The organism is Pantoea sp. S62 (assembly GCF_016658625.1).
Lineage (GTDB): Bacteria > Pseudomonadota > Gammaproteobacteria > Enterobacterales > Enterobacteriaceae > Pantoea > Pantoea vagans.
On sequence record NZ_JACVVI010000013.1, the window covers coordinates 57,672 to 115,342 of the forward strand.

Consider the following 57,671-nt stretch of genomic DNA (forward strand, 5'->3'; position numbering starts at 1 on the left):
TCCGATCCGCCAATCGCCCCAGGTTGTGTACTGGGAATGGCGCTATCCAGAAACAGGCGCGCCAGATGAAACAGCAGGTGGATCCACAACAGCAACTGGGCAGGCCAGAAAGTGGCTTTCAGCGTGTCACGCGCCTGCCAGACCAGCTGGATCAGTGCGGCAGTATAAGCAACGCAGGCGATACACAATACCAGTACCCGTTTGGGTAAGCTGTAATAAAACGCCGGAAAGCAGCAGAGGAGTGCCCAGAGCAGAGCACCCAGTAGCCAGTGCGTGCCGATAGGTTTACCGCAGAAGCGCCGGAACGCATTTAATAATCCGCCATAAGCGAGCATCACTAACACATTGCCCACTGCAACCGGCAGAAAATGCAGGCCGCTGCTGCGCAGACTGCTTAAGAATACGGCAATCAGGGTGAAAATCAGTGACAGGCAGGTGAAGCCAAGAACGCGGTCATAGTGCGACCCCACCCAGGCAAAAACCATAATGATGCTCAGAAACCCCAGTACATAGAGCTCGCAGACAAACAATGTGTAGATATCGAGGCTCATGGTGGCTGAATTCTGATGGGAAATGCGCAGCAAATTACCACTTAACGCTTAACGGCAGAAGCGGGGGAACATCGCGTTTTAGTAAAAGAGTGGGTGGCGTTGAAAATAGGGGATTAAAAGGAAATTTATCGGGGAAAAGTCAGAAAAAAGAGCGCGTTAATCCAGACGGCAGAGATAAAAAAACCGGGCACAGGGCCCGGTTCCGCGAAGATTAATGCTCGAACATCGCCGAGATCGATTCTTCGTTACTGATGCGGCGAATCGCTTCGGCCAGCATGCCAGATAAGGTCAGCGTGCGCACATTCGGCAGTGACTTAATCTCGTCAGAAAGCGGGATGGTATCGCAGACGATGACCTGGTCGAGTACAGATTTACGCAGGTTTTCAACCGCATTGCCGGAGAAGATCGGGTGCGTCGCGTAAGCAAATACGCGTTTGGCACCCCGTTCTTTCAGCGCTTCAGCCGCTTTGCACAGCGTGCCGCCGGTGTCGATCATATCGTCGACCAGCACGCAGTCGCGGCCAGCAACGTCACCGATAATGTGCATCACCTGAGAAACGTTCGCGCGAGGGCGGCGTTTATCGATGATAGCCATATCGGTGTCGTTCAGCAGTTTAGCGATAGCACGGGCACGTACTACGCCACCAATATCGGGAGAAACAACAATCGGGTTTTCCAGACCGATCTGCATCATATCTTCCAGCAGGATCGGGCTGCCAAATACGTTATCAACCGGGACGTCGAAGAAGCCCTGGATCTGCTCGGCGTGCAGGTCAACCGTAAGAACACGGTCAACACCGACGCTGGAAAGGAAGTCTGCCACTACTTTAGCGGTGATAGGCACACGCGCGGAACGCACGCGGCGGTCCTGACGGGCATAACCAAAGTAGGGGATGACTGCGGTAATACGACCAGCAGAAGCACGACGCAGCGCGTCGACCATCACAACCAGTTCCATCAGATTATCGTTGGTGGGAGCACAGGTGGACTGGATGATGAAAATATCACCACCGCGTACATTTTCATTAATCTGTACGCTCACTTCACCATCACTGAAACGGCCAACAGCGGCGTCTCCCAGGCTGGTGTAAAGGCGATTGGCAATACGTTGTGCTAGTTCCGGGGTGGCGTTACCAGCAAATAGCTTCATATCAGGCACGAGAAGAACCTCAGGCTTTGCGTCCAGAGAATGAACGGCATGACTGTAACCGGCGCGTACGGTCATAGACGTTCACACGGGTGTGTTAATGCGAAACGTGCAGTGTCTGGAACGGGGTGACACTGTCACGCATTCGCTAATCGCCTCGCAGGGTACGCTGTAACGGCGAGACATTAACGCCCCGGGCTACAAATCCGCGTACCCCATTCGGGGCAAGCTCCAGCACCTGGCGGGCGGCGGACTCGGTGTCAAATTCAGCAAACACACAAGCGCCTGTGCCAGTCAGGCGTGACGGCGCGTATTCTAGCAGCCAGGAAACAAGCGCATCAACCTCACGAAAACGTTTTCTTACCACTGCTTCACAATCATTGGTGAAGGGTAAGGCTAAAAGCGTCGATAAACTGCGCGATGGCGTATCCCGCGTCAGCCCGGGGTCGTTGAATACCACGGGTGTGCTGATGTTCACACCGGGATGGGCGACAAGATACCACTTTTCTTCCGGCGCTGCGGGCTGAAGTTGTTCACCCACGCCCTCTGCAAAGGCCGCAAAGCCATGCACAAAGACCGGTACATCCGCGCCCAGCTTCACGCCGATTTCCGCCAGCTCATCCGGTGTGAAGCCGGTTTGCCACAGATGATTCAGCGCCACCAGCACGGTCGCCGCATCAGAAGAGCCACCACCGATGCCGCCGCCCATAGGCAGCCTTTTCTCGATAGCAATCTGCGCACCTGCGCGTGCGGGCAGGCGATGGTTGTCCTGTGCCGCCTGTTTCAGCATGGTCGCGGCGCGCACAATCAGGTTGTCCGCATCCGCGACGCCCGGCACCGGCGTTAACAGCTGAACAGAATCGCTGTCATCGACGCTAATCTGCAGTTCATCACCGTAGTCGAGAAACTGAAACAGCGTCTGCAGGTTGTGATAGCCGTCGGGACGACGGCCAGTGATGTAGAGAAAAAGATTCAGTTTTGCCGGGGCAGGCCAGTGGGTGATCATTGAACGGTCCAGCCGTCCATACGCAGTTTAATCCGCTGGTCACCCTCTTTCAGCTCCAGGCTTGACGGCAGCGGCGGGGTAACCTTGCTGTCGTAGCCCGCAATCGAAACCTGCCAGTTCTGACCGTCGCGGCTGTAGTTGAGGCTGCTCAGCTGATAGCTATCGTTAAGCTTATAATCCGTGGCATCGCCCGGCAGACCCATCATCCACTGACGCAGATTCGCCAAAGGAATGTTCATGCCGGTCAGCTGTGAGATCATTTTCTGCGCATCGTTGCTGACGTAGCGCTTGCCTTTGTTATCGACGATCTGCACCACTGAGCCCTGCGCATCAAGCTGCAGTTCGGTGCTGCCGAGCGGATTGGTCAGCAGCAGGCGATAGCGATCGGGCGCGGTCTGTTGCCAGTTGAAGCGGGCGTAGACTTTCTGCTTGTCAGAGAGGTAGGCAAAGGCGCCGCGGGTCTGGTAGTGCGTGACCTTTGAGACCGCCTGCTGATGCTGTTGCCACTGTGGCGCGGTAACGCTGGGGCCGGGACCTTGCGGTTTGTTGACGCTACAGGCCGCCAGCAGCACGCTGGCAAGGGGCAAAAGGCGCAACAGATTGCGTGGTGAATTAAGCATCAAGTGGTCATCTCCTCGGACACATTTATTATTCGTAACGGATAACGCTAACCGTCCCGGTTTTAACCGTCAATGCTGTTATGCAGCAAATTGAGCACGAACAGGTTAATCTTATTACAGTCATAGCCTTTGTATGGCTTTTCTTGATCTGCCGCATCTTGTAGAATGCGCCTCACAAAACCCTGACATTATTGGGACATCCCAACCAAAACCGCCATGACGCTGCTCGCTCTCGGAATCAACCACAAGACTGCCCCCATTGCTCTGCGCGAACGCGTTTCGTTCGGGCCGGAGACGCTTGAGCAGGCGCTGAACAGCCTGTTATCACAGCCAATGGTGCAGAGCGGCGTGGTGTTGTCCACCTGTAACCGGACGGAACTCTACCTGAGTGTAGAGCAGCAGGCCGATTTACAGGCGCGTCTGGTGAGCTGGTTATGCAATTATCATCAGCTGGATGAAGAGGATGTACGCAACAGCCTCTACTGGCATCAGGATAATGAGGCGGTCAGCCACCTGATGCGCGTCGCCAGCGGACTTGATTCACTGGTGCTGGGCGAACCTCAGATCCTCGGTCAGGTAAAAAAAGCGTTTGCCGACTCCTCACGTGGTCATGCGCTGAGCAGTGAACTGGAACGCATGTTCCAGAAAACCTTCTCTGTCGCCAAACGCGTGCGCACGGAAACCGATATCGGTGCCAACGCGGTGTCAGTGGCCTTTGCCGCCTGTACGCTGGCCCGTCAGATCTTCGAATCCCTCTCCTCCGTTAATGTGCTGCTGGTTGGCGCGGGTGAAACCATTGAGCTGGTGGCACGTCATCTGCGTGAACATCAGGTCAAAAATCTGATCATTGCCAACCGCACCCGCGAGCGTGCCGAAGCGCTGGCGTCGGAAGTTGGGGCAGAGGTGATTACGCTGGCGGAGATCGATGCCCGCCTGGCCGAAGCCGACATTATTATCTCCTCAACCTCCAGTCCGCTACCGATTATCGGCAAGGGGATGATGGAACGCGCTCTGAAAGCGCGACGTAACAAACCCATGCTGCTGGTCGATATTGCGGTGCCACGCGACGTGGAGCCGGAAGTCGGCGATCTGCCTAACGCCTATCTCTACAGCGTGGATGACCTGCAGGCGATCATCGAGCAGAACCTGGCGCAGCGCAAAGCGGCCGCGGTTCAGGCCGAAAGCATCGTGGTTCAGGAAAGCAGCGAGTTCATGGCGTGGCTGCGCTCACAGGGCGCGGTGAATACCATCCGTGAATATCGTTCTCAGGCGGAGGATATCCGTGCTGAGCTGGAAGGCCGTGCGCTGCAGGCGCTGCAGCAGGGTGCCGATCCGCAAAAAGTCATGCAGGAACTGGCGCACAAGCTGACCAACCGTTTAATACACGCTCCAACCAAATCACTTCAGCAGGCCGCCCGCGATGGCGATAATGAACGCCTGCAGATTTTACGCGACAGCCTGGGTCTCGATTAGGCGCACCGCTGTCGCCACCTGTTTACGGGAATCCCACATTTAAATGAAAACCTCTATAGTTGCCAAACTGGAAGCCCTGCAGGAGCGCCACGAAGAAGTGGAAGCGATGCTGGGCGATGCTGGCGTGATCGCCGATCAGGAGCGTTTCCGTGCGCTGTCACGCGAATATGCTCAACTGACCGATGTGACCCGTTGCTTCCGCGACTGGCAGCAGGTTCAGGAAGATATCGAAACGGCGCAGCAGATGCTCGACGATCCTGAAATGCGCGATATGGCGCAGGAAGAGTTGCAGGAAGCGCGTGAGAAGAGTGACGTGCTGGAACAGCAGTTACAGGTGCTGTTACTGCCGAAAGATCCCGACGATGAGCGCGCCTGTTTTATTGAAGTGCGCGCCGGAACGGGCGGTGATGAAGCCGCGATCTTCGCCGGCGATCTGTTCCGCATGTACAGCCGCTATGCCGAAGCGCGTCGCTGGCGGGTGGAGATCGTCAGCGCCAACGAAGGCGAGCATGGCGGTTACAAAGAAGTGATTGCCCGCGTCACCGGCGACGGTGCCTATGGCCGCATGAAGTTCGAATCAGGCGGACACCGCGTGCAGCGCGTGCCGGAGACCGAATCACAGGGCCGTATTCATACTTCAGCCTGCACCGTTGCCGTGATGCCGGAAATTCCGGAAGCGGAACTGCCGGAAATCAACGCTGGCGATCTGAAGATCGACACCTTCCGCTCATCCGGCGCAGGCGGTCAGCACGTAAACACCACCGACTCCGCGATCCGTATTACCCACCTGCCAACCGGCATCGTGGTGGAGTGTCAGGACGAACGTTCACAGCATAAAAACAAAGCCAAAGCGCTGGCGGTGCTGGGTTCCCGTATTCACGCGGCAGAGATGGCCCGCCGTCACGCCGCCGAAGCCAGTACCCGCCGCAACCTGCTGGGCAGCGGCGATCGTTCTGACCGTAACCGTACCTATAACTTCCCGCAGGGCCGCGTGACTGACCACCGCATCAACCTGACAATCTACCGTCTGGACGAAGTGATGGAAGGCAAACTCGACAGCCTGATTGAGCCGATTGTGCAGGAGTACCAGGCGGATCAGCTGGCAGCGCTGGCTGGTCAGGACTAATGGATATTCGTCACTGGCTGAAACAGGCTGTCGCCACGCTGTGCGGGGGTGACAGTCCGAAGCGTGACGCAGAGATCCTGTTGGGTTTCGTGACCGGCAAATCGCGCAGCTGGTTAATTGCCTTTGATGAAACGGCGCTCAGCGATGCGCAACTCGCCCAGCTGGACAGCCTGCTGGCGCGACGTGCCCGGGGTGAACCGGTGGCGCATCTGGTAGGCGAGCGTGAGTTCTGGTCGCTGCCGTTACGTGTCAGTGACGCCACGCTGATCCCGCGCCCGGATACCGAACTGCTGGTTGAGCAGGCGCTGGCGCATCTGCCCGCGACTCCCTCGACCATTCTGGATATGGGCACCGGCACCGGGGCGATTGCGCTGGCGCTGGCCAGCGAGCGGCCCGACTGTCAGGTGACCGGCGTGGATCGCATTGAAGCCGCCGTTGAGCTGGCAGGCAGCAATGCAGAACAGCTCAACCTCTCTAATACCACCTTTCTGCTCAGTCACTGGTTTCAGGCGCTGACGCCGCAGCACTTTACGCTCATCGTCAGCAATCCACCCTATATTGATGCCAGCGACACACATCTGGAGCAGGGCGACGTGCGTTTCGAACCGCGCAGCGCACTGGTGGCGGATGAAGCGGGGCTGGCCGATCTGCGCACGCTGATTGAGCAGGCGCCCGCGTGGCTGCTGCCGGGTGGCTGGCTGCTGCTGGAACATGGCTGGCAGCAGGGTGAGGCGGTGGCCACGCTGATGCAGAATAATGGCTATCACGCCGTTGAAACCATCAGGGATTACGGCGGTAATCCGCGTGTGACGCTGGGTCAGTTCCCTTCATAAAAGCGCTTTGAAAAGGATTCATGATGTTTGCTTTTTATCCCCTGATTAAAAATCTGCATATCTTAACGGTCGTGCTGACCGTGACGCTGTTCCTGCTGCGGTTTTACTGGCTGCGCCGTGGTTCGGCGATGATGACAAAACGCTGGGTCCGCATTCTGCCGCACGTTAACGATACCCTGTTACTGGCGACCGGCGTCCTGCTGGTGGTGATTACCCACTTCTATCCCTTCACGCCACAAGGAAGCTGGCTGACGGAGAAGCTTTTAGCGGTTATCATCTACATCGCCTTAGGATTTGTGGCATTGAGTCGCCGTCCACGCACTGATCGCACCCGCTGGATCGCTTTTCTGGTGGCGTTAATCGCCCTGGTGACCATCATTACGCTGGCGCTGACCAAAATGCCGTTATGGGGATAGCATGACCTCGATCGAACAATTAGATTTCAGCCAGACACCGCTGTGTGAAGCGGTGATTGGTGCCACGCTTGCCATCCGCGCCGATTTCCCGGCGGTGTCGGTGGAAGCGCAGCTTGCGGCGTTAGTCGCCGAAGCGCGTGACTATGTCAGCGACATCGAAGATGCTGACATGCAGCTGGAAAAGCTGCTGGAGCTGTTCTATCGCCAGTGGGGATTTTGCGGCGCCAGCGGCGTCTACAAACTTTCTGATGCGCTCTGGATCGACAATGTATTAAAGACCCGTCAGGGCACCGCCGTGTCACTGGGCGTGATTCTGCTGCACATCGCAGCCGAGCTGGAACTGCCGCTGATGCCGGTGATCTTCCCGACGCAGCTGATTCTGCGCGCCGACTGGATTGATGGCGATAAGTGGATGATTAACCCGTTCAATGGCGAAACCCTTGACCGGCATACGCTGGAAGTGTGGCTGAAAGGCAATATCAGCCCCACCGCGCGTCTGTATGACGATGATCTCGACGAAGCCAAAACCGTCACCGTGATGCGCAAGATGCTCGACACGCTGAAAGCGGCGTTGATGGAAGAGCAGAAGATGGAGCTGGCGCTGAACGTCAGTCAGGTGCTGTTGCGTATCGATCCGGATGATCCCTATGAAATCCGCGATCGCGGTTTGATCTACGCGCAGCTGGAGTGCGAACATATCGCCCTGAGTGATTTAAACTATTTCGTTGAGCAGTGTCCTGAAGACCCGGTCAGCGAAATGATCAAAGTTCAGATTCACGCAATCGAACAAAAACAGGTCACGCTGCACTAAGCGGACCCACTGAAAAGGAAAGGGCATGACACAGAAAGTCGTGAGTATTGGCGATATCAACGTTGCAAACGATCTGCCATTTGTTCTGTTTGGCGGGATGAACGTGCTGGAGTCGCGCGAGCTGGCGATGCGCATCTGCGAGCACTACGTCACCGTGACAAATAAACTCGGTATTCCTTACGTGTTTAAGGCGTCGTTTGATAAAGCGAACCGCTCCTCTATTCACTCTTACCGTGGCCCAGGCCTGGAAGAGGGGATGAAGATTTTCCAGGAGCTGAAGCAGACGTTTGGCGTGAAGATTATCACTGATGTCCATGAAGCGGCACAGGCGCAGCCCGTCTCCGAAGTGGTTGATGTGATCCAGCTGCCGGCCTTCCTGGCGCGTCAGACTGACCTGGTGGAAGCGATGGCGAAAACCGGTGCGGTCATCAACGTGAAGAAGCCACAGTTCGTCAGCCCGGGTCAGATGGGTAACATCGTGGATAAGTTCGCGGAAGGCGGCAACGAGCAGGTTATCCTGTGCGATCGCGGCAGCAACTTTGGCTACGACAATCTGGTTGTCGACATGCTCGGCTTTAACGTGATGAAAAAAGTCACCAAAAACAGCCCGGTAATTTTCGACGTGACCCATGCGCTGCAGACGCGCGATCCGTTTGGCGCAGCATCCGGCGGTCGTCGTGCGCAGGTGGCAGAGCTGGCGCGTGCCGGTATGGCGGTCGGCATTGCCGGTCTGTTTATCGAAGCGCACCCGGATCCGGAGCATGCCCTGTGTGATGGCCCATCCGCGCTGCCGCTGGATAAGCTTGAGCCGTTCCTGGTGCAGATGAAAGCGATTGACGATCTGGTGAAGAGCTTCCCGGAACTCGATACCAGCAAGTAAGTTTTCTGCAAAAAAAAGAGCGAATAATCGCTCTTTTTTTTCGCCTGAAATTCGGTGACGTTACAGCATGATGGTCATCAGATAGCCAATAAACAGCGCCAGATGCGCAGCACCGTTCAGAACATTGGTGCGGCCGGTTGAGAAGGAGATCTGACAGAGGATCAGCGATGCCATCATAATCACCATCTGCGGCGGCTCCAGCCCGAATATCAGCTCCTGTCCGGTCAGCGTGGCGATAATGGTCACCGCAGGCACCGTCAGGGAGATGGTCGCCAGCACCGAACCAAAGAACAGGTTCATGGCGCGCTGCACCTGATTCATCAGTACCGCCTTAATCGCGCCCAGGCCTTCAGGGGAGAGGATCAGCAGGGCCACCAGGAAACCGGTGAACTGTGCCGGTGCATTCATCTCCGTCAGCAGGCTTTCCAGCGTGTTGGCGTTCATTTTGGTCACGGCAATAACGGCAATCAGATGCACAATCAGCCAGACGGTGTGCCAGACGCTGCTGTGCGCCGACGGCTTACCATGGTGCGGATCACCATCATCGCTATCATCTTCATGCTCATAGACAAACAGGCTCTGATGCGTTTTGGTCTGAATCAGCAGGAAAACGCCATACATCGCCGCGGAAATTGCCGCAATCAGCAGCGCCTGAGTTACCGAGAAATTTCCGCCCGGCAGCGCGTTGGGAAACACCAGCACCAGAATCGCCAGCGGAAAGATAGCGATGAGATATTGCTTCACGCCCGCCAGATTAACGTACTGCGTCGCAAATTTGTTACCGCCCAGCAGCAGCGCAAAACCCACCAGACCGCCGGTCACAATCATCACTATCGAATAAAGCGTATCGCGCATCAGTCCCGGTGCGGCATCGCCGGTCGCCATCAGCGCTGAGATCAGGCTCACTTCCAGAATCACCACTGACAGACTCAGGATCAGCGAGCCATAAGGCTCACCCAGTCGGTGCGCCAGCACGTCAGCGTGACGCACAACGCTGAATGCGCTGCTCAGAATGGCAACCAGCGCCAGTAAGTTAATACCGACTACGACCGGAAATGAAGTATTTGCACCAAAAAAATAGAGTATACCCAGCGTGATAATGGGAAATATCAGCGAGAATTCCTTGTGACGTGTTTTTTCATGTGAAGGCATTCACCATCCTCTCTGGTTAATGATTATCCGGACGCAGCGGATGCTGTTGTTAGAAATATAATCAGTTTTAAGGCAGGGCGCAGTTTATCTTTTCACCGGCCCGGGTGGGAAAAATTTACTGCTTTTTACTTAAATGCAATAAAGTGCCGAAGGGGTATTAACCTGATATTATCTCAAATATTGCAATAGTAATCAGTCTACAACAATTATGACTTATGCACCTATGTGGTCTCATTCTGCCGGGAAATCGGCTTATCATTATGATTTGCAGGGTCAGCACCTGATTTTTCATCTGAAGTGCTAATAAGTCGCTGTTTGTATTTTTGCTGGCCTGCGCCAGGCTTAGTGTGAATCCATAAACTGAGGAGCCGTTATGCCTTACGCTAACCGAGCCGACTTACCTGACAATGTAAAACATGTGCTTCCTGCGCACGCGCAGGATATCTATCAGCAGGCCTTTAACAGCGCATGGGATAAGTATAAAGAGGCTAAAGATCGCCGCGGCGATGATTCACGGGAAGAGGTCGCGCATAAAGTCGCCTGGGCCGCCGTGAAGAAAGAGTACGAAAAAGGCGATGATGATAAGTGGCACCCTAAACGTTAACCCGGCGGCTAGCCGGTTTGCGGTAAAGGGCCAGGAGTATCTGGACCTTTTTTTTGCCTGTGCTATCAGGTTTATCTGGTTTTTTTTAACCTGCGACCGGAATCACGCTTGAAACCCCGCGCGTAAATAGATTAATGTCAATTTGATGATCGAAACGCAGTGCTGTTTTGGCGTCATGTTACAGGAGCCATTCTGCAGGACGCTGTTGAAGTCGAGGAGGTCGCATTGCTTACCCGGGAATTTCTGTTAAAAGCGGATTGTAAGACGTCATTCGGGGATATCGATGAGACGCTGCTCTGGAGTTGCGAGCAGCGCGCGGCTTCGCTGGCAGCCACGCTGGCCTGCCGTCCCGATCACAGCCCGGTCTGGATCTTTGGCTACGGCTCGCTGATGTGGAACCCGATTTTTGAGGCGGACGAAGTCGCGTCCGGTTCGCTGGAAGGCTGGCATCGCGCTTTCTGTCTGCGGCTGATTGCCGGACGTGGCACCGCCACGCATCCTGGCCGCATGCTGGCGCTGAAGCAGGGTGGCCGCACGACGGGACTGGCATTTCGTCTGCCGGAAGCGCGGTTACATGAAGAGCTGGCGCTGCTGTGGAAGCGGGAGATGATCACCGGCTGTTATTTACCGACATGGTGTGAGTTACAGCTGGAGGATGGCCGCAGCGTCACTGCGCTGACCTTTATTATGGACCCGCGCCATCCGCTCTATGAATCGGACTCCTGCCCTGAGGCGATTGCGCCTTTAATTGCCGCAGCAAGTGGCCCGCTGGGATCGAATGCACAGTATCTGTTTGCGCTGGAAGAAGAACTGACCCGGCGCGGCATGGAAGAAGAGAGTCTGAGCCGGCTGGCGCATCAGGTGAGGACGTTACAGCAATCCTGCCTCAGGCAGGCCTGAGCAGGGCCGGCCGCAAAGAAAAGGGCGCGACAATGTCGCGCCCTTTTACGATCGATCCGGGGATTAGTTACCCGGATTAATCAGCCAGGTGCCCGGCTTATCAATCGTCAGGGACTGCGTGTGCATCTCACTGCCATTCTTCACGTCAATTTTATACTGTCCTGCCGCCAGATTCAGCGCGGCAAAGCCGCTGCTGCCGGGTTTAACCTCAACCGGCTGTCCATTCAGCACCACGCTTTCACCGCTTTCCAGCTTAAGATAAACCGTCGCCAGGGCAGCAGGCACGGCGGCTGGCGGCGGAGCTGATGCGGGTGCCTGCGTCGCGGCTGCCAGGTTGTTAACGACATCCGGTGTGGCACTGTGGCGATTAGCCAGCCAGACGGTGACGACCACGGCCAGAAGCGCCACGGCAGCCAGCCCTGGTAAGCCTGGCGACAGCCGCCGCACCGTGCGCGGCGTTACCGGCTCCGCTGACGCCGCAGCGTGATTCATCGCCATCACGACCGGCGGGGCCGCTTCAACCGGCTCCTCGACGGGCAGCGCAGGCGACTCGCCCGGTACCGGGAAGCTGTTGACCACGGCTTCCACATCACTGACCGGCAGATCAATCAGCGCCGCAAAGGCGTCAATCGTTTGCGGACGATCGCCGGGTTTCATAGCCAGCGCGCAGTCAATGGCATGCAGCAGCGGCAGCGAGTAGCCTTCAGGCTGACGTTCCACCAGCGGCTGATAATTATCTTCAATACAGCGCACCACACTGACTGGCGGTGGATTACCGGTAATCAGGCTGTGCAGCACCGCGCCCAGCGCGTAAATATCGGTCCACGGTCCCTGTTCGACTTCGCCTTCTTCGCTGTACTGCTCAATCGGCGCAAAGCCCGGTTTAAGCATGATTTCGGTTTCGTCAGAGAGGTTGCCAATCTCTTTACGCGCCGAGCCGAAGTCCAGCAGCACCGGCAGCTGGTTTTCCTGAATCTGGATATTATCGAGCGAGATGTCGCGATGCAGATAGCCGGCCTGATGGATGGTGCTGATAGCTCCCAGCAGCGGCGGCAGCAGGCGGCGGATCCAGGCTTCAGAGATCGAGGCCGGGCTGGTCAGTTGCCACTCTTTCAGCGTCATCCCGCTGTAGTAAAGCGTGCCCATATAGGCGGTGCCGTTCTGCTCCCAGAAGCGCAGCACGTGCAGCAGACCGGGATGATTGAAGCGGGCCAGCAGACGCGCTTCCTGAATAAAGCTGGTCAGCCCGGCATTAAACAGCTTCTGGAAACGTTCACCGCGCAGCTCCAGCGTTAAGTCGGCGGCACGGACAGCCAGCGACACGGGCATATACTCTTTAATGGCAATAGTACGTTCAAGCTGGTGATCCCACGCGCGATAGACGATGCCGAAGCCGCCGCCTCCGATCACTTCCTTGATCTCAAATTCATTAAAACGGTATCCGTCAGGCAGGGCATTCGGAACGGTTTTCGGATTATCATTTGCCGACATAGTGAACTCTCTGTACACGGCCTGGTCGTCAGGCTGCGCGGTAATTAATTGATGTTACGCCAGGCACCAATGGCAGGATCAACCAGATCCGCGTGCAGGGTGTCGATGAGTAACACATTCACTTTTTGCTGTGGCATGAAATAGGGCGCCCACTGGCTGCGCAATGTATCGACTCGCGATTTCACAGCGTCAGCGTCCTGCTGCGCAGCATTCTTATCCATCTTTATTAACAGCGCACCATTGAAGCGCCAGACATGCTGCCTGGCATCAAAGGGCAGCACCAGCCAGCTATCCGGCGTATCCGGGCGTGTCACAATCATGCGCTGATTATTCGCGGCAATGACTTCCAGCTTGCTGTCCGGAATAGTCAGATTGGCGATGGGGTAACCCTGATAAAAGGTGACCGCAACTGGCGTCGGGTGATCCGCTGTCGCCAGCGTCAGTTCACTTTTGCCTTCTGCCCAGCCGTCAGGCGAGCACTGCTGCTTGCTGACATCCGGGATGAACAGGGTCCGCGCATTCTCATCCCAGGCGGTGCGGAAATGGCAGCCGCTGGGGAGATCAAAATGTTGCAGCGGCGTGCTGTTGGCGGGCCGTGACAGGTCGAGCGGGGCGGCATTGCTGTCACTCGCGCTGGCGGTTGCATCCGCCATCACAATCGGGCGCCAGTTCTGCAACTTGCTGGCGCTGCCGCTGGCCAGGACGCCACCTTCTTTATTGGTCATCTGCCAGGGCAGTTCGTCCAGTAAGCCGCACTGATTCGCGAGCAGGGTGCCCACGCGCGGTAAAAAGGTGGTCAGCACGGCCGAATCCTTGCTTTTGCCAGAGACGATACGCAGCGGCAGCGTCTCTTTACACCAGTCGTCAGGCGCTTTACTCACCACATTATCGATATAAACCTCCAGCGCCAGGCTGGGGGAGTAGACCACACGATAATTTTCAGCCTGGGCGTTAAAGGCAATCAGCAGAGTGATGATGCCGGGCAACCACAGTTTCATAAGGATCCTTGGAATCAAAAACGAGGCGGCAGAAAGCGCGCCGAATCAGCCAGTGAATAGAGCAGTGTTGCCTCCTCCGGCTCACCAATCCAGACCGCCAGTGCGCTGAGATTATCTTTCTTAACGTTGCGGCTTACCGCCTGTTCCATCAGAGCCAGCCACTCTTCGCAGGCATTCACCATGCGCAGCGCCTGTTCCATTTCACTACTGTTCAGATTCAGCCAGAAGCCATCGGTGCAGACCAGAAAAGCGTCCCCATCCTCCAGCGCAATCTCCTGCGAAAAGCTGACTAAGCGAGGCGGCTCAGCGCCGAGCGCATTATAGAGTAAATTACTGTTAATGCCGGTATTTTCATAGCCCGCTTCTTTCAGCTGCTGGGCCAGACTGTGGTCCCGGGTCACCTCGTGAAGCACGCCCCGCCGGAAGTGGTAAACCCGGCTGTCACCGGCATGCGCCCACCATGCACGCTGTTTCTGGCGGTCGATAAACAGGGCTGCCAGCGTGGTGCTCATGCGGGAATATTTCGGATTTTTACCCTGTGCCTCATGCAGCGCTAAGCGGCACTGTTCGATCGCCTGGTGGGTGATTTCCGGCGTAAAGTCGGTGTTCGCCTGTATCTGGCTTAGCAGCGTGTCGCGCACCAGCTGTGCCGCCATCTCGCCGCCGGGCAGCCCGGCCACGCCATCGCAGACCACAAAACAGGCTTTTCGCTCATCCAGCTCGGCACCTGTGCGATCCTGATTCTCATCGCGTAGCCCCTGCTGGCAGCGGCTGGCAAAAACGATTTTCATGCGTCGTCCACCCGCGTCTGAGAATCTTTATACTGATTCACTTCCATGTCGTAAGCATGAAGGAAAGCTTCGCCAAACAGCGTATGGAAATCATCTTCTATCTCACCGGCCGTACGCTGGTAATTACGCATGAAGTAGTCCCAGAGCGCCGCTTTCTTCGCGGTGGAAAATGGCAGTTTTGACACCAGGCCATCGGCGCGCGCCTGCTCTTCCAGCCGCTGCGGATTAAAGGATTGCAGCATCGCCGCAATAATGGCGCGAATTCCGGCAATCATGCCCAGCTGGTGGGCCTGCAGATCGACCAGCGCATCGCGCACTGCCTGCTCCGGCGGCATAAATCCGGGCATCTGGCTCTGATACATCTGCATCAGCACGGTTTTGCCGGAGGGCAGGATCTTGAACGGGTTGTTGGCCTCATTCAGAATCATGGTCATGTCCGCTTTCACGCCCCGTTTGAGAATGGAACGTGATGAGAGCAGCGCCACGGTGCCCTGAGAAAAGAGGCTCAGCATCCGGCCGGTAATGCGCATCTGCTCTTCGTCAACCGGCGTGGCGTGACCGTTGCTCAGTCCCATGCCGTCCAGCAGGGCGGCGATGAGCCGATCCTGATCCACCGGCTGTGCTGCCAGCGCCCGGCGCGGCTCACTGGCCTGCGGATCGATCGCCAGCCGCGCATCACTGTGCCGCTCATGACGTGAAGGCGGCACGTCGTTGACCAGCAGCCGATCCTCAACCTCATGATGTTCGTGAATGCCCAAAGGATTCGCGGGCCGGGCGCTGTCACCCGCAAACAGCGCCAGCGGATCGCTCTGCGCGTTCTGGCAGGCGGGATCGCGCACTTCCAGCGCATAATCACCGATGCGCAAGGCGTCGCCGTGCTTCAGCAGCACCTGCATGCCGCGACCCAGCGTAATGCCGTTATGCTCGACCGGCGTTACGCTGCCCTGGTTGGTCAGCCGGCACTCCCCGTCATGCGACAGGTGAACCAGCGCCTGTAGGCGCGAAATAGCCCGCGTCTCATCCGGCAGCACCAGATCGTTGTCCTGACTGCGGCCAATGGTGCCGCCAGGCGGTTGAAACGCGACGCTTCTGACCGGAACATCCGTAGTGCATTGCACGATGGTAAATTGCATGAGTTATCCCAGATTGAACGGCAAACGCATCCGGCCTCACTCGAACATCGGAGGATAGAGGCCATTACGTCCCGGCTGTGCACCTGCCGCCGGGTTAAACAGTAACGAAAACAGTTGCGCCGTGAGGTTGCCGCTGTGCTTGTGGGTCGCATGGGCAAAACCATCACTGCGATTACTCCACCAGTAGCTCATATGCTGCTGAGGGTCGAAACGTTCGGCCACTTCACGCCAGCTCAGCGTGCAGGGCAGATCCTGAAAACCGATCACATCCATAATCTCTGAGGGCTTCCTGGCAGGCACCAGCAGCGGCGGCAGCGCCTGTATCTGCTGCTCTAACTGCTCGCCGTCCAGCGGCGTCTGAACCGCCCGTAACAGGGTCGCGCCCAGATCCTGAAACCAGTCACCGGAGATGGTCAACTGAGCCGGATGCCACTGCGCCAGCGGAAAGCTGTGCAGTGCCAGCAGCGGCCAGGCGCGGCCGACGCGGTCACAGGAGGGCAGCAGACAGCCCATCTGTACGTGTGGCCGGGTCGCGGTCACCGGCAGGACAAAGTTCCATACCGGCGCGTGAAGAAAGTTCGCGCTGTATGACCAGGCCTGCTGATGCCAGTGCATTAATCCCTGCTGGAACCAGTGATTCCACGGGCTAATCTGTTGCTCACTCAGACGACGGTGCAGAAAGTCACCGGTCGACGGCAGCTTGCCATACCAGCCGGGGGCGGTGTAAGCAGCCATGTTCACCTCAACATTACTCGCTTTGCGAGTGTGATCGCGCGGCCGGGTGCAGCGGTGCTGCCGCCAGCACGCTGCCCGCCTGGCCCGCGATTTTAAGATTGTCTGCCAGCTTGCGCATCATCAGTGCATTGTCACGCGCATAAGGCGATGACTGAATCTGCTGATCCAGCAGCTGGCTCAGGTGCCAGTCGAGCTGCTGCAGATCGCGGGCACTGACCGTATCGGGCAGCGAGCGCTGTAAGTTTTGCAGCAGCCAGGCCCGTAAAAATTCGCCATCGTAATTGCGCGGCTGATAGAGCATCTGATAGGCGCGCAGCGCATTGCGGCTGTAGGCGTTATCATCACCCGGATCGTTGCGCAGAATGTTGGTGATCTGCTGCGCCACGCGCGGCAGCAGCAAAGACTTAAGCGCATTTTGATAAAGCACCCAGGCGGCGTCGCTGACCTGACTGCCGCGATATAAGCCAGCCCGCATAGTAAGCGGCGGATTATCGAGAGAAAAACGTTCCGACAGCGGCAGCTTCACCAGGTTGTTCAGAAAGGGTAGCAGATCAAAAATATTATCAGCAGGCTGATGAATCACCTGCTGACTCTGCTCACGAATGGCCGGCACCCGTGCGGCCACCTGCTGCAGATAGTGCTGATTCTGGTAGTAGCTGATGCTCCACAGGCTGGAGGCAATCAGCAGCGCGCCTGCCAGCACGCCGTAGCCAATCCAGTGGAACAGCTGATTGCGATACTCCCAGCGGCGATTACTGCCCGCCAGTCCGCTCTCTTTAAAGATCAGATCGCTCAGCAGGTCACGAATAAAGAAGCTCTGGCCTTTGTTGCCGGGAATCGGACTGTTGCGGTTAACGCTGTCCCAGGCGGCAATCGAATGTTCGCCCGCCTGACGTAACTGCAGTTTACGGCTCAGTTCACCCATCACCCGATCAAACGGCAGGCCTTCCTGCGTACCGCTGGTAAAGAAGAGGCCGCGGGGGCTCCAGGCGACGGCATCCTGATGATCAGAGAAGACGATATCGAGATACTCGTTCAGCAGCGGGCGCAGTGAGGCGAACTCCTGCGGGAAGAGGAAGCATTCAGCGCGCTCATTCAGATCGCGCTCCTGGGTCATCTGCTCCGCCAGCTGCTGCTGTAGCTGCTCTTCCAGCCGCTGAAACTGCTGGCCAAAATGACGATGCCAGTCATCTTTGTGCGGCTTGCCCGTCTCACGGTTAAACGTAAAGCCCCAGATAGCGTCACGCCGCGTTTTATCGATGTTGCCAAAGTAGCTCATGAAGCCTTTCAGCAAATCGGTTTTGGTGACCATCACATAGACCGGGAAGTGAATACCCGTCTGCTGATGCAGTTCCGCCATACGCTCACGCAGCGCGCTGGCCTGGGCAAAACGCGCTTCGGCAGAATCGCTCAGCAGATCGGCCACGCTGATCGTCATGATGACACCGTTAATCGGCTGGCGGGTGCGATAGCGTTTCAGCAGATTGATAAAACTATGCCACTCCGCGGCATCGCGCACGCGCTGGCTCTCCTGCAGCGCATACCGCCCTGCGGTATCAATCAGCACTGCGCTGTCGGTAAACCACCAGTCGCAGTTGCGGGTGCCGCCGACGCCACGAATCGCCTGTTTACCCAGCGTATCGGTCAGCGGGAAATCGAGGCCCGCATTAAATAGCGCGGTGGTTTTACCGGCACCGGGCGCACCCATCACCAGATACCAGGGCAACTGGTAGAGATAATTAGCATTAAAGCGCGAGAGCAGATTGCCGCTGTGACGACGGCCAAACTGGGTGCGTTTCAGCTGCATCGCCGCGTCGCTGAAGCGCTGATTAAGCCGCTCCTCAGTCATCTGACGTTCCGCCGGATCGTCGTTGCCCGCCAGCTGAAGCTGGGTCAGTAAGCGGCTGTTAAACCAGGCACGATAAAGCGACGGGATCAGCTGGAACAGGATCCAGAGAAAATAGAGAGCGCTCACGGTGAGCTGGCGAGGGAGCACCGGTTCCAGAGGACGCGACTCGCCCCATGTCCAGAACGGGCCCAGCATCCAGACCAGACAGCTCAGCGCCGTGACGCCAATAAAGCTCCACAGCAGGCGATGCGTTAACAGCAGGCGAAGGGAAGCGCGCATTATTGTGCTCCTTGATGATTACTGAGCGTTTCAGGCGCGGCAAACAGAGTGATCTCAACGCGGCGGTTGCGGGTCCGGTTTTCGCTGCTGTCGTTGGGCAGCAGCGGGTCGCTGTCACCACGGCCTTCAGAGCGTACCGTATGACCGTCCTCCAGCTGCAGCTGCAACAGCTGGGTGATGGCACGGGCGCGGGCGAATGAGAACTCATAGCTGGAGGCAAAACGGCTGTTATCCACCGGATGATCGTCGGTAAACACGGACACCAGAATGGTGCCTTTGACATCTTTCATCGCGGTTGAGACGCGGGCCAGCAGCGCGCGGCCCACCGGGTTGATCACCGTGCCTTGCTCGGCAAACAGTTTGTCTGCGGGAATAATCACTTTACTGCCAAAGGCACCATCGCTGACTTCTAGCTGCCCGGCAGCGATCACATCGTTCAGTCGCTGACGCAGATCGAGCAGCGCCTGCGGAGAAGAGGGACGGCGGCCCGCAGTAATCTGCGGCAGCGGGGTCTGATAGATGGTGCGCAGCAGCGGTTCGGCAGCGTTGCCGAGCCGCCAGTTCAGGCCGCTGTAGATCAGGCAGCCGATGAGCGCGACCAGCATGGCGCAGGCCCAGAGCGGCACCATCGGGCGGGCGAGGGTACTGACCAGCGGATGCACCTCGACCAGCGGGGGTTGCGGCGTCTGACGCTGGGTGCGCGTCTCGTCAATCAGGCTTTTCAGGCGCTTACGGATACCGTCGCACTGGGCGCGGCCATTTTCACTGCCGCGATAGCGGCCTTCATAGCCCAGCAGCAGGCAATATTGCACCACTTCCAGCAGCCAGAGGTGTTGTTGCGGACTTTGTGAAATGCGCGACAGCAGCTGAAAGAATTTCTCGCCGCCCCAGCTTTCATTGTGAAAGGTCACCAGCATACCGTTGCCCGACCAGACGCCACGCGTGCCCCAGGGGGTTTGCGCTGCGGCTTCGTCCAGCGCGCTGCAGATGCAGTAACGCGCGCCGATAATCATCTCAAACGGCAGCCCTGCCTGTTTACAGCGTTGTTCAAACTGGCGAATTTCATCGATCAGGGACTGGCGCAGACCCGCAGGGTCGTCATGGGTGGCTGCCCGACGAATCTGCACCACCGCATTCAGCAGTGGCGCCGCAGCCTGAAGTAATAGATTCTCATTGCCTGAGGGGGGCGCCTCACGCGCAGGGGATTCCACAGTCATTAATTCGTGATCTTCCAGCCAATGGCAAATCCCTGTACCCGCAGCACAGGACGGTGCTGCGGGCAATATGCGCCGGATTTCATATTCAGTCTAAGATCCAGGTCGCGGTATCGTTAGTCCGACAGGCTTTACTCGCGCCGCCGACGGCTACACAGACCTGTTTCGCTTTCCGCGGACGGGGACGATCGCTCTGCAGCGTGGCATCGTAACGACTGCTCTCTACGCCCGCTTTTAACGGTACATAACCAATTAACGGGCCATCAGCCTGGTCAGCAATTGCCAGCCAGCTGTGTTCCACATTACCTAATACTTCAAACGGTTTACCCGTTTCGAGATAGCGAACGACTTTGCCGCCGTAATCCGGTGAGGTCATGACCGAGGCACCATAGAGCGCCCGCCAGGTCTGATTGACCGGCTCAAATTCAGTCGGTGCCGCGACAGCGTGTCGATGGACCAGTTTGACGCCGTTAATTTCGCTGGTGACCAGCGTATCGTCAGTGACGGGCGGCGGCGGGGCCTTACAGCCTGCCAGGGTAAGCACCGCCAGCAGCGTTAACGCAAGACTCTTTTTCACCATGTTCCTCGTGATCTCATCAAAGTATCTGCATATTGCCAGGCCCGATGCAGGAGGCGCTGTTTTTCGCGCCGCATCGTGCCGAAAGTCTGTTTTTCAAAAAAAGTTCAGATTACATCAGGATAGTTACGCGTTTAGTCTACCTAAGACTTTTGAGAATTCAAACCATTGCACCCACTGGCGATGCGTGATAGCAGGCGCTTTTGGGGCGGGCTGCGATATAAGAAAAGCGCCAGACAATGTGATAGTTAAAGCGAACTGAATTATCGCAGGGACAAACTGGTTGAGAACATTGCCGCGCATTCTGACATGCAATTGATCCGATTGGAAACTATTAAGACTTTCTAATCGTTCGTTACCGATAAAATTTATCTCTTCACCTAAAGAATCTTATCAAAATCAGAATTTACGCGCCGGGTATGCCCGCCTTTTTTCCGGAAAGCGGCACGCCTTTTGCTTCAGAAAAGTTTTAATGGCGGAGAGGTGAACCATGGATGCCCTGATCTGGCTGCAGGCATCGCGTGACAGCGATATTGCCAGCCTGCAACGGCTGCTTAAGACCGGCGAACTGATGGCTGCCGTCAGTGAGCTGGTTCATCGGCTGCAGCGGGAACGCGGCGCAAACAATCTCTGGATCTGCTCCGGTGGCACGCTGTTCAGCGCCGAGCGTCACGCCCGTCAGAAGGAGGTCAGCGCCGGCCTGCACCATTTCTATCAGGCGCTGCCGCCCGCCACCGCACAGCCCGGTTTCAGCCGTTTCTGCAACCTGATTGCGGCTGCCCTGCAGGCGCTGGCGGGATTACCGCTGCTGCGTCAGCAAATCAGCCAGCATGAGCGGGATCAGGCGGCGGCGATGGCGGCGTTTAATCAGGTTATCCGCACCTTACTTAATCTGGTTTTTGAGGCAGCCGACACCGCCAGCGATCCCGATATCTCGCGTGCACTAATCGCGCTGTTCAGTTTTATGCAAGGCAAAGAGCTGGCCGGACAGGAGCGGGCCATTGGTTCAGCTGGCTTTGCGGCGCGGCTGTTCACACCTGAGCAGCGCAGCCAGATGGTGGCGCTGATTGCGGCTCAGGAGCAGAGCTTTACCACCTTCCGGGAGTTTGCCGACAGCGCCACCTGTGAAAGCTGGCAGCCATTGTCTCAGGCCAGCCGGGATATCGAACGGCTGCGGCGCATCGCCTGCACCGGTAGCCAGTATGATGAAACCGGCGCGCTGGAGTGGTTTTCCCTGCTCTCCGAGCGTCTGGACCAGATGAAAACGCTGGAGGATGCCCTGACGGCCACGCTGATGCAGCGCTGTCGTGAGGCGATTGAGCAGGCGCAGCAACAGGCGGCATCGCCGGTCGTGCAGAGTGACAGCAACTTTTCGCTCTACGTCTGCGGAGCTGACTGGCTGCCCGGCGCGTCAACGCTCAGCAGTGACGGGCTGGCCCCGCAGCTCGGGCGCTCAGTGCTGTCGCTGATTGGTGAGCAGTCACAACGCCTGCAGCAGCAGGCGGATGAGCTGGCATCGATGCGCGCTTCACTCGACGAGCGACGGGTAATCGATCAGGCCAAACACTGGCTGATGCAGCAGCAGGGATTCACCGAAGAGGCCGCCTGGCAGGCGCTGCGCAAAAGTGCGATGAATCAGAATAAGCGCGTACTGGAGATCGCGCAGGCAGTGCTGGCCGTCGCGAAGACCCTGAGCAACTAACCCGGACGAGGTAGCTGCACAACCTTTGTGCGTGATCTGCGTCAGAAACGTGCAAAAAAGGTTAATTATTCAGCAGCGCATCACCGCACGTCGGCTTTAACGCGGCTTCAGCGATCTGGCACACCCTTTGCTTTAACCCTACAGAGAGTACGCATTGCTCCCGCCAATGGCGGTGGGGTCAGTGCTTTGGATAAAGGCGTCCATCCGCAGGCTTCGGCTTGTCGGAGGACGCCTTTTTTTATTTCTGTTCAGGGGCAACATGATGAGCAAAACGCCATTTTCACTGACACGACGTCAGGCGCTGATCTCCGGTGCAGCGCTGGGTGCGGCCTGGATCGTGCCGGGATTACGAAATGCAGTCTGGGCAGCAGGCTCCGATGCGCCAGAAAAGGCGCAGGTGCGGGTTGGCTTTATCCCACTCACCGACTGCGCGCCGGTCGTCATGGCGTCGGTAAAAGGCTTCGACAAAAAGTATGGCCTGACATTGCAGGTCAGCAAAGAGGCGAGCTGGGCGGCGGTGCGTGACAAACTGACCTCCGGCGAGCTGGATGCGGCCCATGTGCTTTACGGCATGATCTACGCGCTGCAGCTTGGCGTAGCGGGGCCGCAGCACGACATGGCGAACCTGATGACGCTCAATCACAACGGCCAGGCGATCACTCTGTCGAACCAGCTGAAAGCCAGTGGCGTTACCGATGCGGCCAGCCTGAAAAAAGCCGTTGATAGCCGCCCTAAAGGCAGCCTGACCTTCGCCCACACCTTTCCCACCAGTACGCACGCCATGTGGCTCTACTACTGGCTGGCCAATGCCGGCATTCATCCGTTTGACGATGTGCGCACCGTGGTCGTGCCGCCGCCGCAGATGGTGATGAACATGAAGATTGGCAACATGAGCGGCTACTGCGTCGGCGAGCCGTGGAACCAGCGTGCCATCAGCGACAATATCGGCTTTACCGCCGCCACCAGCCAGCAGATCTGGCCGGAGCATCCGGAAAAGGTGCTGGGCACCCGTGCACAGTGGGTGAAAGAGAATCCCAATACGGCCCGCGCGCTGACTGCCGCGGTGCTGGAGGCGGCGCGCTGGATCGATGCTTCAGACGATAACCGCCGTGAAACCGCGCAGGTGTTAGCCGGTCGAGCCTGGATCAACACCAAAGTGGAGACGCTGCAGGGGCGGATGCTTGGTCAGTACGAGAACGGGCTGGGACAGTCGTGGCAGGACGCGCATCCGATGCGCTTCTTCGACAACGGCAACGTCAGTTTTCCGTGGCTCTCGGATGGCATGTGGTTCCTGACCCAGATGAAACGCTGGGGACTGCTCACCAGCGATCCCGATTACCTCGCCGTGGCCCGCCAGATCAACCACATCGACGTCTATAAACAGGCCGCCAGCGCCGTCGGGCAGATTACCTTGCCCGCCAGTGAGATGCGCAGCAGCACCCTGATCGACGGCAAAGTCTGGGATGGCAGCAATCCTGCTGCCTACGCCGCCAGTTTCACTATCAAACGTTAAGAGAGGTTGTTATGAAAACTGACGCGCGCGCCCTGGCGCAGCCGGAGCAAACCCCCGGCAGTGCCACCGTTATTCCGCTACAGATCACCCCGAAAGCCGCAGTTCGTCCGGCGCGGCTGCGTCCGCTGTTGCAGCGCGCCATTCCCGCCGCGGGCGGCCTGCTGCTGATGTGGCTGGTGTGGCAGCTCGCGGCGCTGTCCGAACCCTCGTTTCCCTCGCCTTATGCCACCTGGCAGGCCGCGCAGGTGCTGTTTGCTGACCCGTTCTACAGCAATGGCCCCAACGATCAGGGCATCGGCTGGAACGTGCTGGCCTCGCTGCAGCGCGTCGCCATCGGCTTCGGCCTTGCCGCGCTGGTGGGCATCCCGGCGGGTTTTCTGCTGGGGCGCTTTACCTTTATAGCGCGCATGTTCAATCCGATTATCGCCTTACTGCGGCCGGTCAGCCCGCTGGCCTGGCTGCCGATTGGACTGCTGCTGTTTCAGCGCGCCGAGCCTGCCGCCAGCTGGACCATTTTCATCTGTTCCATCTGGCCGATGATCATCAACACCGCCGAAGGGGTGCAGCGCATCCCGCAGGATTACCTCAACGTGGCGCGGGTGCTACAGCTCTCTGAATGGACGGTGATGCGCCGGATCCTGCTGCCCGCCGTGCTGCCTGCGGTGCTCACCGGGGTGCGTCTCTCTATCGGCATCGCCTGGCTGGTCATCGTCGCCGCCGAAATGCTGACCGGCGGGCTGGGCATTGGCTTCTGGATCTGGAACGAGTGGAACAACCTCAACGTGGCAAACATTCTGATTGCCATCCTGATTATCGGCGTCGTCGGGCTGCTGCTGGAGCAGGCGCTGATGCTGCTGGTCCGTCGTTTCAGCTGGGAAAAATAAGGAGAACACCATGCAACACATTATTCGCGTTCAGCAGGTGAGCCAGCGTTTCAACACTGCCAGCGGCGAGTTTCTGGCGCTGGACAACGTCAGTTTTGATATCCACGAAGGGGAAACCCTGAGCCTGATCGGCCACTCCGGCTGCGGCAAATCGACGCTGCTCAACCTGATTGCCGGATTAACCCGTCCCAGCAGCGGCGTGCTGCTGTGTGATAACCGCGAAATCACCGGACCGGGTCCCGAGCGTGCGGTGGTGTTTCAGAACCATTCGCTGCTGCCGTGGCTGACGGCATTTCAGAACGTCGAACTGGCGGTGCAGCAGGTGTTTAAAGGGCGTTTCAGCAAAGCGGAGATGCGCGACTGGATCGAGCACAACCTTAATCGGGTGCAGATGAGCCACGCCATGCACAAGCGGCCTGGCGAAATCTCCGGCGGCATGAAGCAGCGTGTCGGCATTGCGCGGGCGCTGGCGATGAAGCCGCGCGTGCTGCTGCTGGATGAGCCATTCGGCGCGCTGGATGCCTTAACCCGCGCCCACCTGCAGGACAGCGTGATGCGCATTCAGCAGGAGCTGAACACCACTATTGTGCTGATCACCCATGACGTGGATGAAGCGGTGCTGCTCTCCGATCGGGTACTGATGATGACCAACGGCCCGGCGGCGCAGGTCGGGGAGATCCTCACCGTCGATCTGCCGCGTCCGCGCTCGCGGGTCGCGCTGGCGGATGAGCCGCGCTACCACCAGCTGCGTCAGAAAGTGCTGCATTTCCTCTATGAAAAACAGACCACGGCAGCGTAAGGAGCAGACCATGAGGCAACGGTTGCTGGTGATAGGTAATGGCATGGCGGGGATGCAGATGGTGGAGAGCCTGCTGCAGCTCGCGCCGCAGCGTTACGCCATTACGGTCATTGGCCGCGAGCCGCACGGCAACTACAACCGCGTGCTGCTGTCGCCGGTGCTGGCGGGTGAAAAGTCCTTCACTGACACCCTGATCCACGATCGCGACTGGTATCAGCGGCACGGCGTGACGCTGCTGAACGGTGAAACCGTGCAGCAGGTCGATCTGGCGGCGCGGACGGTGCAGACCGATCAGCGCCAGCTCGACTGGGATCGGCTGGTGTTTGCCACCGGATCGCAGCCCCGTCTGCCCGCGATTCCCGGCATCGACGCAGAGTCCGTCATGGGTTTTCGCAGCATCGCCGACGTCCGGCGACTGCTGGCGGGCCAGGGACCGTTAGTGATCCTGGGCGGCGGCTTTCTCGGTATTGAAGCGGCGGCGGCACTCCGCGCCCGAGGACGTGAGGTGACGCTGGTGCACCATAAACCCTGGCTGCTGGATCGCCAGCTGGATGCAAAAGCGGGTGAGCTGCTGCTGGCGGCCTTAGCGCAGCGCGGTATCCACTGCGAACTGAACAGCGGACTGTCGGCGATTGACGAGGCGGGCGTGACGCTGACCTGCGGGCGTCACTGCGCCGCCACGCAGGTGGTGATTGCCATCGGTGTTCAGCCAGAGGTCACGCTGGCGCAGGCGGCAGGGCTACCGTGTCAGCGCGGCATTCTGGTCGATGGTCAGCTGCGCAGCGCCATTCCCGATGTTTACGCCGTGGGCGAGTGCTGCGAAATCGCGGGCGAAACCTTTGGCCTGGTCGCGCCCTGCCTGGCGCAGGCACAGATTCTGGCGGCGCAGCTGGCGGGATCGCCGCTGGCAGATTTCGTCAGTGAGCCGCTGGCGACGCGGCTCAAAGTCAGCGGCATTTCGCTGTTCAGCGCCGGGGATGTCAGCGAGGCGCTGTCCATCAGCAGTTTTGATCCTATCTCTGGCGACTACCGCCGCCTTTTTCTCCGTCAGGGCCGCCTCTGTGGCGTGCTGCTCTCTGGCGACACCCGGCAGGGCCCCGCGCTGCTGGAACGTCTGCAGCGCGCCGACCCTGTCACGCTCGATGCCCTGTTCGATCACGATCAACCTGAACCGCAGCCACAGGCTGCAGAGAGTCCTGAGATGAGTAAACCGGTTTTAGCCGTCATTGGTCACGGCATGGTCAGTCACCACTTTCTTGAACAGCTGGTTGCCCGTGAACTGCATCAGCACTATCACATCGTGGTTTATGGCGAGGAGCGCCAGCAGGCTTACGATCGGGTGCATCTGTCAGACTATTTCAACGGTAAAACGGCCGGCGATCTGTCGCTGGTCGGCGCGGACTTCTTTGCCCTGCACGGTATTGAACTGCGCAGCAGCTGCACAGTGGTGGCCATCGATCGCCAGCAGCGCAGCCTGCGTGACAGCGCGGGCAATGAGCTGGCGTGGGATAAGCTGGTGCTGGCGACCGGCTCTCGTGCTTTTGTGCCGCCGGTGCCGGGCCACGACGGCGAACGCTGCTTTGTCTATCGCACGCTGGACGACCTGGATGCCATTGCCGCCTGCGCCCGGCATAGCCAGCGCGGTATCGTCATTGGCGGCGGCCTGCTAGGTCTGGAGGCGGCGAATGCGCTGCGGCAGCTCGGGCTGGAGACGCATGTGGTGGAGTTTGCACCACGCCTGATGGCGGTGCAGCTCGATGAGGGTGGGGCGCTGATGCTGCGTCAGAAGATCGATGCGCTGGGCGTGACGGTTCATACCTCAAAACAGACCGAGCTGATTGAGCAGCAGCCCGACGGCAGCGTGGTGCTGCGTTTTGCTGACGGCAGCCATTTACCCGGCGACCTGGTGCTGTTCTCCGCCGGTATACGTCCGCGCGATGAGCTGGCGCGCGAGGCGGGCCTGACGCTCGGGCCGCGCGGCGGCATTGAGATTAACGATCGCTGTCAGACCAGTGATGACGACGTGTTTGCCATTGGTGAATGCGCGCTGTGGAACGGCCAGATCTTTGGCCTGGTCGCGCCGGGCTATCAGATGGCACGGGTGCTGGCCGGACATCTGGCGGCTGAACCGGCTACCTTCAGCGGCGCGGACATGAGCACTAAGCTGAAACTGCTGGGCGTGGAGGTGGCCTCATTTGGTGATGCCCATGGCCGCACGGCGGGCAGCCAGCACTATCACTGGACCGACGGGCCAAAAGGCATCTACAAGAAAATCGTGGTCTCTGCGGAGGGCACCCGACTGCTGGGCGGCGTGCTGGTCGGGGACAGCAGCGATTACGCCACGCTGCTGCAGATGATGCTCAACGATTTACCCTTGCCTGCCGCGCCGGAGAGCCTGATCCTGCCTGCGCTGGCCGGGGCGCCGAAAGCACCAGGCGTCGCAGCGTTGCCCGACAGCGCTCAGGTCTGCTCCTGTTACAACGTCAGCAAGGGCGATATCTGCGCGGCGGTGAAAGGCGGATGCGGTGAGATGAGCAGCATCAAAAGCTGCACCAGAGCGGCCACCGGCTGCGGCGGCTGTGCGGCTCTGGTGAAGCAGGTGATGGAGTTTCAGCTGGAAACTCTCGGCGTCGAGGTGAAAAAAGATGTCTGCGACCACTTCAGTTATTCACGGCAGGAGCTTTATCACCTGGTACGGGCCGGTGAGTTCAGAACCTTTGATGCGCTGCTGGCCTCACACGGCAGGGGTCAGGGCTGTGAAGTGTGCAAGCCGCTGGTGGGGTCGATTCTTGCCTCCTGCTGGAACGACTATCTGCTGAAACCGGCGCACCTGCCGCTACAGGATACCAACGACCGCTACTTCGCCAACATCCAGAAAGATGGCACCTATTCGGTGGTGCCGCGCGTCCCGGCTGGCGAAATCACGCCACAGGGGCTGATCGCCATCGGTGAAGTGGCGGCGCGTTATGACCTTTACACCAAAATCACCGGCGGGCAGCGTATCGACCTGTTTGGCGCGCGGCTCGATCAGCTGCCCGCTATCTGGCAGACGCTGCTTGAGGCTGGTTTTGAAACCGGCCACGCCTACGGTAAATCGCTGCGCACCGTGAAGTCCTGTGTCGGATCGACCTGGTGCCGCTACGGCGTGCAGGATTCGACCGCCTTCGCCATCGCGCTGGAGAACCGTTACAGGGGACTTCGCGCCCCGCATAAGATCAAGATGGCGGTTTCGGGCTGTACCCGCGAGTGTGCGGAAGCGCAGAGCAAAGATATCGGCGTGATCGCCACCGAAAAGGGCTGGAACCTCTATGTTTGCGGCAATGGCGGCATGAAGCCGCGCCATGCCGACCTGTTCGCCAGCGACCTCGACGACGCCACGCTGCTGCGCTATGTCGATCGCCTGCTGATGTTCTATATCCGTACGGCTAATCGTCTGCAACGCACCAGCGTCTGGCTGGACAATCTGGAAGGCGGTCTTGATTACCTGCGGCAGGTGGTGATTGAGGACAGCCTTGGGCTGGGTGAGACGCTGGAGCAGGAGATGCAGCGGGTGGTTGACGCCTGGCAGTGCGAGTGGCAGACCACGCTGGCGGACCCGTCGCGGCTCGCGCTGTTTACGCCGACGATTAACAGCGAGCAGCCTGATGAAACCCTGCACTATAGCCGGGTACGCGGTCAGCGGCAGCCTGAAGCCGTGGCTGCGCGTCCGCTGCTGCAGCTGCCCGCCGAGCCGTGGAGCGCCGTCTGCGCACTGGAAGCGATTCCGCCTGAAGCAGGGATCGGGGCGCGACTCGGCAGCGAGCGTGTTGCGCTGTTCCGCTTTGGCGACGCGTTCTATGCGCTGGAGGATCGTGAGCCTGGCAGCGATGCCAGCGTGCTGTCGCGCGGGATTCTGGGTGACGTCGGCGGCGAGCCGGTGGTGATCTCTCCGCTCTACAAGCAGCGGGTGCGGCTGCGTGACGGGCAGAGTCTGGATAATCCGCAGCACCAGCTGCGCTGCTGGCCGGTGAAGCTGGAAGCGGGGCAGATCTGGCTGGCAAACCGCCCGCAAAATCCGCTGGCGCAGGCATCATGAACAGCACCTGTCCCTATTGCGGCGTCGGCTGTGGCGTCTGCGTCACGTCGCAGGGCAATCATCAGGCAACGGTGATCGGCGATCCGCACCATCCCGCTAACGCAGGCCGGTTGTGCGTTAAGGGCGCGGCGCTGGGCGAGACGCTGACGCCACAGGGGCGTCTTCTTACCGCTCAGGTTAACGGCCAGCCGGTCAGCCTGGATGCGGCGCTGGATGCGGCAGCGGCAGGATTACGGGCGGTGATCGATCAGCATGGTCCGCAGGCGGTGGCGTTTTACGGTTCAGGCCAGTTGCTGACCGAGGATTACTACGTTGCCAATAAGCTGATGAAGGGCTACATCGGTGCCGCCAATATCGATACCAATTCGCGGCTCTGTATGGCATCAGCCGTAGTCGGTTATAAGCGGGCGCTGGGGGCAGATGCGGTGCCTTGCTGTTATGAGGATCTGGAGCAGGCCGATCTGGTTTTGCTGGTGGGGTCCAATGCTGCCTGGGCACATCCGGTGGTCTGGCAGCGGCTGATGCAGGCGAAGCTGCAGCGACCGGCGATGCGCATAGTTGTTATCGATCCGCGCCGCACGGCCAGTTGTGATCAGGCCGATCTGCATCTGCCACTGCGTCCCGGCAGCGATTCGGCGTTGTTTTCCGGTCTGCTGCACTGGCTGGCGCAGAACGATGGTCTTGATGCCAGCATGCTGCCGCACCTGAATGGCGTGAGTGAAACCCTGGCCGCCGCCGCGCAGTGGGATGTCGCGCGGGTCGCAGAGACCTGTGATTTAACGGAACAGCAGGTGATGCATTTTTTCCGGCTGTTCAGCCAGCACGATCGGGTGCTGACGCTGTGGTGTATGGGGATTAATCAGTCCGCCACCGGCAGCGACAATAACCAGGCGATTCTTAATCTGCATCTGCTGACAGGCATAATAGGCCGTGCGGGCTGCGGGCCTTTTTCGCTGACCGGACAGCCAAATGCGATGGGCGGTCGCGAAGTGGGCGGTCTGGCGAACCAGCTGGCAGCGCACATGAGTTTTACTGACGAGGATTGCGACCGGGTGCAGCGTTTCTGGCGCAGTCCGTCGATGGCCCGCCAGCCGGGGCTGATGGCGCTGGATCTCTTCAGGGCGATTGCCGAAGGCGAGGTGAAAGCAGTGTGGATTATGGGCACTAATCCGGCGGTGTCGATGCCGGAAGGCAATCGCGTGGCACAGGCGCTGGCGGCCTGTCCGCTGGTCATTGTCTCAGATGTGATGGCGCAGACCGACACCAGCACTTTTGCCGATATTCTGCTGCCCGCCCAGGGCTGGGGCGAGAAGAACGGCACTGTGACGAACTCAGAACGACGTATTTCGCGGCAGCGCGCCTTTGCCGCCGCACCAGGTGATACCCGGCCTGACTGGTGGCTGCTGGCGCAGGTGGCGCAGCGGTTGGGGTTCCGTGAGGGATTTAACTGGCAGCATCCGGCTGAGATTTTCTGCGAGCACGCGGCGCTGTCGGGTTTTGAGAATGACGGTCAGCGGGCATTTGATATCAGCGGCCTGTCGCAATTGAGCCAGGCCGAATGGGATGCGCTGCGTCCGGTTCAGTGGCCGGCAAACACCGACCACCCACAGGGCTGTGCGCGGTTGTTTGGCGATCGCCGCTTTTTCCACGCGGACGGTAAAGCCCGGCTGCTTGTCCCGGCCACGCCTGCCTTAACCCCACGTGATGCGGCTTATCCGTTATTGATGAACAGCGGTCGGGTGCGCGATCAGTGGCATACCATGACGCGCACCGGGCTGGTGCCGCGTCTGATGCAGCATTGTGATGAGCCATTTGTGGCCCTTCATCCGGCTGACGCCGCGCAGTATGGCGTGACGGCAGGCGGTCTGGCACGGGTGCAGTCAGTACAGGGCTGGATCAGTGCGCGGGTGCGCATTGATGCCGGGATGCGGCGCGGCGAGCTGTTTGTGCCGATGCACTGGAACCGGCAGTTCAGTCAGCAGAGTCACGTCGATATGCTGGTCGCCGCCCGCGCCTGTCCGTTTTCAGGGCAGCCTGCGCTGAAGCAGACGCCGGTCCGGATTCTGCCGCTGGCCGTGAGCTGGCAGGGCTGGTTGTGGCAGCGCGGGATTACGCAGCCCGCAGGATTGCGTTACTGGTCGCGTGCGCCCTATGCGGCGGTGCAGCGTTATGCGGTAGCAAGCGAGGGATCGCCGCAGGCGTGGCTGGCCGGGCAGGTTGATGTGTCAGGCTGTGACCTGCAGGTCGCCACTGGCAGCGGCAATGATTACCGGCTGCTGGCATGGCGTGACGGTGTGTTACAGCTGGCGTTTTATGCCGGATCCATGTTGCCGTCGATTGATAGTGCATTTGTCGCGGCGGCCTTTGCGGATGCGCCGCAGGATGCTGACGGGCGGCACAGCGTGCTGGCGGGCCAGTCGGTGCAGCGCAGCGCGGCAGGCCGGATTATCTGTAGCTGTATGGCGGTGGGTGAGCAGACGATTTTGCAGGCGATAGCGCAGGGGTGTCGAACCACTCAGGCACTGGGCCGGAAGCTGAAGTGCGGCACGCAGTGTGGCTCCTGTATTCCGGAGCTGAAGCAGCTTTTGTTGTCCGACGTGGTTGTGGAGGAATGATGACGCGAGCAATTGATTCTCTGGATAAGTTACTGGCCCCGGCCGGTGTGGCAAAGCCGCAGGGTGCGGTGTGGCTGGTGGGCGCAGGCCCTGGCGATGTAGAGTTGCTGACGGTGAAGGCGTTGCGGTTGCTGCAGCGGGCCGAAGTAGTGGTGTATGACCGGCTGGTGAGTGAAGCGGTGATGGCGGAAGTACCGGAGAGCGCGTTATGCGTTGACGTAGGTAAGCAGCCGGGGCAGCACGGATTGAAGCAGGCGCGGATTAATCAGCTGCTGGTGGATCTGGCGCGCAGCGGGCGCAATGTGATCCGGCTGAAGGGGGGCGATCCGTTTATTTTTGGGCGCGGTGGCGAGGAGATGGTGAGTCTGCAGGAGGCCGGGATTCGCTGTGAGGTAGTGCCGGGGATTACGGCGGCGGTGGGCTGTGCGGCGGCCAGCGGGATTCCGCTGACGCATCGGGATTGTGCGCAGTCGCTGCGGTTGATTACCGGCCATGGCCGGTGCGGCGAGCCGCAGCTGGATGCAGCCGCGCTGTCGGCGGTGAATCAGACGCTGGTGTTTTATATGGGATTGAGCTGGAGTGCGTCGATCAGTGCGCAGTTGCAGGCGCAGGGGCGTGATCCGGAGACGCCGGTAGCGATTATTGAGAATGGAACCCGGCCGGATCAGCGGGTGTTGATTACCACGCTGGGTGGCCTGGCGGAGACGGTAGCGCAGGAGAAGCCGGTGTCGCCGTCGCTGCTGGTGGTGGGTGAGGTCGTGCGGTTTTATCGGGCGGATTTGCAGGTGCGGGGGGATGCGACGGTGAGCCGGTGCGACGTGCAGGAAGTCGGGTGCCTTGAGCAGGAAGTACGGTGCGTCGTGCAGGAAAAGCCTGCCTGATCGCAAAGGGATCCCGCATCCCTGCGGACTGGGCTCGCCCTCCCTGGCTCGCACACTTTGCTCTTCAGGCAGGCCATTCCTGCACGGTTAGCATTGGTGCGGGTTTGCTGCAATGCCCGCGCTTTCCTGCGCCTGAAATTCTCGTTTCTCAGTGTTCTGGAATCACTCACGGCACTTCGGTACGCATGCTCAATTACATCGCCCGCTTCAGCGGCAGCGGGGCCACCAGCACTTTCACGCCTAAGGCTTCAAACGCTTTAACCTGCGCGGTGCTGATGCCGCTGTCGGTGATCAGGTAGTGGATGTTGCTCCAGTCACAGGGCAGCGCGAACATCGATACCTTGTCGATTTTGCTGGAGTCCGCCACCACGTAAACCGTATTGGCAGATTTGATCATCGCCAGTTTGACCTTGATATCCGTTTCGCTGGGAAAGCTCAGGCCCAGACGCGGTGAAATGCAGGCGGTGGCCAGAAAGAGTTTTTCGGCCAGCACATTTTCAAAAAAGCTGGCCGCTTTCTCGCCCGAGGTGGAGAGCGTCGGGAACTTAAAGGTGCCGCCGGTCAGCAGGATGTTGATCCCCGGTTCGCCGCCCAGTTTCAGGGCGATATTCACTGCGGTGGTCACCACTGATAAGCGGCGGATATGGCTGATGGCATCGGTAATCGCGGTGGTGGTGGTACCGGAATCGAAAATCACCGTGTCGCCATTTTCGATAAGCTGCGCCGCCAGTCGGCCAATCGCCTCTTTCTCCTCCAGATGGGTCTGCCGCTCCAGCAGCATCGCGCCGGTATTCTGCTTGCCCGTCATCAGCGTTGCGCCACCGTGGTAGCGCTGCACAAACCCCTGTTTTTGCAGCATGCGCAGGTCGCTGCGTAATGTGGCTTCAGTCAGTCCAAAGGTCTCGGTCAGCGCTTTGACCGTGACCGTACCATCTTCACGGATCATCTCCAGAATTTTCTCGCGGCGTTGCTGCATGTCAGCGAACTGCTCACTTTTGCTTTTCAATCGAAATGCTCCCTTTTCCAGTAACCTGATGGCTTGGGCGAACAAGGTCTCTGTGGCTGAGTTTAACGCGCCATTTTTATGAATGCGAGACGACCTGAATTGCCTTTGATTTTCGAACGAAAGCAAATAATCCGCAGGTTATTGAATCTTTCAGGGTTTCCGGATTGCAGGCAGCAGGCTTTATTTCGGGACTGGAAGCCAGATCACGTCTTTTCAATCAGATAAGCCGCTTTTAACGGCAGATGGTCGAAATTTGATCTGCCACACATATCATTTCTTTTCGATAGCTTATATTTTTGTTCGAAAATGATTGAGTCAGCGGCATCAGCAAAAATATGAGGGGAAGAGTGGGATGAGTGGTGAATATGACGTAAACCTGCGCTACGGCGTGGATACCGCAATGAACCTGGCCGGTAAGGTGGCGGTGGTGACTGGCGGGCTGGGCGGCATCGCGATGGCGACCAATGGCATGCTGCTGGAGAAGGGCGCACGTCTGGCACTGCTCTATCCGCCGTTTGAAGCGGAGAAAGTTGCCAGTCTGCAGGCGGACTTCGCGGCCGATCGGGTGCAGTTTGTCTGCTGTGACGTTACCAACCCCGCGTCGGTGGAAGAGGCGTTTGACGCGGTGGTTGCCCACTATGGCCGCATCGATATCCTGGTCAACTGCGCAGGCTACGTGATGCTGCAGCCAGTGATTGAGACCGATTTTGCCGAGTGGCAGAAGCAGATCGCGGTGAATCTCACCGGACCTTTCCTCTGCTCGCAGGCTGCCGCACGGCTGATGATTCGTGCCGGTGCGGGCGGCAAGATTATTAATATCGCCTCCCAGGCGGCGTCCATCGCGATCGACAACCATGTCGCCTATACCTCCGCCAAAGCGGGCCTGCTGGGCATGACCAAAGTGATGGCCAAAGAGTTTGCTCCGCACCGCATCAACGTGAATACCCTGTCGCCCACCGTGGTACTGACGCCGATGGGCGAGAAAGCCTGGCGAGGCGAGAAAGGCGAGCAGATGAAAAAGCTGATTCCGCTCGGTCGCTTTGCCTATACCGATGAGATCGCCGCCGCCGTGCTGTTCTTCGCCAGCAACGGCAGCGACATGATTACCGGCGCAGATTTGATGATCGATGGTGGCTTCACCATCTGGTAAGGCCAACCCAACACCCGGGACTTCATACCCTGCCATAACGATAAGAGAGAACATCATGAAAAACCGTACCCTGCTGTGCACTGCCGTGGCTGCCTGTCTGGTTTCTCAGGCGGCGTTGGCCGCCGAAAAAGGCACCATTATGATTCTGGTTAACTCACTCGATAATCCTTACTACGCCTCTGAAGCCAAAGGCGCCAATCTCAAAGCACAGGCGCTGGGGTACAAAACCACGGTGCTGTCGCACGGCGAAGATGTGAAGAAGCAGAGCGAACTGATCGACGCCGCTATCGGTAAGAAAGTGCAGGGTATCGTGCTGGATAACGCCGACTCCACCGCCAGTGTGGCGGCGATCAAAAAAGCCAAAGATGCCGGGATTCCGGTGGTGCTGATCAACCGTGAAATCCCGGTGGATGACGTGGCGCTGGCGCAGATTACCCACAACAACTTTCAGGCGGGTTCAGATGTGGCCAACGTCTTTGTCGAGAAGATGGGTGAAAAGGGCAAATACGCCGAACTCGCCTGTAACCTGGCCGACAATAACTGTGTGACCCGCTCAAAATCGTTCCATCAGGTGCTGGATCAATATCCCGATATGCAGAGTGTGGCGCGTCAGGATGCCAAAGGCACCCTGATCGATGGCAAGCGCATCATGGACAGCATCCTGCAGGCGCACCCGGATGTGAAAGGGGTGATCTGCGGTAACGGTCCGGTCGCGCTGGGCGCGATTGCGGCACTCAAATCAGCCGGTCGCAACGATGTGATCGTGGTAGGGATTGATGGCAGCAACGATGAACGCGATGCGGTGAAAGCAGGCACGCTGAAAGCCACGGTGATGCTGCAGGCCCAGGCGATCGCCGCCGAAGGCGTGACCGATCTCGATAACTTCATTCAGAAAGGCGTGAAGCCGGAAAAACAGCGGGTGATGTTCCGCGGCATTCTGATTACCCCGGAAAACGCCAAAGGCGTCCAGGACTTTAACTACAAGTCGTAATTAACCGCTGCCGCGCCTGCGAAAGCGGGCGCCAGGGAGAAGAAGATGTCCCGAAGAGTCTGGCTGACGCTGGTGGTCATGCTGTCAGGTGGCTGCAAAATTGTGTCGCAGCAGGAGCTGGCTGACCTGAAGAATCCCCCCAATCCGAAGATGGCCAACATCGACCAGCTCTGGCAGCAAAAGCTGGTGCCGCAGGTCCAGGCCGAGGCTAAACCGCTGGCGACGCTGATGTCGTCGCTGCAATCTGCCAAAGACTTTGACAGCGCCTGCCAGACCTACGGCTATCGCAGTCAGGCTGAGAATCCCTGTGTTTTCAGCGTTTCCGTTCGCGGCGAGGTAACGGCTGTCAATACCACTTCCCGCAGCGGAAAGATGGCCGTGAAGGATGAATCAGGTGACAGTGTCACTATACAGGTCGGGCCAATCATTCGTGGCACGGCGTTGCGCGATGTCTATAAAGGCGCGAGCTATCAGGACTTCAACGATCAGGTGCTGTTTGGTGATTACGGCAAGGCGATCAACCAGCACGCCTCAACCCTGATGCAGCAGTTCGCGCCGAAGGTCGGCGACAAAGTGAGTGTTACTGGCGTGTTCAGCAGCTGGGACATTCCGCAACAGCTGCCGGATATCACTCCGGCTGCTATCACCCGGCAATAAGGAGCGGCAGATGCAAAATCCGCAACCGCAAACGTCCGGCGACGTGATTATCGAAACGCGCAACGTGTCGCGTCTCTATCCTGGTGTGACCGCGCTCGATCAGGTCAGCTATCGCGTTTATCGCAACAAAGTGAATGTCCTGATCGGGGAGAACGGGGCCGGCAAGTCCACCATGATGAAGATGCTGGCCGGGGTGGAAACGCCGTCGTCGGGCGAGATTCTGCTGGATGGCCAGGTGGTGTCGCTGAACTCCACCCATCAGGCGGAGAAGCAGGGGATCAGTATCATTTTCCAGGAGCTGAATCTGTTTCCCAACATGAACGTGATGGACAACATTTTTATCGCCAACGAGTTTTTCCAGCGCGGCGTCATCAATGAAAAGTATCAGTACGCGCTGGCGAAGTCGCTACTGCAGCGGCTGCAGCTCGATGTCGATCCCTACGCGCCGCTGGGCGAGCTGGGCATCGGGCATCAGCAACTGGTGGAGATTGCCAGGGCGCTGTCGAAGGATACCCGGGTGTTGATCATGGATGAACCCACCAGCGCCCTGAGCCAGTCGGAAGTGAAAGTGCTGTTCAATGTCATCGATCAGCTGAAGCGGCGCGGCGTCACCATTATCTATATCTCACACCGGCTGGAAGAGCTGATGGAGATAGGCGATCACATCACCATTTTTCGCGATGGGCGCTTTATCAGTGAGCGCGAGGTGCGCGACGCCAGCGTGCCGTGGATTATCGCCCAGATGGTGGGCGATAAGAAAAAACAGTTCGACTATCAGCCTGCGCCACAAGGGGAAACGGTGCTGGAGGTTGAGGGGCTGACCGCGCTGCATCAGAACGGCGGCTACAAGCTTAATGAGGTCAGTTTCAGCCTGCGTAAAGGCGAGGTGATCGGCATTTATGGACTGCTGGGCGCGGGACGCACGGAGCTGTTTAAGGGGCTGATTGGGCTGATGCCTTGTCAGTCGGGCCGGGTCCGGCTGTCCGGTAAGGATCTGGCTAAACGCACTTTTCAGCAGCGGCTGAAAAGCGGCATCGCGTTGGTGCCCGAAGACCGTAAAGGCGAAGGGGTGATTGAACTGATGTCGGTTACCGCCAATATGACGCTTTCTGACTTCAGCCTGCGCGGTTTTCGTCGGGCGCTGGGGCTGCTGAATCCGGGGCGGGAACAGCAGCGGGTCAGTGAGATGATCGGCCATCTGGCGATTAAAGTCAGCGATTCCGATCTGCCGGTCACGGCGCTGAGTGGCGGTAATCAGCAGAAGGTGGTGCTGGGTAAGGCGCTGATGACCGGGCCGCAGGTGGTATTGCTGGATGAGCCGACGCGCGGCATCGATGTCGGTGCCAAAACCGACGTCTATCACCTGATTGGCAATCTGGCGCAACAGGGGCTGGCCGTGATGTTTTCGTCGTCCGAGCTGGATGAGGTGATGGCGCTGGCGGACCGCATTTTAGTGATGGCCGATGGCCGGATAACGGCCGATCTGCCCCGCGCAGCGGCAACGAGAGAACATCTGATCGCGGCATCAACCCCGCAGGATTAAGCACCTGGCCCATTGGGCTAAGCTGGCCGGAGAACGTCATGAACCAAAAATATCTGCTCTATATGTACCTGCTCAAGGCGCGCACCTTTATTGCGTTGCTGATTGTGGTCGGCTTCTTCAGCGTGATGGTGCCGAACTTTCTGACCCCCTCTAACCTGCTGATTATGACGCAGCACGTCGCCATTACCGGGCTGCTGGCGATAGGGATGACGCTGGTGATCCTCACCGGCGGTATCGATCTCTCTGTAGGCGCGGTCGCCGGGATTTGCGGCATGGTGGCGGGTGCGCTGCTGACCAGTGGCATTCCGTTATGGGGCGGCAATACGCTGTTTCTCAACGTGCCTGAAGTGATTCTGGTGGTGGCGATCTTTGGCGTGCTGGTGGGGCTGATTAACGGTACGGTGATCACCCGGCTGGGCGTGGCTCCCTTTATCTGCACCCTGGGCATGATGTATGTGGCGCGCGGTGCGGCACTGCTGTTCAACGATGGCGGCACCTACGCCAATCTGGTCGGGATGCCCGCGCTGGGCAACACCGGTTTTGCCCTGCTGGGTTCCGGTACCGTGCTGGGGGTGTATCTGCCGATCTGGCTGATGCTCGGCTTCTTGCTGCTCGGCCTCTACCTGACGCGCAAAACCCCGCTGGGCCGTTACATCTACGCCATTGGCGGCAATGAGTCCGCCGCGCGGCTGGCGGGCGTGCCGATTATCAAAGTGAAAATTTTTGTTTACGCCTTTTCCGGCCTCTGCGCCGGTCTGGTCGGGCTGGTAGTGGCGTCTCAGTTGCAGACCGCGCATCCGATGACCGGCAACATGTTTGAGATGGACGCCATTGGTGCCACCGTGCTGGGCGGCACGGCGCTGGCGGGCGGACGTGGCCGGGTGTCCGGCTCAATTATTGGCGCGTTCGTTATCGTCTTCCTGGCGGATGGCATGGTGATGATGGGCGTCAGCGATTTCTGGCAGATGGTGATTAAAGGTCTGGTGATTGTCACAGCCGTCGTGATCGACCAGTTCCAGCAACGTCTGCAAAGCAAAGTGGTGCTGCTGCGTCGCCATGAAAAAAAGCAGCAGGCAGTGCCTCTCACTGATATCCGTCACAGTTAACAGGAGCGATTATGAGCCGCGAGCAACGTGGAAAAACAGTGGTGATTACCGGTGCCTGTCGCGGCATCGGTGCCGGGATCGCGGCGCGTTTCGCCCGCGATGGGGCCAGGCTGGTGATGGTGTCGAATGCCGATCGGGTCTTTACCACCGCTGACCAGCTTTCGCAGCAGTATGGCAGTGAGATTCTGGCGCTGCAGGTCGACGTCACAGATGAAGCGGCGGTGCAGCAGCTCTATCAGCAGGCCTTTGAACGCTTTGGTCAGATTGACGTCTCGATTCAGAATGCGGGCGTGATTACCATTGACCGCTTCGACACCATGCCGAAAAGCGACTTTGAACGGATTCTGGCCGTGAACACCACTGCCGTCTGGCTCTGCTGTCGTGAAGCGGCGAAATATATGGTGAAGCAGGGCAGCGGCAGTCTGATTAACACCTCATCTGGGCAGGGACGACAGGGTTTTATTTACACGCCGCACTATGCCGCCAGCAAAATGGGGGTCATCGGCATTACGCAGAGTCTGGCGCTGGAGCTGGCACCGTGGAACATTACGGTCAACGCCTTCTGTCCCGGCATCATTGAGAGTGAGATGTGGGATTACAACGATCGCGTCTGGGGCGAGATCCTCAGCAGCGAGGAGAAAACCTACGGCAAAGGTGAGCTGATGGCGGAGTGGGTGAAAAACATTCCGCTGAAGCGTGCCGGTCAGCCGGAGGATGTGGCCGGGCTGGTGGCGTTTCTGGCTTCAGACGATGCGCGCTATATCACCGGACAGACCATTAACGTGGATGGCGGCTTAATCTTCTCCTGAAGACGCCAGAGATAACCCCGGGCCTGCTGCACAGCAGGCCTTTTTTTGTGCCAGACTTTTCTGGTATATGCACAATTTGCCTCTGCTGTCCTGCATCGCCGTCACAATATGTTAAGGTAACTGTCAATGAATTTGACTTTATCGCAGCAACACATCAATCAACGTGCCGGGTGACATGATACGGAAAACAGGGGTTCTCTCTTTGATTGCGCTGTCGCTCTCTGCCTTGCAGAGCGCCCGTGCGTTTCAGACTGAAACGGCAGTGTCAGAAACGCCATTCGACAATCCTGCGCGCTACAGTGAGTCGCTGCCGACGCTTGGCAGCACCCGCGACGAGGATGAAGCGTGGAGCAAAAAGCTGGCAGCCGTGGCGAAAAGCATCGGTGAAGCGAGTAACAACAGCGACAGCAATGTGACGTTTGGCCAGCAGGCGGGCGTCTGGGCCTTCAATCATCTGCGCGATGAAGTGGCCGACCGGGTCGAGAGTGAAGGGCAGTCACTGCTTTCCCCTTACGGCACCGCGCAGCTCGATCTGAAAGTCGACATGAACGGTAACTTTGCCGGCACGGGCGGCGATCTCTTCAGCGCACTGGCCGACGAGAACAGCCTGCTTACCTTCAGCCAGCTTGGCCTGCATGATACCGGCGAGGGTCTGGTCGGCAATGCGGGACTGGGACAACGCTGGGACGCCGGTAACTGGCTGCTGGGCTACAACGGCTTTGTCGATCATGTCTTCAGCAGCGGCCTGCAGCGCGCCTCGGTGGGGACTGAGGCCTGGAGTGATTCGATGCGTTTCTCTGCCAACTACTATCAGCCGCTTTCCGGCTGGAAAAATCTGGGCAACTCGCAGCAGCAGCGCATGGCGCGCGGCTATGACATCACCAGCCAGAGCTATCTGCCCTTTTATCGTCAACTGGGCGTCTCGGTGAGCTATCAGCAATATCTGGGTGAGAATGTCGATCTGTTTAACAGCGGCAACCGCTATCACAATCCCTCCGCCATGTCGTTTGGCCTCTCTTACACGCCGGTGCCGCTGGTAACGCTGTCGGCCACCCACAAAACCAGCAGTGCCGGTGAAAGCCAGGATCAGCTGGGGCTGAAACTGAACTACCGCTTTGGCGTAGCGCTGAGCCGTCAGCTTGATGCCGGTAACGTCGCCGAAGCGCGCTCCCTGCGCGGCAGCCGTTACGATACCGTGACCCGCAGCGATACGCCGGTGCTCGCATTCCGTCAGCGCAAAACGCTGTCGGTGTTCCTGGCGACACCTCCCTGGCAGTTAAGCAGTGGCGAGAGCCTGCCGCTGAAGCTGCAGGTGCGGGCCAGCAATGACATCAAGGCAGTGAGCTGGCAGGGTGACACGCAGGCGCTGAGCCTGACGCCACCGGCCAATAATGCGGATCCGCAGGGCTGGAGTGTGATCCTACCGCAATGGGATCCGTCGCCAGACGCCAGCAACGAATACCGGCTGTCGGTGACGCTGGAGGACAGCAAGCAGCAGCGTGTCACCTCTAACTGGATCACCCTGAAAATTGAGCCGCCGATGGCCATGGACGCATCCCCGCAGAACGATCGTTACGATTTAATGGCACCCACCGGCACGGCGCTCTAACGGAAACCTGCCAGCACGGCGCTGGCAGGTAAATCCGGCCGGCGCGGTGCATGGCACGTCCGGCCGAGTTCATCACAGAGTCGTGCTGATGACAGGCTAACGTCAGGCTTATGTGTCAGTAGTAACATCGTGTTGCAATCATCAGCCGCAACTATCGCAGCGATGCGTAAGGGACGCCGGCAATATGCCGATAACAAAAGCAATTCCACCGCTTACTGGTCCTGCTGATGCGCCTGAGTTTACTGAAATATCTTGTCCCTTCTTTTCTCCGTCAGCGTGGCCTGCACGCCGCCGCGTCATTCCGATCGCTGGGGCGCGCTATGCCCGTGATTGAGTTCACGCCTGAGGGCATTATTCAGAAAGCCAGCCCGCTATTTCTGGCGGCCATGGGATACCGGGCGGAAGAAATTGTTGGTCAGCATCACAGCATGTTCTGTCCGCCCGCGCTGGTGAACTCGCCAGAATATCGCCGTTTCTGGCAGCGTCTGGCGGCAGGTGAAAGCTTCAGTGATAAATATCTGCGGCTGGCTAAAGGCATGCGACCAGTCTGGCTGGAGGCAAGCTATATTCCGGTGACTGACCGGCGCGGACGGGTTTTCAAAATCGTGAAAATAGCCGCGGATATTTCAGAGAGAATGCAGTCATCACTGGAGCAGGAGTCGATTATCAATGCGATCAGCCGCTCCATGGCCGTAATCGCCTTTCGTCCTGACGGCCACGTGCTGGAGGCAAATGATAACTTCCTGAAGGCTACCGGCTATCAGGCTGCCGAAGTCATAGGAAAGCATCACCGGCTTTTCTGTTCGGATGCGCTCTCTCAGAGTGAGGAGTACCGGCAGTTCTGGTTGAGGCTGAATCAGGGCGAGTTCTTTTCGGGCCAGTTTCCCCGTCTTAACCGGCGTGGCGAACCGCTCTGGCTCAGGGCCACTTACAATCCGGTATTCAACAGCGATGGACAGCTTACTAAAATTGTTAAATTCGCCACCGATGTGACGGAACAGGTGCTGCGTAATCAGCAGGAGTATGACGCGGCGTTAAATGCCTGGAACATGGCTGTCCAGACGCGGGGAAGTGCACAGGCGGGCGCGGGTGTTATCGACAACAGCATTCAGATGATCAGCCGGATTGCTGAAGAGATGAGTGTGGTGTCGGCAGACGTCACGCGCCTGAACAGCCAGTCTGACAGCATTGATGGCATGGTTGAAACCATCCGGCGCTTTGCCATGCAGACCCGCCTTATTGCACTGAATGCTGCCATTGAAGCGGCGCGCGCAGGCACGTCGGGCCGCAGCTTTGCCGTCGTGGCGGCAGAGGTCCGCAGCCTGGCGGCCAGCGTCAGCAGTGCGACCGAAGAAATTGAGCGGGTGGTAGCAGGGAATAATCAACTGGCCAGAGAGGTGCTGCGGGGAATTGAAACTTCGCTGGCGAACACCGGTCAGGGGGTACTGTTGATGCGTGAGGCGGGGGAAGTGATAGCCAGCATTCAGAAAGATTCAGAGCGGGTTGAAAGCGCCGTCAGAGACGTTGCCCGGGCAGCGCATAGCGAATAACGACGTCTGAACCGGCCGGATAAACAGGGCCGGTGAAGGCGTGCCCCTGAAGAACAGGGATTCATTGGGCCAGGTCCGGCGTTGTTACGAACAGGAGAATGAGGAATGGCGATTGTGACGCTTACCTTAAAAGCGTCGCTCAGCCCGGCAGGGGTCAGTTAACCAGTTTCGTCACGACACGAACGGCTCTGGCGTAAACTTCTCTCTGGCCGTTGACCGATCGCGCTTCCTGTTGTTTCAGGAACGCGATGATTTCCTGTATGCCTGCCGTTTTGCCTGACTTCAGCAGGCTGGAAACAGCCTGTCCTACCACGGCATAGACATCATCCATATCCGCTGGTTTATCGGTACTCAAAAGAAACTCCAGTGCAGCAATTCTGCTGAAAAGCATCTGATCGGACAACGCTTCGGTGATTCAGCCTGCCCGCACGTTTATCGAAAGCCAGCATCATGGCAGGGCCTTAAGCAGTTTTTCCCGCAGCGTGGCAACCTGGGTCGTCAGTTCACCAAGCTCACTGCAGGCGGTATCCATTACGGAGATCATATCGGCCGGGACGCCCGCCGCCGCGACTTTGAGCTGGTGGCCCTGTTCCGTCAGGGAGACCACAACCCGGCGCTCATCCTTCCCGGTGTCACGCTGCCGACAGATGATGCCTGCGCTCTCCAGCCGCTTCAGAAGCTGACTGAGTGTGCCGGAATCCAGCCGCACGCGTGCGCCAATATCGGAGACGGTCAGGGCATCTTTTTCCCACAGCACCAGCAGTACCAGATACTGCGGATAGGTCAGCCCCAGCGGTTTCAGCCGCGACTGATAGAGCTTTGTCATGGCGAGCGATGCGGAGTAGAGCGCAAAGCAGAGAAACTGGTCGATGGTTTCAGGCGCTGCACTGGCGGGAGAGGTATCAGCGATCCCCGCGGTTTCATCATTCATATCTTTACTCATTCTCAGTCCGGGGCAGGAGAGCCAGACCACCGGTGGCTTGTCAGCCCTGAAGTCTTGCTAAGCGTGTATCGGGAAGATGCGGACTGCGGCAGCATCTTTTGTCGGGTGTCAGACACCCAACTTTCAGGCGCTTTCGCGGCGAGAGGAAAAGCCGTTGGCTGCGCCTCCGTGTGAAAGGTGGCTCAGTATTGAGTCAAATTAAATTGAAGTCAACATAACCGGGCGTAGCCCCTGGCACACAACGTGCGCCAGGGGCAAATCGGCTGAAATTTGCCGCATCATTTAAGCGTTTAACGCAGAAGCGAATGTCGCACACTGTCAGCGCCACGATCAGGTCATCGGGTAATGACCGCGCAGCGCAGAAAGTTATCCATGACCGCAATCATTCTTCCCACCGCCAGCAGGTCAGCGGCCAGTAGCAGGTCGCTACGCACCAGTTTATCCATCAGGGCGCGGTCACTCATGTGCGCCTGAATCCGGCTGTAAAGCTCGGTCAGATGTATCCAGTTATTGGCGAAGGTATCCACGCTCAGATACTCCCCTTCGCTGAGCTGCTGCAGCAGAATATCCACGTCCTGTTTTAGCCCGCCGATACGGCTGATAAGATCAGCCGTATCGGCGGAACGGTGTCCGCCGGAAGGGTTCATACGGTGAAGGTCCCGACCATGCCACGCAGGTCGCGCGCCTGCGCCAGCAGGGACTGTGACGCAGAAGAGGACTCTTGTACCAGCGCGGCGTTATTCTGCGTGACGCCGTCCATCTGACTCACCGCAATGCTGACCTGGGAGATGCCCTGCATCTGCTCACCGGAGGAGAGTGAAAGGTTGTCCATGGCATCGGCCAGTTCACCTACGCGGCTGACAATTTTCAGGATGCGCTCACCCGTTCCTGCGGCCACCGTGACACCTTCCTCGACCTGCGTCACCGCCTGCTCAATCAGCTGCTTGATGTCGCGTGCCGCAGTGGCGCTGCGCTGGGCCAGCGATCGGACCTCACCCGCGACCACGGCAAATCCGCGACCGTCTTCCCCGGCACGTGCTGCTTCTACTGCGGCGTTAAGCGCCAGAATATTGGTCTGGAAAGCGATGCCCTCAATCACCGACGTAATGTCACGCACCCGCACGGCACTCAGCGAAATGTCATGCATGGTTTCTGACAGGCGCTGAACATCCGCTTCGCCTGCATGAGCCAGTGTGGCAGCCTCGCGTGCTGAACCCGCCGTCTGCTGCGCGCCCGCCGCATTGCTTTTTACCGTGGCGGTGAGCTGCTCCATGCTCGCTGCGGTTTCCTGCAGCGCAGCAGCCTGCTGCTCGGTACGGGATGACAGCTCACTGTTGCCCTGGGAAATCTCATCGGCCGCCAGCGCCACCGAAGCGGAAGCATCCTTGATTTGCGTTACCAGCCCGCGCAGATTGGTCTGCATACCGCTTAACGAAGCAAGCAGGCTGGTGCTGTCGCCACCGCGCAGCGTAACCGCGGAGGTGAGATCACCAGCCGCGATCGCGGCAGCCAGCGCCTGTGCCTGAACAGGTTCGCCGCCCAGCTGACGCATCAGCATACGCACAATAAACGCGCAGGTGGCGACCGCAGCCAGCACGGAGATCGCTGCCAGGATGATCAGTATCCAGGTGGTACGGGCGATAGCGTTCCCGTTTTCCACCACCGCATCCCGACTGTTGCGCATCTCCAGCTCAGTCAGATCGTTGATCGCTTTAAGCAGAGTCTGCTGCGCAGGACGCGCTACGGTTAATAGATAGTCGGTAACCTCCTGCTGACGGTTTTCCAGCCCGAGTTTTCCGGCGTTCATCAGGGTGGATAGCGCGGCCTCTTCGGCAGATTCAATTCTGCTCATCGCCTCACGTCCCGCGGGGCCGGCGTCAGTCTGCATCATGCGCGACAGCGCTTCACGATTGCTGATGTAAAGCGCCCGCTGTTTTTGCAGACGTTCCCATTCTGGCTTCATCGCAACAGGATCGGTCATCAGGGCCAGGTTACGCACTGCAATGGCCATATCCCGCACGCCGCCACGCATATCCAGCACGGTCTGGTACTTTTTCAGCCGGACATTGACCACCTCGTCCATGCTATTACGGGCGCTGTTCAGCGCCTGAATCGCGGTACCGGCACAAATAATAAACAGCAAAATCAGCAGGCCAAAACCTGCGCTAAGGCGCGTTGAGATTTTCATCGATCTTCCAGAAGAGTTCGTTGGGTAACTCGGTATCGGCAGCCGGAGAGGGTTCTGTAGGGTTGTACTTAACTAAATTGAGTGCTATTTAGTTTTGTGCGATAAAAGTACGATATGCCGGAATGTCTACCATGCAATCAGACCACCGGTAATAAATAAAAAAGCGTCGTGCTTCCAGGCTTTGTCACGCAAATTTGCGCAACGACTGACGGTAGCGATAACAGGGCAAGTTCTTGTTAATTCGTAAGTTAATGTCCCTTTCACAGTACATCCTGACGCGCTGTGTAGTGTCCCGCCTTTTCGGTCGTATAACCCGTCGAAACCGTCGTAATGCATAAATATAACCGGACCGGCCTGTTAATCTGGTCGCCGCTGCCGATAGAACACTCATCGATATTGATGACGTCACCGGCACGCGCCGCGCAGAGCAGGTCTTCTGTTGTGCTGGCGCGAGGCGGGTGGGAACGCGTGATTTCTATGAGCAGAAATAGCGGAGGGGTGATTATCGTCGGCAGTTAAGCTGACAGGCTATGAGAAATCCACCCCGGGTTTTTACAGATAATTAAAACAACACTCTGACACTCTCCATCACCGGGAATGAACGCATGCGCCTGAAACTTTTCTGGCTCGCAGTGCTGAATATTGCGACCATCATTTTACTCTCCATACTGTGGGAATTCGGGCTTGAGGCGCGGATTTCCAGCCTGCTGGGCCTGGGCTACGATCCCGGTTTCGAAACCAGCGAGCGGGTGCGTTTTATCCTGACTGCGACTGCATTTGCCGGGCTGGCAATGATTATTCCGGCGCTGTTTATCGTGAATCTGGTCCGCAGATCGCTGAGTGCAGAAAAAAACGCACTCAGGCTGGCCGGCACGGATGCGCTGACCGGCGTGATGAATCGCCGATCATTCACCGCACACCTTGCTGCGCTGAATACCGGCGAGGTGCCTTATACCCTGACGCTGCTCGACATCAATGATTTCAAGAGTATCAATGACCTGAACGGTCATCGTCAGGGCGACGCCACGCTGGTTGCGCTGGCCGGACTGCTGACCACCTCGGCGGGCACGCAGAGCCAGGTGTTTCGCATTGGTGGGGATGAGTTTGCTATCGTAACCGCGGCGTCGCAGGCTGAGCAGGCGCTGGCCGCCGCTGAAAGTCTCTGTCAGCATGCAGCATCCATCCGGACCGGCCCGCATACCTTCCTCAGTCTCTCTGCAGGCATTGCCAGTTCAGCCTGCACCGGGCAGGCCGATGTGGTGCGGGCGGCGGATCTGGCGCTGTACGAAGCTAAACAGAACACGCGTTCTCATCTGGCGCGATTCACACCAGACATGGAGCTGCGCTTTCGCCAGCGGGAAAGGCTGGAGCAGGAGGTCGTTGCTGCCGTCAGCGGCCACGCCATCGTTCCCTTTCTGCAGCCGCTGGTGTCGCTGCGAAGCGGAAACATTACCGGCTTTGAAATACTGGCACGCTGGATCACCGCGTCGGGGCAGACGGTTTCACCCGCTGAGTTTCTGCCGGTGGTGGAACGGCTTGGGCTGATGGACAGCATGACGGTGGCGCTGCTGCAGGATGCGGTCAGTGCAACACGGGCATGGCCTGCCGGGCTCTGCCTGTCGCTGAACATTACCCCGGAGCAGCTGCTGAGACCGTCGCTGACCACCTGTCTGTCCCGCATCATGCAGCATGCCGGACCGGTCATGCTGGAACTGGAGATCACGGAACAGAACGTCATGGCTATCTCTGATGATGCCCGTGAAGCGATCCGCCTGCTGAAAGAGGCCGGTATTGGCGTGGTACTGGACGATTTCGGCACTGGCTATTCCAACCTCTCCGTACTGCTGGGGCTGGGGATTACCAAAATCAAAATTGATCAGACGTTTATTGCCGGAATTGTGACCGGGTCGGAGCAGCGTAAAGTCGTGGAAACGCTGCTGGCGCTCTGTCAGGGGCTGAATGTGGTGATTACGGCAGAGGGCATCGAGGATGTCGCTACACTGCGGTGGCTGAGAAAACGCGGCTGTGATTATGGTCAGGGGTATCTTTTCAGCCGTCCGGTGCCTGCCGGGCAGGCAACCACGCTGCTGGCATCGGCCAACGTAGAAGAGCTGATGCAGGAAGAGGCTGTGGCGGTTAACTTAGTCAGGGCGCTGGGCTAAACTGGCGTGAGAACGGATTATGGCTGGCATGAGTCAGTAAACAGGCCCGGCAGGAAGCGCCGGGCCTGCTGTCTCATCAGAACTGGTAAATCAGACCCAGCGCGGTGATGTCGTCGGTCGCCAGACCGAGCGGGTTATTATCTTTCAACAGGTTGATGCGGTATTCACCATAGACCGACATGTTCTTGTTGAAGTAGTAAGTGGCACCCACGGCGGTGTACTTAATAATGTCGGCATCGCCGATATTTTCAATCTCTTTGCCCTTCGATGAGACGTAACCCACGGATGGGCGGAAGCCGTTCAGGAACTGATACTGCGCCACGGCTTCAAAGTTTTGCGCTTTGTTGGCGAAGCCGCCGCTGATCGGCGTGGCGTTCAGGGTTTCGCCGTACATTGCGGCCAGATAAACCTGGTTCGCATCATATTTGACTGAGGTTGCCCAGTGCTGGGCTTTTTCGCCTTCACCGCGTGCGGCTGCGTTCTGCGCCGTGGTGCGATCCAGGCTGGCAAACGCGCCAGCGAAGCTCAGGCCGAAATCGAAGTCATAAGACGCGGAGAGGGCAAAACCATCGCCATTCGAACGACGCACGCCGTCGATGTTACTGCTGCGGTCGTTTTTACCCTGATACTGTGCAGCAAGGTTTAACCCGTCTACCAGACCAAAGAAATCACTGTTACGCCAGGTCAGCACGCCGGTTGAGCGGCCAGAGAGGAAGGCGTCGGTATAACCGGAATCGCCGCCGAAGAACGGCAGCATATCGGTGTAACTCAGCGCGTCATAGACCAGGCCATAGTTACGTCCGTAATCCAGCGCACCGGCCTTACCAAATTTCAGGCCAGCATAGCCCAGACGGGTACGGTTGGTGGCCTGTGCGTCACTGCCTTCAGAGTTGTGAAGGCTGTACTGATACTGCCAGAAGCCATAACCGGTGAGCTGATCGGTAATCTTCGTCTCACCCTTAAAACCAAAACGGGCATAAGAAGAGGTATCACCGTTGTTGTTATCGTCGTCAGAAAAGAGGTGTGACACGTTAATCTTGCCGACCAGGTCCAGCTTATTGCCATCCTTGTTATAAATTTCTGCGGCCTGTGCGGAAGAAAGACCGATCAGTAACGGCATAATAGCCGTCAGTAAAGTGCGCTTCATCATTTAATTATTACCCTGTATTCATTAATTATTATTCCCCTGTTTCGGGGTGAAATGAAAATGACACAAAAAGTTAAAATTACAAAGCGTAATAAAAGTAACAAAATGTGATGTCTATATTCAGCTAATGAATAACAGCAGGGGACAGAAGATTAAATGACAAGGTAATAAGATTTTCTTCTAATAAAACCTTAAGGGGGTATGGTGTAAAACTACATTTTAATCAATAAATTAGTTAAAAAAACACACTATAATCCATAAGTTAACTGTATATAATTGAATCACATCACTCCCTGTATTAATTATAGTGAGTTTTATGAAATTGATAATTTCACAAGGATTCCCTTCTAATCATTAGTCTGCATATTAATATCTGTTCATCTTTTCAGAAATATTATTTCCCGCCCGATAATCACGTCAGAAATAATCTGCACGACACTGATTAAAGTGTCATCACATTGATCATTAATTAATCGATGACAGGCGGTAAAATTAATCCGCCAGGCGTGATAAATGAAAATAGTTTGTTAATTTTCGCTATTTAGCGCTCTTAGTTCAGGCGAAATCCGGCGACCACCGCTGCACCAGTGAGAGGCAAACTGCGCTAAAACAGGGCAGGAAATGGGTTTTTATGGAGAGATAATTTAGCAGCGATCACAAAAGCGATATTTCATCCCGCGAATGCATAATTCCGCTGTTTAAAACCCGGCTTTGCCGCTGCAATCAGACAATTATTCACTATATATGCAAATTAAGTGAATATTGTCAGCATCTAACTCATTGATATTCCGTTGTGATGACCATTTTATGCATTAATTATCTGGCTGGCACGTTAACTGCACTCTACAGTAGGGCTGCACTACAACATCCTTTAACAATTTTAAAACATAAGCTTTACCTGGCCGGTAAAGTAAAGCAGGAGAGTGGGTTATGGCACTGCACGTTTCACGTCACGATTTCGATCAATGGATGATGCCGGTTTATGCACCTGCGACCTTTATACCGGTTCGCGCAGAAGGCTCCACCGTCTGGGATCAAAACGGTAAAGACTATATCGACTTTGCCGGTGGCATCGCTGTTAATGCGTTAGGGCATGCGCATCCGGCATTGCAGCAGGCGTTGCAGGAACAGGCCGCACGGTTATGGCACACCGGTAATGGCTACACCAACGAACCGATCCTGCGACTGGCGAAGCAGTTGATCGACGCCACCTTCGCTGACCGGGTGTTCTTCTGTAACTCCGGGGCGGAAGCGAACGAAGCGGCGCTGAAGCTGGCCCGTAAAGTGGCACATGACCGTGTCGGCCCGCATAAAAGTGGCATTGTGGCGTTTAAGAATGCGTTTCACGGGCGCACCCTGTTTACCGTGTCAGCCGGTGGTCAGCCCGCCTACTCAAAAGATTTTGCGCCGTTGCCGCCTGAGATCCAGCATGCGCCGTTTAACGATCTGGCTGCAGCCGCTGAACTGATTAATGACCATACCTGCGCCGTCATTGTTGAACCGATCCAGGGTGAGGGCGGCGTGCTGCCTGCCGATCCGGCGTTCCTGCGTGGACTGCGTGAACTCTGTGATAAGCATCAGGCCGTGCTGATTTTTGATGAAGTGCAGAGCGGCGTGGGTCGTACCGGTTCGCTCTACGCCTATATGCATTATGGCGTCACGCCGGATGTCCTCACCAGCGCCAAAGCGCTGGGCGGCGGCTTCCCGATAGGTGCGATGCTGACCCGGGACGATCTGGCGCGGGTGATGGGCGTCGGCACCCATGGCACCACCTATGGCGGCAATCCGCTGGCGGGCGCGGTCGCCGGTAAAGTGATGGAGCTGATCAACCAGCCTGACATGATGACGGGTGTCACGCAGCGTCACGAGTGGATTGTCGCGGCCCTGGATGAGATCAATCAGCGCCTGCATCTGTTTAAAGAGGTGCGCGGTCTGGGTCTGCTGATTGGCGCAGTGCTGAGCGACGACTTTGCCGGTAAAGCCAAAGAGATCAATCTGGCCGCCGCTGAGATGGGCGTGATGGTGCTGATTGCCGGGGCTAACGTGGTCCGTTTTGCCCCCGCGCTGAATATCAGTGAGCAGGAAGTGAAGCTCGGCATGGCACGCTTTGCCGAGGTGTGTGAACGCCTGGTACGAGGGTCCGCATCATGATGGTAATCCGTCCGGTTGAACGCGATGATTTAAGCCAGCTGATGGCGCTGGCCGGTAAAACCGGCGGCGGGCTGACCTCGCTGCCCGTTGATAGCGCCACGTTACAGGCGCGTATCGATCGATCGCTGCAGACCTGGGAGGATACGCTGCCGCGCGCAGAGCAGGGCTATGTCTTTGTGCTGGCGGACAGTGAAGATAACCGCGCCGTGGGCATCTGCGCCATTGAGGTGGCGGTCGGCCTGCAGGATCCCTGGTACAACTTTCGCGTCGGCACCCAGGTGCACGCTTCGAAAGAGCTGAATGTCTATGCCGCGCTGCCCACCCTGTCGCTGAGTAACGATCACACCGGCAGCAGTGAGCTCTGCACGCTGTTCCTCGATCCTGACTACCGTGACGGCAAAAACGGCTATCTGCTGTCGAAGTCCCGCTTCCTGTTTATGGCCAGTTTCCGTGAACGCTTCACCAATCGGGTGGTGGCTGAGATGCGTGGCGTCAGCGATGAGCAGGGGCATTCACCGTTCTGGGAGAGCGTCGGCAGCCGTTTCTTCTCAATGGAGTTCAGTAAGGCCGATTTCCTCAGCGGCACCGGCCAGAAGTCCTTTATCGCGGAGCTGATGCCGAAGCATCCGCTCTATATCGACTACCTGACGCCAGAGGCGCAGGCCGTCATCGGACAGGTGCATCCACACACCGCACCGGCCCGTGCCGTGCTGGAGGCGGAAGGCTTCCGCTACCTTAACTATGTCGACATTTTTGATGGCGGTCCGACGCTGGAGTGTGATATCGACCACATTCGCGCCGTACGCAAAAGCCGTCTGCGCAGCGCAGAGCCGGGCGAAAATCCGGCTGATGCGCCGCTCTGCCTGGTTGCCAATAACCATTACCGCCAGTTCCGTGTGGCGCTGATCCCGGCCCATGCCGACGGCGACAGCGTGCAACTCACGGATGAACAGATGCAGACGCTCCACTGCCAGCCGGGCGACAGCCTGCGCGTAGTGACGCTCTGCAAAGAGGAGAAAACAGCATGACGCACCTGATAAAGGGAGAATGGCTGAGCGGCGACGCGGAGATCCTGACCAAAGCGGATCCGGTCAGCGGCGAGACGCTATGGCAGGGCCAGGCAGCATCGGCCGCGCAGGTCACGGCGGCCTGTGACGCGGCGCGCGCCGCCTTTCCGGCCTGGGCCAGACGCCCGCTGGCGGAACGGCAGGCGATCATAGAGAAATTTGCTGCCGGGCTTGAAGCGCGAAAAACAGACATAGCAGAAACCATCGCCCGTGAAACCGGCAAGCCGCGCTGGGAAGCGCTGACTGAAGTTGGCGCGATGATCAATAAAATCGGCTTTTCGGTGAAGGCGTACCATAGCCGCACCGGTGAGCAGCATGAAGGCGAAAGCTCGCTGCGCCATCGTCCGCACGGGGTGCTGGCGGTATTTGGTCCCTATAACTTCCCCGGTCACCTGCCAAACGGGCATATCGTTCCGGCGCTGCTGGCAGGCAATTGCCTGGTCTTTAAACCCAGTGAACTGACGCCGCTGACCGCCGAGAAAACGGCTGAGATCTGGCTGGCCGCGGGCCTGCCAGATGGCGTGCTGGCGCTGTTACAGGGCGGACGTGAAACCGGTCAGGCGCTGGCCACCTGTAGCCAGATTGATGGCCTGCTGTTTACCGGCAGCGCCCACACCGGCTATCAGCTGCATCGCCAGTTTGCCGGTCAGCCTGAGAAGATGCTGGCGCTGGAGATGGGCGGCAATAACGCTCTGATTGTAGAAGATCCGGCTGACCTGGATGCGGCCGTCAACATCACGTTGCAGTCCGCCTTTATTACCGCCGGTCAGCGCTGCACCTGCGCCCGGCGTCTGCTGGTTAAACGTGGCGAGGCGGGTGATGCCTTTCTGCAGCGGCTGGCTGAGGTGGCAGGGCGACTGCAACCGGCCGCCTGGAATGCTGAGCCGCAACCCTTTATGGGCAGCGTGATCTCCACCGGCGCGGCAGAGAAGATTATGGGTGAGTGGCAACGTCGGGTGGAGGCGGGTGGCGAAGTGCTGCTGGCGATGCGCTGGCCGGATCGCCACAGCGCCATACTGACGCCAGGCATTATCGATTTAACCGATGTGCAGGGCATCCCGGATGAAGAGGTCTTTGGCCCGCTGCTGGGCGTCGTCCGCTATGATACCTTTGATGAGGCGATTATGCTGGCGAACCAGACCCGTTACGGCTTGTCGTGCGGATTAATCTCGCCTTCGCGCCAGCAGTTTGATCAGCTGCTGCTGGAAGCGCGTGCCGGTATCGTCAACTGGAACAAACCGCTGACGGGCGCAGCCAGTACGGCACCGTTTGGCGGCATTGGGGCGTCGGGTAACCATCGCGCCAGCGCCTGGTATGCGGCGGATTACTGCGCCTGGCCGATGGCCTCACTAGAGACGCCGGACCTGACGCTGCCCGCCACGCTGTCGCCGGGCCTGGATTTCTCCGCGCCGGAGAAAACATCATGAAGGCAACCGAAGCCAACTTTGATGGACTGGTGGGATTAACGCACCACTATGCCGGGCTGTCGTTTGGTAACGAAGCTTCAACCCGCAACCAGCTGCAGCCCTCGAATCCCCGTCTGGCGGCAAAGCAGGGGCTGCTGAAGATGAAAGCGCTGGCCGATATGGGCTACGTGCAGGGAGTGATCCCGCCACATGAGCGGCCTAATATTGCGGCGCTGCGTCAGCTCGGATTCAGCGGCAACGATGAGCAGGTGCTGGCGGCAGCCGGCAAAACCGCGCCGGGATTACTCTCCGCCTGCAGCTCCGCGTCGGCGATGTGGGTCGCCAATGCCGCTACGGTTTCGCCGTCCGCGGACAGCGTGGATGGCCGGGTTCACCTGACGGTGGCAAACCTTAACAACAAATTCCACCGGGCGATGGAAGCGCCGGAAACGGCCTGGCTGCTGCGTTCCATCTTCCGCGACGATCGCCATTTTGCGGTGCACGATGCGCTACCGCAGGTGGCGATGTTTGGTGATGAAGGGGCGGCTAACCACAACCGGCTCGGCGGCGCCTATGGCGAGCGCGGCGTGCAGCTGTTTGTCTATGGCCGCGACAGCAGCCATGAGGGCAACGCTCCGCAGCGTTATCCGGCGCGGCAGACCCGTGAGGCCAGCGAGGCAGTGGCCCGTCTGCATCAGCTTTCACCCGAAAGCGTGCTGTTCGCGCAGCAGAATCCTGCGGTGATCGATCAGGGCGTGTTTCATAACGATGTGATTGCGGTCAGCAATCAGCAGATGCTGTTCTGTCATCAGCACGCCTTTGTTAATCAGCCTGAGCTGCTGGCGCAGCTTCGGGCGCGCGTACCCGGCTTTGTGACACTGGAAGTACCAGCAGATCGGGTCTCGGTAAAAGAGGCGGTAGAGACCTATCTGTTTAACAGCCAGCTGCTCAGCCGTCCTGACGGTAGCATAATGCTGGTGCTGCCGGAAGAGTCACGTCAGCATCCGGGTGTCTGGCGCTATCTGTGTGAACAGGTCGAAGGTGATACGCCACTGAAAGCCCTGAAGGTGTTTGATCTGCGCGAAAGCATGTATAACGGGGGAGGCCCGGCCTGCCTGCGTTTGCGGGTGGTGCTGACGCCTCAGGAGCAGCAGGCAGTCAATCCGGCGGTGCTGATGAACGACAGGCTCTTCAATACGCTGAATCACTGGGTTGACCGTCACTACCGCGATCGCCTGACCCAGGCCGACCTGGTCGACCCGCAGTTGCTGCGTGAGGGACGTGACGCGCTGGATGAACTGACGAAGCTGCTAGACTTAGGAAATGTATATGCATTTCAGCAGTGAAGGAGGCGGCAGCTCAGGCTGCCGCCTGCTCAGGGCGAAAAGGAGGAACGATGCAGGACTTTTTACAGCAAACGCTCTCCGGCGAAGTACCGCGTAAGCGTAGTGGTGAAACGGCGCATCTTCGCTGGCAGTGGTTGTATCACGGCATACTGTTAATGGAGCCAACGGTGCCGGTTAAACAGGCGCTGGTGCTTTCCGCCGGGATCCACGGTAATGAAACCGCTCCGGTTGAAATCGTGAACCAGCTGATTAATCCCCTGCTGCGCGGCGAAAAACCGTTGCAGCAGCGCATGCTGGTGATTCTGGGTAACCCGTCAGCGTTGCGGGCTGGCAAGCGCTATGTGCGCTATGACATCAACCGGCTGTTTGGCGGACGCTGGCAGCAGATTGACGATAGCGATGAGGCCCGCCGCGTGCTGCGGCTGGAGCAGACGCTGGAAACGTTCTGGCAGCTGGGTGAGTGCGATGAGACGCGCTGGCATCTCGACATGCACACCGCGATTCGCGGCTCTTACCATCTTCAGTTCGGCGTGATGCCGCACAACGAGCGCCCCTGGCCGCCCGGGTTTCTCGACTGGCTGGCCGCAGCCGGTCTGGAAGCGCTGGTATTTCATCGTGCGCCGGGCGGCACCTTTACTCATTTCAGCTGCGAGCACTTCGGTGCGGCCAGCTGCACCCTGGAGCTGGGCAAAGCGTTGCCGTTTGGCGAGAACGATCTCAGTCAGTTCAGTGCGGCACAGCAGGCGCTGGCATCGTTACTCTATGGTGAAGCCATGCCCGTCACTACGGTTAAGCCGCGCCATTATCGGGTCGCGCAGCAGATCACCCGGCTGAGTGAGCACTTTACGCTGCATATGTCACCGGAAACGCTGAACTTTACCGCCTTTCCACAGGGGACGTTGCTGGCGGAAGATGGCAACACCCGCTATTACGTGCAGCAGGCACGGGAATATGTGCTGTTCCCGAACCCCAACGTAGCAGCCGGGTTGCGTGCCGGACTGATGCTGATAGAAGAGGGCGAACAGACCCAGGCACTGCCGGTCTGATGCCTGAAGTTACCGGTGCCGTTCATCGGTGCTAAAAAATCGGCAGGAAAAGCGGGAGAGAGCCTTCCGCTTTCCTGTCGTAACCATTACACTCCTCCATGATTTCTGCGAAATTCGCTGTAAATTCATAAACGTTTTCAATTTCTCACGCCTTTCTTCTTATTCTCTTCATGATTGCCCGATTTTTATCTTTTATGCTTTCACGGCTTTACTCAGGCTCTGAGTAGTTGACGTTCAGCGTCGTATGCTTGTTTCCGAAGACGCGACAGAGTGCTGTCGTCATTATCATGAATTATAAGGACACGATTATGCGCAAACTGACTTCCCTTTTACTGGCTTCTTCGCTGGCGTTTGGTGCAGCCACCGCCGTCCATGCAGCAGCAGATAACCTGACTCCACCGCCAGCGGGCAGCGAAAAAGCGATGCACAAACCGCCAATGCGCCATGGCCCGGAGATGATGTTTAAAGGTCTGAACCTGACCGACGCGCAGAAAACGCAGATGCGCGACATCATGAAAGAGAGCCACAAAGATATGCAGCGTCCGTCGCTGGATGAGCGTCGCGCAGCCCACAGCATCATTGCCTCTGACAGCTTTGATCAGAGCAAAGCAGAAGCGCAGGCAGAAAAAATGTCTGCCAATGCAAAAGAGCATGCGCTGAAGATGCTGGAAACGCAGAACAAGCTCTATAACGTGCTGACGCCGGAGCAGAAAAAACAGTACAACGCGAACTTTGAAAA

The 57,671-nt window shown here is 58.1% G+C and carries 49 protein-coding genes (2 of these 49 cut by a window edge); 30 read left to right on the forward strand and 19 right to left on the reverse strand.

The window, feature by feature from the left end:
* The 4 genes from IBT54_RS17560 to lolB all read right to left on the reverse strand — a co-directional run.
* Window positions 1-551, reverse strand: the start of a protein-coding gene (locus IBT54_RS17560; protein WP_201252587.1) for a GGDEF domain-containing protein. Its footprint begins 601 nt before the window's first position; 551 of the gene's 1,152 nt are visible here — the first part of the coding sequence; it begins with the start codon at window positions 549-551; its stop codon lies beyond the left edge, outside the window.
* Between the two features lie 211 nt (window positions 552-762).
* Window positions 763-1,710, reverse strand: a complete 948-nt coding sequence (gene prs, locus IBT54_RS17565; protein WP_003850825.1) for a ribose-phosphate diphosphokinase — start codon at window positions 1,708-1,710, stop codon at window positions 763-765.
* A gap of 136 nt (window positions 1,711-1,846) precedes the next feature.
* On the reverse strand, window positions 1,847-2,704 hold the full coding sequence (gene ispE, locus IBT54_RS17570) for a 4-(cytidine 5'-diphospho)-2-C-methyl-D-erythritol kinase (protein ID WP_095707307.1): 858 nt from the start codon (window positions 2,702-2,704) through the stop codon (window positions 1,847-1,849).
* On the reverse strand, window positions 2,701-3,324 hold the full coding sequence (lolB, locus tag IBT54_RS17575) for a lipoprotein insertase outer membrane protein LolB (protein ID WP_033782873.1): 624 nt from the start codon (window positions 3,322-3,324) through the stop codon (window positions 2,701-2,703). The genes ispE and lolB overlap by 4 nt, the downstream gene beginning before the upstream one ends.
* Before the next feature lie 216 nt (window positions 3,325-3,540).
* Between lolB and hemA the strand changes: the two genes are divergently transcribed.
* From hemA to kdsA, 6 genes are read left to right on the forward strand one after another with little or no spacing between them, the layout of a single operon-like run.
* The gene (gene hemA / locus IBT54_RS17580; RefSeq protein WP_013357619.1) at window positions 3,541-4,797 is read left to right on the forward strand and encodes a glutamyl-tRNA reductase; all 1,257 of its coding nucleotides are present in this window, start codon (window positions 3,541-3,543) and stop codon (window positions 4,795-4,797) included.
* A 43-nt stretch (window positions 4,798-4,840) separates the two neighbouring features.
* Window positions 4,841-5,923 carry a peptide chain release factor 1 gene (gene prfA / locus IBT54_RS17585; RefSeq protein WP_013357620.1) on the forward strand — a complete coding sequence of 361 codons (1,083 nt, stop codon included), beginning with the start codon at window positions 4,841-4,843 and terminating at the stop codon, window positions 5,921-5,923.
* Window positions 5,923-6,756 carry a peptide chain release factor N(5)-glutamine methyltransferase gene (gene prmC, locus IBT54_RS17590; RefSeq protein ID WP_201252588.1) on the forward strand — a complete coding sequence of 278 codons (834 nt, stop codon included), beginning with the start codon at window positions 5,923-5,925 and terminating at the stop codon, window positions 6,754-6,756. The genes prfA and prmC overlap by 1 nt, the downstream gene beginning before the upstream one ends.
* Before the next feature lie 23 nt (window positions 6,757-6,779).
* Window positions 6,780-7,172 (forward strand): SirB2 family protein, encoded by a 393-nt coding sequence (locus tag IBT54_RS17595; protein WP_147788616.1) that lies wholly within the window; start codon window positions 6,780-6,782, stop codon window positions 7,170-7,172.
* 1 nt (window position 7,173) lies between these two features.
* Entirely contained in the window at window positions 7,174-7,983 is an 810-nt protein-coding gene (sirB1, locus tag IBT54_RS17600; protein WP_147788272.1) for an invasion regulator SirB1, read from the forward strand.
* Window positions 7,984-8,008: 25 nt separating this feature from the next.
* Complete coding sequence (kdsA, locus tag IBT54_RS17605) at window positions 8,009-8,863, forward strand: 3-deoxy-8-phosphooctulonate synthase (protein WP_013357624.1); 855 nt, start codon at window positions 8,009-8,011, stop codon at window positions 8,861-8,863.
* A 60-nt stretch (window positions 8,864-8,923) separates the two neighbouring features.
* On the opposite strand, the gene chaA is transcribed toward kdsA, so the two are convergent.
* On the reverse strand, window positions 8,924-10,015 hold the full coding sequence (gene chaA / locus IBT54_RS17610) for a sodium-potassium/proton antiporter ChaA (protein WP_013357625.1): 1,092 nt from the start codon (window positions 10,013-10,015) through the stop codon (window positions 8,924-8,926).
* A gap of 373 nt (window positions 10,016-10,388) precedes the next feature.
* On the opposite strand from chaA, the gene chaB reads away from it, so the two are divergent.
* Entirely contained in the window at window positions 10,389-10,619 is a 231-nt protein-coding gene (chaB, locus tag IBT54_RS17615) for a putative cation transport regulator ChaB (protein ID WP_201252589.1), read from the forward strand.
* Between the two features lie 225 nt (window positions 10,620-10,844).
* A complete protein-coding gene (locus tag IBT54_RS17620; RefSeq protein WP_167493432.1) occupies window positions 10,845-11,519 on the forward strand; it encodes a gamma-glutamylcyclotransferase in 675 nt (224 codons plus the stop codon).
* A gap of 63 nt (window positions 11,520-11,582) precedes the next feature.
* Here IBT54_RS17620 and IBT54_RS17625 read toward each other — a convergent pair whose 3' ends face one another.
* The 8 genes from IBT54_RS17625 to IBT54_RS17660 form a co-directional block, all read right to left on the reverse strand.
* Window positions 11,583-13,010, reverse strand: coding sequence for a serine/threonine-protein kinase (locus IBT54_RS17625; protein ID WP_013357629.1), 1,428 nt, complete (start codon window positions 13,008-13,010; stop codon window positions 11,583-11,585).
* Window positions 13,011-13,054: 44 nt separating this feature from the next.
* The gene (locus IBT54_RS17630; RefSeq protein ID WP_013357630.1) at window positions 13,055-14,008 is read right to left on the reverse strand and encodes a hypothetical protein; all 954 of its coding nucleotides are present in this window, start codon (window positions 14,006-14,008) and stop codon (window positions 13,055-13,057) included.
* 14 nt (window positions 14,009-14,022) lie between these two features.
* Window positions 14,023-14,799, reverse strand: coding sequence for a PP2C family serine/threonine-protein phosphatase (locus IBT54_RS17635; RefSeq protein WP_013357631.1), 777 nt, complete (start codon window positions 14,797-14,799; stop codon window positions 14,023-14,025).
* Complete coding sequence (gene tagH, locus IBT54_RS17640) at window positions 14,796-15,932, reverse strand: type VI secretion system-associated FHA domain protein TagH (RefSeq protein WP_135909078.1); 1,137 nt, start codon at window positions 15,930-15,932, stop codon at window positions 14,796-14,798. Before tagH ends, IBT54_RS17635 begins: the two co-directional genes overlap by 4 nt.
* Window positions 15,933-15,968: 36 nt before the next feature.
* Entirely contained in the window at window positions 15,969-16,667 is a 699-nt protein-coding gene (gene tagF / locus IBT54_RS17645) for a type VI secretion system-associated protein TagF (protein ID WP_013357633.1), read from the reverse strand.
* Between the two features lie 13 nt (window positions 16,668-16,680).
* Window positions 16,681-18,795 carry a type VI secretion system membrane subunit TssM gene (gene tssM, locus IBT54_RS17650; protein WP_201252590.1) on the reverse strand — a complete coding sequence of 705 codons (2,115 nt, stop codon included), beginning with the start codon at window positions 18,793-18,795 and terminating at the stop codon, window positions 16,681-16,683.
* Window positions 18,795-20,012, reverse strand: a complete 1,218-nt coding sequence (gene icmH / locus IBT54_RS17655) for a type IVB secretion system protein IcmH/DotU (RefSeq protein WP_201252591.1) — start codon at window positions 20,010-20,012, stop codon at window positions 18,795-18,797. The genes tssM and icmH overlap by 1 nt, the downstream gene beginning before the upstream one ends.
* A gap of 85 nt (window positions 20,013-20,097) precedes the next feature.
* Entirely contained in the window at window positions 20,098-20,589 is a 492-nt protein-coding gene (locus tag IBT54_RS17660) for a hypothetical protein (RefSeq protein WP_013357636.1), read from the reverse strand.
* A 487-nt stretch (window positions 20,590-21,076) separates the two neighbouring features.
* Here IBT54_RS17660 and IBT54_RS17665 point away from each other — a divergent pair, with 487 nt between their 5' ends.
* The 7 genes from IBT54_RS17665 (at window position 21,077) to cobA (ending at window position 33,055) form a co-directional block, all read left to right on the forward strand.
* Window positions 21,077-22,288 (forward strand): nitrate regulatory protein, encoded by a 1,212-nt coding sequence (locus tag IBT54_RS17665; protein ID WP_201252592.1) that lies wholly within the window; start codon window positions 21,077-21,079, stop codon window positions 22,286-22,288.
* Window positions 22,289-22,550: 262 nt separating this feature from the next.
* A complete protein-coding gene (locus IBT54_RS17670; protein ID WP_201252620.1) occupies window positions 22,551-23,801 on the forward strand; it encodes a CmpA/NrtA family ABC transporter substrate-binding protein in 1,251 nt (416 codons plus the stop codon).
* Between the two features lie 11 nt (window positions 23,802-23,812).
* Window positions 23,813-24,685, forward strand: a complete 873-nt coding sequence (ntrB, locus tag IBT54_RS17675) for a nitrate ABC transporter permease (RefSeq protein WP_201252593.1) — start codon at window positions 23,813-23,815, stop codon at window positions 24,683-24,685.
* A 10-nt stretch (window positions 24,686-24,695) separates the two neighbouring features.
* Complete coding sequence (locus tag IBT54_RS17680; protein ID WP_013357640.1) at window positions 24,696-25,484, forward strand: ABC transporter ATP-binding protein; 789 nt, start codon at window positions 24,696-24,698, stop codon at window positions 25,482-25,484.
* Window positions 25,485-25,494: 10 nt separating this feature from the next.
* Window positions 25,495-29,559: a nitrite reductase large subunit NirB gene (nirB, locus tag IBT54_RS17685; RefSeq protein WP_201252594.1), complete on the forward strand. Its 4,065-nt coding sequence runs from the start codon at window positions 25,495-25,497 to the stop codon at window positions 29,557-29,559.
* A complete protein-coding gene (locus IBT54_RS17690) occupies window positions 29,556-32,174 on the forward strand; it encodes a nitrate reductase (RefSeq protein ID WP_201252595.1) in 2,619 nt (872 codons plus the stop codon). Before nirB ends, IBT54_RS17690 begins: the two co-directional genes overlap by 4 nt.
* Window positions 32,174-33,055: a uroporphyrinogen-III C-methyltransferase gene (gene cobA, locus IBT54_RS17695; RefSeq protein WP_201252621.1), complete on the forward strand. Its 882-nt coding sequence runs from the start codon at window positions 32,174-32,176 to the stop codon at window positions 33,053-33,055. The genes IBT54_RS17690 and cobA overlap by 1 nt, the downstream gene beginning before the upstream one ends.
* A 193-nt stretch (window positions 33,056-33,248) precedes the next feature.
* On the opposite strand, the gene IBT54_RS17700 is transcribed toward cobA, so the two are convergent.
* Window positions 33,249-34,061: a DeoR/GlpR family DNA-binding transcription regulator gene (locus tag IBT54_RS17700; protein ID WP_201252596.1), complete on the reverse strand. Its 813-nt coding sequence runs from the start codon at window positions 34,059-34,061 to the stop codon at window positions 33,249-33,251.
* A gap of 352 nt (window positions 34,062-34,413) precedes the next feature.
* Here IBT54_RS17700 and IBT54_RS17705 point away from each other — a divergent pair, with 352 nt between their 5' ends.
* The 8 genes from IBT54_RS17705 (at window position 34,414) to IBT54_RS17740 (ending at window position 43,476) form a co-directional block, all read left to right on the forward strand.
* On the forward strand, window positions 34,414-35,211 hold the full coding sequence (locus IBT54_RS17705; RefSeq protein ID WP_201252597.1) for a GolD/DthD family dehydrogenase: 798 nt from the start codon (window positions 34,414-34,416) through the stop codon (window positions 35,209-35,211).
* A gap of 55 nt (window positions 35,212-35,266) precedes the next feature.
* Complete coding sequence (locus IBT54_RS17710) at window positions 35,267-36,202, forward strand: D-ribose ABC transporter substrate-binding protein (RefSeq protein WP_201252598.1); 936 nt, start codon at window positions 35,267-35,269, stop codon at window positions 36,200-36,202.
* Window positions 36,203-36,247: 45 nt separating this feature from the next.
* A complete protein-coding gene (locus IBT54_RS17715) occupies window positions 36,248-36,859 on the forward strand; it encodes a DUF2291 family protein (protein ID WP_013357648.1) in 612 nt (203 codons plus the stop codon).
* Window positions 36,860-36,869: 10 nt separating this feature from the next.
* A complete protein-coding gene (locus IBT54_RS17720; RefSeq protein WP_201252599.1) occupies window positions 36,870-38,402 on the forward strand; it encodes a sugar ABC transporter ATP-binding protein in 1,533 nt (510 codons plus the stop codon).
* A gap of 38 nt (window positions 38,403-38,440) precedes the next feature.
* Window positions 38,441-39,508, forward strand: coding sequence for an ABC transporter permease (locus IBT54_RS17725; protein ID WP_013357650.1), 1,068 nt, complete (start codon window positions 38,441-38,443; stop codon window positions 39,506-39,508).
* Window positions 39,509-39,519: 11 nt separating this feature from the next.
* Window positions 39,520-40,317 (forward strand): glucose 1-dehydrogenase, encoded by a 798-nt coding sequence (locus tag IBT54_RS17730; protein ID WP_201252600.1) that lies wholly within the window; start codon window positions 39,520-39,522, stop codon window positions 40,315-40,317.
* A 175-nt stretch (window positions 40,318-40,492) separates the two neighbouring features.
* On the forward strand, window positions 40,493-41,926 hold the full coding sequence (locus tag IBT54_RS17735) for a YchO/YchP family invasin (protein WP_051926492.1): 1,434 nt from the start codon (window positions 40,493-40,495) through the stop codon (window positions 41,924-41,926).
* A gap of 227 nt (window positions 41,927-42,153) precedes the next feature.
* Complete coding sequence (locus IBT54_RS17740) at window positions 42,154-43,476, forward strand: PAS domain-containing methyl-accepting chemotaxis protein (protein ID WP_201252601.1); 1,323 nt, start codon at window positions 42,154-42,156, stop codon at window positions 43,474-43,476.
* 154 nt (window positions 43,477-43,630) lie between these two features.
* On the opposite strand, the gene IBT54_RS17745 is transcribed toward IBT54_RS17740, so the two are convergent.
* From IBT54_RS17745 to IBT54_RS17760, 4 genes are all read right to left on the reverse strand, one after another.
* The gene (locus IBT54_RS17745) at window positions 43,631-43,867 is read right to left on the reverse strand and encodes a hypothetical protein (RefSeq protein ID WP_033782905.1); all 237 of its coding nucleotides are present in this window, start codon (window positions 43,865-43,867) and stop codon (window positions 43,631-43,633) included.
* A gap of 57 nt (window positions 43,868-43,924) precedes the next feature.
* Window positions 43,925-44,419 (reverse strand): MarR family winged helix-turn-helix transcriptional regulator, encoded by a 495-nt coding sequence (locus tag IBT54_RS17750; protein WP_201252602.1) that lies wholly within the window; start codon window positions 44,417-44,419, stop codon window positions 43,925-43,927.
* A gap of 335 nt (window positions 44,420-44,754) precedes the next feature.
* Window positions 44,755-45,066, reverse strand: coding sequence for a hypothetical protein (locus IBT54_RS17755; protein ID WP_013357656.1), 312 nt, complete (start codon window positions 45,064-45,066; stop codon window positions 44,755-44,757).
* Window positions 45,063-46,607, reverse strand: a complete 1,545-nt coding sequence (locus IBT54_RS17760; RefSeq protein WP_201252603.1) for a methyl-accepting chemotaxis protein — start codon at window positions 46,605-46,607, stop codon at window positions 45,063-45,065. The genes IBT54_RS17755 and IBT54_RS17760 overlap by 4 nt, the downstream gene beginning before the upstream one ends.
* Window positions 46,608-47,212: 605 nt before the next feature.
* Here IBT54_RS17760 and IBT54_RS17765 point away from each other — a divergent pair.
* Window positions 47,213-48,769, forward strand: a complete 1,557-nt coding sequence (locus IBT54_RS17765) for a bifunctional diguanylate cyclase/phosphodiesterase (RefSeq protein WP_013357658.1) — start codon at window positions 47,213-47,215, stop codon at window positions 48,767-48,769.
* A gap of 76 nt (window positions 48,770-48,845) precedes the next feature.
* Here the strand turns inward: IBT54_RS17765 and IBT54_RS17770 are convergent, their stop codons facing one another.
* Window positions 48,846-49,919, reverse strand: a complete 1,074-nt coding sequence (locus IBT54_RS17770) for a porin (RefSeq protein WP_033782909.1) — start codon at window positions 49,917-49,919, stop codon at window positions 48,846-48,848.
* Window positions 49,920-50,846: 927 nt separating this feature from the next.
* Here IBT54_RS17770 and IBT54_RS17775 point away from each other — a divergent pair.
* The 6 genes from IBT54_RS17775 to spy form a co-directional block, all read left to right on the forward strand.
* Window positions 50,847-52,067, forward strand: coding sequence for an aspartate aminotransferase family protein (locus IBT54_RS17775; RefSeq protein ID WP_147788264.1), 1,221 nt, complete (start codon window positions 50,847-50,849; stop codon window positions 52,065-52,067).
* Window positions 52,064-53,095 (forward strand): arginine N-succinyltransferase, encoded by a 1,032-nt coding sequence (astA, locus tag IBT54_RS17780; protein WP_201252604.1) that lies wholly within the window; start codon window positions 52,064-52,066, stop codon window positions 53,093-53,095. The genes IBT54_RS17775 and astA overlap by 4 nt, the downstream gene beginning before the upstream one ends.
* A complete protein-coding gene (gene astD, locus IBT54_RS17785; protein ID WP_201252605.1) occupies window positions 53,092-54,561 on the forward strand; it encodes a succinylglutamate-semialdehyde dehydrogenase in 1,470 nt (489 codons plus the stop codon). The genes astA and astD overlap by 4 nt, the downstream gene beginning before the upstream one ends.
* On the forward strand, window positions 54,558-55,886 hold the full coding sequence (astB, locus tag IBT54_RS17790) for an N-succinylarginine dihydrolase (protein ID WP_201252606.1): 1,329 nt from the start codon (window positions 54,558-54,560) through the stop codon (window positions 55,884-55,886). Before astD ends, astB begins: the two co-directional genes overlap by 4 nt.
* Before the next feature lie 50 nt (window positions 55,887-55,936).
* Window positions 55,937-56,932 carry a succinylglutamate desuccinylase gene (gene astE / locus IBT54_RS17795; RefSeq protein ID WP_201252607.1) on the forward strand — a complete coding sequence of 332 codons (996 nt, stop codon included), beginning with the start codon at window positions 55,937-55,939 and terminating at the stop codon, window positions 56,930-56,932.
* A gap of 308 nt (window positions 56,933-57,240) precedes the next feature.
* Window positions 57,241-57,671: the 5' portion of an ATP-independent periplasmic protein-refolding chaperone Spy gene (gene spy, locus IBT54_RS17800; protein ID WP_033732453.1), read on the forward strand. The gene runs 64 nt beyond the window's last position; the window shows 431 of its 495 coding nt (coding positions 1-431); the start codon lies at window positions 57,241-57,243; its stop codon lies beyond the right edge, outside the window.

Excerpts from the sequence above, each read along its gene's own strand:
- ispE (WP_095707307.1), bottom strand. The coding sequence starts at position 2,704 with ATGATCACCCACTGGCCTGCCCCGGCAAAACTGAATCTTTTTCTCTAC.
- lolB (WP_033782873.1), bottom strand. The coding sequence starts at position 3,324 with ATGCTTAATTCACCACGCAATCTGTTGCGCCTTTTGCCCCTTGCCAGC.
- hemA (WP_013357619.1), top strand. The coding sequence starts at position 3,541 with ATGACGCTGCTCGCTCTCGGAATCAACCACAAGACTGCCCCCATTGCT.
- prfA (WP_013357620.1), top strand. The coding sequence starts at position 4,841 with ATGAAAACCTCTATAGTTGCCAAACTGGAAGCCCTGCAGGAGCGCCAC.
- prmC (WP_201252588.1), top strand. The coding sequence starts at position 5,923 with ATGGATATTCGTCACTGGCTGAAACAGGCTGTCGCCACGCTGTGCGGG.
- IBT54_RS17595 (WP_147788616.1), top strand. The coding sequence starts at position 6,780 with ATGTTTGCTTTTTATCCCCTGATTAAAAATCTGCATATCTTAACGGTC.
- sirB1 (WP_147788272.1), top strand. The coding sequence starts at position 7,174 with ATGACCTCGATCGAACAATTAGATTTCAGCCAGACACCGCTGTGTGAA.
- kdsA (WP_013357624.1), top strand. The coding sequence starts at position 8,009 with ATGACACAGAAAGTCGTGAGTATTGGCGATATCAACGTTGCAAACGAT.
- chaA (WP_013357625.1), bottom strand. The coding sequence starts at position 10,015 with ATGCCTTCACATGAAAAAACACGTCACAAGGAATTCTCGCTGATATTT.
- chaB (WP_201252589.1), top strand. The coding sequence starts at position 10,389 with ATGCCTTACGCTAACCGAGCCGACTTACCTGACAATGTAAAACATGTG.
- IBT54_RS17625 (WP_013357629.1), bottom strand. The coding sequence starts at position 13,010 with ATGTCGGCAAATGATAATCCGAAAACCGTTCCGAATGCCCTGCCTGAC.
- IBT54_RS17630 (WP_013357630.1), bottom strand. The coding sequence starts at position 14,008 with ATGAAACTGTGGTTGCCCGGCATCATCACTCTGCTGATTGCCTTTAAC.
- IBT54_RS17635 (WP_013357631.1), bottom strand. The coding sequence starts at position 14,799 with ATGAAAATCGTTTTTGCCAGCCGCTGCCAGCAGGGGCTACGCGATGAG.
- tagH (WP_135909078.1), bottom strand. The coding sequence starts at position 15,932 with ATGCAATTTACCATCGTGCAATGCACTACGGATGTTCCGGTCAGAAGC.
- tagF (WP_013357633.1), bottom strand. The coding sequence starts at position 16,667 with ATGGCTGCTTACACCGCCCCCGGCTGGTATGGCAAGCTGCCGTCGACC.
- tssM (WP_201252590.1), bottom strand. The coding sequence starts at position 18,795 with ATGCGCGCTTCCCTTCGCCTGCTGTTAACGCATCGCCTGCTGTGGAGC.
- icmH (WP_201252591.1), bottom strand. The coding sequence starts at position 20,012 with ATGACTGTGGAATCCCCTGCGCGTGAGGCGCCCCCCTCAGGCAATGAG.
- IBT54_RS17660 (WP_013357636.1), bottom strand. The coding sequence starts at position 20,589 with ATGGTGAAAAAGAGTCTTGCGTTAACGCTGCTGGCGGTGCTTACCCTG.
- IBT54_RS17665 (WP_201252592.1), top strand. The coding sequence starts at position 21,077 with ATGGATGCCCTGATCTGGCTGCAGGCATCGCGTGACAGCGATATTGCC.
- IBT54_RS17670 (WP_201252620.1), top strand. The coding sequence starts at position 22,551 with ATGAGCAAAACGCCATTTTCACTGACACGACGTCAGGCGCTGATCTCC.
- ntrB (WP_201252593.1), top strand. The coding sequence starts at position 23,813 with ATGAAAACTGACGCGCGCGCCCTGGCGCAGCCGGAGCAAACCCCCGGC.
- IBT54_RS17680 (WP_013357640.1), top strand. The coding sequence starts at position 24,696 with ATGCAACACATTATTCGCGTTCAGCAGGTGAGCCAGCGTTTCAACACT.
- nirB (WP_201252594.1), top strand. The coding sequence starts at position 25,495 with ATGAGGCAACGGTTGCTGGTGATAGGTAATGGCATGGCGGGGATGCAG.
- IBT54_RS17690 (WP_201252595.1), top strand. The coding sequence starts at position 29,556 with ATGAACAGCACCTGTCCCTATTGCGGCGTCGGCTGTGGCGTCTGCGTC.
- cobA (WP_201252621.1), top strand. The coding sequence starts at position 32,174 with ATGACGCGAGCAATTGATTCTCTGGATAAGTTACTGGCCCCGGCCGGT.
- IBT54_RS17705 (WP_201252597.1), top strand. The coding sequence starts at position 34,414 with ATGAGTGGTGAATATGACGTAAACCTGCGCTACGGCGTGGATACCGCA.
- IBT54_RS17710 (WP_201252598.1), top strand. The coding sequence starts at position 35,267 with ATGAAAAACCGTACCCTGCTGTGCACTGCCGTGGCTGCCTGTCTGGTT.
- IBT54_RS17715 (WP_013357648.1), top strand. The coding sequence starts at position 36,248 with ATGTCCCGAAGAGTCTGGCTGACGCTGGTGGTCATGCTGTCAGGTGGC.
- IBT54_RS17720 (WP_201252599.1), top strand. The coding sequence starts at position 36,870 with ATGCAAAATCCGCAACCGCAAACGTCCGGCGACGTGATTATCGAAACG.
- IBT54_RS17725 (WP_013357650.1), top strand. The coding sequence starts at position 38,441 with ATGAACCAAAAATATCTGCTCTATATGTACCTGCTCAAGGCGCGCACC.
- IBT54_RS17730 (WP_201252600.1), top strand. The coding sequence starts at position 39,520 with ATGAGCCGCGAGCAACGTGGAAAAACAGTGGTGATTACCGGTGCCTGT.
- IBT54_RS17735 (WP_051926492.1), top strand. The coding sequence starts at position 40,493 with ATGATACGGAAAACAGGGGTTCTCTCTTTGATTGCGCTGTCGCTCTCT.
- IBT54_RS17740 (WP_201252601.1), top strand. The coding sequence starts at position 42,154 with ATGCGCCTGAGTTTACTGAAATATCTTGTCCCTTCTTTTCTCCGTCAG.
- IBT54_RS17745 (WP_033782905.1), bottom strand. The coding sequence starts at position 43,867 with ATGCTTTTCAGCAGAATTGCTGCACTGGAGTTTCTTTTGAGTACCGAT.
- IBT54_RS17750 (WP_201252602.1), bottom strand. The coding sequence starts at position 44,419 with ATGAGTAAAGATATGAATGATGAAACCGCGGGGATCGCTGATACCTCT.
- IBT54_RS17755 (WP_013357656.1), bottom strand. The coding sequence starts at position 45,066 with ATGAACCCTTCCGGCGGACACCGTTCCGCCGATACGGCTGATCTTATC.
- IBT54_RS17760 (WP_201252603.1), bottom strand. The coding sequence starts at position 46,607 with ATGAAAATCTCAACGCGCCTTAGCGCAGGTTTTGGCCTGCTGATTTTG.
- IBT54_RS17765 (WP_013357658.1), top strand. The coding sequence starts at position 47,213 with ATGCGCCTGAAACTTTTCTGGCTCGCAGTGCTGAATATTGCGACCATC.
- IBT54_RS17770 (WP_033782909.1), bottom strand. The coding sequence starts at position 49,919 with ATGATGAAGCGCACTTTACTGACGGCTATTATGCCGTTACTGATCGGT.
- IBT54_RS17775 (WP_147788264.1), top strand. The coding sequence starts at position 50,847 with ATGGCACTGCACGTTTCACGTCACGATTTCGATCAATGGATGATGCCG.
- astA (WP_201252604.1), top strand. The coding sequence starts at position 52,064 with ATGATGGTAATCCGTCCGGTTGAACGCGATGATTTAAGCCAGCTGATG.
- astD (WP_201252605.1), top strand. The coding sequence starts at position 53,092 with ATGACGCACCTGATAAAGGGAGAATGGCTGAGCGGCGACGCGGAGATC.
- astB (WP_201252606.1), top strand. The coding sequence starts at position 54,558 with ATGAAGGCAACCGAAGCCAACTTTGATGGACTGGTGGGATTAACGCAC.
- astE (WP_201252607.1), top strand. The coding sequence starts at position 55,937 with ATGCAGGACTTTTTACAGCAAACGCTCTCCGGCGAAGTACCGCGTAAG.